The 57,671-nt window shown below is 38.8% G+C and carries 58 protein-coding genes and 1 riboswitch (2 of these 59 cut by a window edge); of the genes, 21 read left to right on the top strand and 37 right to left on the bottom strand.

Annotated elements, in window-relative coordinates; translation table 11 throughout:
• Window positions 1-244, top strand: the 3' portion of a protein-coding gene (locus tag H0184_RS17135) for a hypothetical protein (protein ID WP_221827249.1). It extends 614 nt beyond the left edge of the window; the window shows 244 of its 858 coding nt (coding positions 615-858); its start codon lies beyond the left edge, outside the window; its stop codon occupies window positions 242-244.
• A gap of 124 nt (window positions 245-368) precedes the next feature.
• Here H0184_RS17135 and H0184_RS17140 read toward each other — a convergent pair whose 3' ends face one another.
• The 6 genes from H0184_RS17140 to H0184_RS17165 all read right to left on the bottom strand — a co-directional run bounded on the left by H0184_RS17140 (window position 369) and on the right by H0184_RS17165 (window position 4,830).
• Complete coding sequence (locus H0184_RS17140) at window positions 369-782, bottom strand: DUF1761 domain-containing protein (RefSeq protein ID WP_221827250.1); 414 nt, start codon at window positions 780-782, stop codon at window positions 369-371.
• 89 nt (window positions 783-871) lie between these two features.
• Window positions 872-2,272 carry a sensor histidine kinase gene (locus H0184_RS17145; protein ID WP_260631642.1) on the bottom strand — a complete coding sequence of 467 codons (1,401 nt, stop codon included), beginning with the start codon at window positions 2,270-2,272 and terminating at the stop codon, window positions 872-874.
• Window positions 2,262-2,933, bottom strand: coding sequence for a response regulator transcription factor (locus H0184_RS17150; RefSeq protein WP_221827251.1), 672 nt, complete (start codon window positions 2,931-2,933; stop codon window positions 2,262-2,264). Before H0184_RS17150 ends, H0184_RS17145 begins: the two co-directional genes overlap by 11 nt.
• A gap of 19 nt (window positions 2,934-2,952) precedes the next feature.
• Window positions 2,953-3,669: a M50 family metallopeptidase gene (locus H0184_RS17155; protein WP_221827252.1), complete on the bottom strand. Its 717-nt coding sequence runs from the start codon at window positions 3,667-3,669 to the stop codon at window positions 2,953-2,955.
• A gap of 79 nt (window positions 3,670-3,748) precedes the next feature.
• Complete coding sequence (locus tag H0184_RS17160) at window positions 3,749-4,417, bottom strand: PspA/IM30 family protein (RefSeq protein WP_221827253.1); 669 nt, start codon at window positions 4,415-4,417, stop codon at window positions 3,749-3,751.
• Between the two features lie 5 nt (window positions 4,418-4,422).
• On the bottom strand, window positions 4,423-4,830 hold the full coding sequence (locus tag H0184_RS17165; RefSeq protein ID WP_221827254.1) for a hypothetical protein: 408 nt from the start codon (window positions 4,828-4,830) through the stop codon (window positions 4,423-4,425).
• Window positions 4,831-5,034: 204 nt separating this feature from the next.
• On the opposite strand from H0184_RS17165, the gene H0184_RS17170 reads away from it, so the two are divergent.
• Window positions 5,035-6,231 carry an MFS transporter gene (locus H0184_RS17170; protein ID WP_221827255.1) on the top strand — a complete coding sequence of 399 codons (1,197 nt, stop codon included), beginning with the start codon at window positions 5,035-5,037 and terminating at the stop codon, window positions 6,229-6,231.
• A 36-nt stretch (window positions 6,232-6,267) separates the two neighbouring features.
• Here H0184_RS17170 and H0184_RS17175 read toward each other — a convergent pair whose 3' ends face one another.
• Window positions 6,268-7,266, bottom strand: a complete 999-nt coding sequence (locus tag H0184_RS17175; RefSeq protein ID WP_221827256.1) for an HAAS signaling domain-containing protein — start codon at window positions 7,264-7,266, stop codon at window positions 6,268-6,270.
• Window positions 7,263-7,601 (bottom strand): PadR family transcriptional regulator, encoded by a 339-nt coding sequence (locus tag H0184_RS17180; protein WP_221827257.1) that lies wholly within the window; start codon window positions 7,599-7,601, stop codon window positions 7,263-7,265. The genes H0184_RS17175 and H0184_RS17180 overlap by 4 nt, the downstream gene beginning before the upstream one ends.
• Before the next feature lie 185 nt (window positions 7,602-7,786).
• On the opposite strand from H0184_RS17180, the gene H0184_RS17185 reads away from it, so the two are divergent.
• The gene (locus tag H0184_RS17185; protein WP_221827258.1) at window positions 7,787-8,287 is read left to right on the top strand and encodes a DinB family protein; all 501 of its coding nucleotides are present in this window, start codon (window positions 7,787-7,789) and stop codon (window positions 8,285-8,287) included.
• A gap of 58 nt (window positions 8,288-8,345) precedes the next feature.
• Here H0184_RS17185 and H0184_RS17190 read toward each other — a convergent pair whose 3' ends face one another.
• The 3 genes from H0184_RS17190 to H0184_RS17200 form a co-directional block, all read right to left on the bottom strand.
• Complete coding sequence (locus tag H0184_RS17190; RefSeq protein WP_221827259.1) at window positions 8,346-9,443, bottom strand: amidohydrolase; 1,098 nt, start codon at window positions 9,441-9,443, stop codon at window positions 8,346-8,348.
• 144 nt (window positions 9,444-9,587) lie between these two features.
• Window positions 9,588-10,850 (bottom strand): hypothetical protein, encoded by a 1,263-nt coding sequence (locus H0184_RS17195; protein ID WP_221827260.1) that lies wholly within the window; start codon window positions 10,848-10,850, stop codon window positions 9,588-9,590.
• Window positions 10,851-11,025: 175 nt separating this feature from the next.
• Entirely contained in the window at window positions 11,026-12,453 is a 1,428-nt protein-coding gene (locus H0184_RS17200) for an alanine/glycine:cation symporter family protein (protein ID WP_221827261.1), read from the bottom strand.
• A gap of 404 nt (window positions 12,454-12,857) precedes the next feature.
• Between H0184_RS17200 and H0184_RS17205 the strand changes: the two genes are divergently transcribed.
• The 4 genes from H0184_RS17205 (at window position 12,858) to H0184_RS17220 (ending at window position 16,635) form a co-directional block, all read left to right on the top strand.
• Window positions 12,858-13,394 (top strand): ribonuclease H-like YkuK family protein, encoded by a 537-nt coding sequence (locus H0184_RS17205; RefSeq protein ID WP_221827262.1) that lies wholly within the window; start codon window positions 12,858-12,860, stop codon window positions 13,392-13,394.
• A 188-nt stretch (window positions 13,395-13,582) separates the two neighbouring features.
• Window positions 13,583-14,911, top strand: a complete 1,329-nt coding sequence (locus H0184_RS17210; protein ID WP_221827263.1) for a UDP-glucose dehydrogenase family protein — start codon at window positions 13,583-13,585, stop codon at window positions 14,909-14,911.
• Between the two features lie 18 nt (window positions 14,912-14,929).
• A complete protein-coding gene (locus tag H0184_RS17215; RefSeq protein ID WP_221827264.1) occupies window positions 14,930-15,457 on the top strand; it encodes a phosphatase PAP2 family protein in 528 nt (175 codons plus the stop codon).
• A gap of 35 nt (window positions 15,458-15,492) precedes the next feature.
• Window positions 15,493-16,635 (top strand): glycosyltransferase family 4 protein, encoded by a 1,143-nt coding sequence (locus tag H0184_RS17220; protein WP_221827265.1) that lies wholly within the window; start codon window positions 15,493-15,495, stop codon window positions 16,633-16,635.
• 209 nt (window positions 16,636-16,844) lie between these two features.
• On the opposite strand, the gene H0184_RS17225 is transcribed toward H0184_RS17220, so the two are convergent.
• Entirely contained in the window at window positions 16,845-18,179 is a 1,335-nt protein-coding gene (locus H0184_RS17225; protein WP_221827266.1) for an alkaline phosphatase, read from the bottom strand.
• 259 nt (window positions 18,180-18,438) lie between these two features.
• On the opposite strand from H0184_RS17225, the gene H0184_RS17230 reads away from it, so the two are divergent.
• The 3 genes from H0184_RS17230 (at window position 18,439) to H0184_RS17240 (ending at window position 21,074) form a co-directional block, all read left to right on the top strand.
• The gene (locus H0184_RS17230; RefSeq protein ID WP_221827267.1) at window positions 18,439-19,944 is read left to right on the top strand and encodes a sodium-dependent transporter; all 1,506 of its coding nucleotides are present in this window, start codon (window positions 18,439-18,441) and stop codon (window positions 19,942-19,944) included.
• Between the two features lies 1 nt (window position 19,945).
• Window positions 19,946-20,065: a methionine/alanine import family NSS transporter small subunit gene (locus tag H0184_RS17235; RefSeq protein ID WP_221827268.1), complete on the top strand. Its 120-nt coding sequence runs from the start codon at window positions 19,946-19,948 to the stop codon at window positions 20,063-20,065.
• A 232-nt stretch (window positions 20,066-20,297) separates the two neighbouring features.
• Window positions 20,298-21,074, top strand: coding sequence for a GNAT family N-acetyltransferase (locus H0184_RS17240; protein ID WP_221827269.1), 777 nt, complete (start codon window positions 20,298-20,300; stop codon window positions 21,072-21,074).
• A 28-nt stretch (window positions 21,075-21,102) separates the two neighbouring features.
• On the opposite strand, the gene H0184_RS17245 is transcribed toward H0184_RS17240, so the two are convergent.
• The 5 genes from H0184_RS17245 to H0184_RS17265 all read right to left on the bottom strand — a co-directional run bounded on the left by H0184_RS17245 (window position 21,103) and on the right by H0184_RS17265 (window position 27,707).
• Window positions 21,103-21,513, bottom strand: a complete 411-nt coding sequence (locus H0184_RS17245) for an acyl-CoA thioesterase (protein WP_221827270.1) — start codon at window positions 21,511-21,513, stop codon at window positions 21,103-21,105.
• 159 nt (window positions 21,514-21,672) lie between these two features.
• Window positions 21,673-24,051, bottom strand: a complete 2,379-nt coding sequence (locus tag H0184_RS17250) for a M14 family zinc carboxypeptidase (RefSeq protein WP_221827271.1) — start codon at window positions 24,049-24,051, stop codon at window positions 21,673-21,675.
• A 217-nt stretch (window positions 24,052-24,268) separates the two neighbouring features.
• The gene (locus H0184_RS17255; RefSeq protein ID WP_221827272.1) at window positions 24,269-24,859 is read right to left on the bottom strand and encodes a hypothetical protein; all 591 of its coding nucleotides are present in this window, start codon (window positions 24,857-24,859) and stop codon (window positions 24,269-24,271) included.
• 129 nt (window positions 24,860-24,988) lie between these two features.
• Window positions 24,989-25,648 (bottom strand): response regulator transcription factor, encoded by a 660-nt coding sequence (locus H0184_RS17260; protein ID WP_260631643.1) that lies wholly within the window; start codon window positions 25,646-25,648, stop codon window positions 24,989-24,991.
• A 4-nt stretch (window positions 25,649-25,652) separates the two neighbouring features.
• Complete coding sequence (locus H0184_RS17265; RefSeq protein ID WP_221827273.1) at window positions 25,653-27,707, bottom strand: sensor histidine kinase; 2,055 nt, start codon at window positions 27,705-27,707, stop codon at window positions 25,653-25,655.
• A gap of 794 nt (window positions 27,708-28,501) precedes the next feature.
• Between H0184_RS17265 and H0184_RS17270 the strand changes: the two genes are divergently transcribed.
• Window positions 28,502-28,987 (top strand): hypothetical protein, encoded by a 486-nt coding sequence (locus H0184_RS17270; RefSeq protein ID WP_221827274.1) that lies wholly within the window; start codon window positions 28,502-28,504, stop codon window positions 28,985-28,987.
• Window positions 28,988-29,066: 79 nt separating this feature from the next.
• Here H0184_RS17270 and H0184_RS17275 read toward each other — a convergent pair whose 3' ends face one another.
• From H0184_RS17275 to H0184_RS17295, 5 genes are read right to left on the bottom strand one after another with little or no spacing between them, the layout of a single operon-like run.
• Complete coding sequence (locus H0184_RS17275) at window positions 29,067-29,372, bottom strand: antibiotic biosynthesis monooxygenase family protein (RefSeq protein ID WP_221827275.1); 306 nt, start codon at window positions 29,370-29,372, stop codon at window positions 29,067-29,069.
• Window positions 29,373-29,423: 51 nt separating this feature from the next.
• Window positions 29,424-30,371 (bottom strand): siderophore ABC transporter substrate-binding protein, encoded by a 948-nt coding sequence (locus H0184_RS17280; protein WP_221827276.1) that lies wholly within the window; start codon window positions 30,369-30,371, stop codon window positions 29,424-29,426.
• A gap of 19 nt (window positions 30,372-30,390) precedes the next feature.
• Window positions 30,391-31,152, bottom strand: a complete 762-nt coding sequence (locus H0184_RS17285; RefSeq protein ID WP_221827277.1) for an iron ABC transporter ATP-binding protein — start codon at window positions 31,150-31,152, stop codon at window positions 30,391-30,393.
• Window positions 31,149-32,099: an iron chelate uptake ABC transporter family permease subunit gene (locus H0184_RS17290; RefSeq protein ID WP_221827278.1), complete on the bottom strand. Its 951-nt coding sequence runs from the start codon at window positions 32,097-32,099 to the stop codon at window positions 31,149-31,151. Before H0184_RS17290 ends, H0184_RS17285 begins: the two co-directional genes overlap by 4 nt.
• Window positions 32,092-33,042, bottom strand: a complete 951-nt coding sequence (locus H0184_RS17295; protein ID WP_221827393.1) for an ABC transporter permease — start codon at window positions 33,040-33,042, stop codon at window positions 32,092-32,094. Before H0184_RS17295 ends, H0184_RS17290 begins: the two co-directional genes overlap by 8 nt.
• 413 nt (window positions 33,043-33,455) lie before the next feature.
• Here H0184_RS17295 and H0184_RS17305 point away from each other — a divergent pair, with 413 nt between their 5' ends.
• A complete protein-coding gene (locus H0184_RS17305) occupies window positions 33,456-33,929 on the top strand; it encodes a redoxin domain-containing protein (RefSeq protein WP_260631644.1) in 474 nt (157 codons plus the stop codon).
• A gap of 42 nt (window positions 33,930-33,971) precedes the next feature.
• On the opposite strand, the gene H0184_RS17310 is transcribed toward H0184_RS17305, so the two are convergent.
• The 3 genes from H0184_RS17310 to H0184_RS17320 all read right to left on the bottom strand — a co-directional run bounded on the left by H0184_RS17310 (window position 33,972) and on the right by H0184_RS17320 (window position 36,070).
• Entirely contained in the window at window positions 33,972-35,249 is a 1,278-nt protein-coding gene (locus H0184_RS17310) for a polysaccharide deacetylase family protein (protein WP_221827280.1), read from the bottom strand.
• A 144-nt stretch (window positions 35,250-35,393) separates the two neighbouring features.
• On the bottom strand, window positions 35,394-35,708 hold the full coding sequence (locus H0184_RS17315) for a DMT family transporter (RefSeq protein ID WP_221827281.1): 315 nt from the start codon (window positions 35,706-35,708) through the stop codon (window positions 35,394-35,396).
• Entirely contained in the window at window positions 35,708-36,070 is a 363-nt protein-coding gene (locus tag H0184_RS17320; protein WP_221827282.1) for a DMT family transporter, read from the bottom strand. Before H0184_RS17320 ends, H0184_RS17315 begins: the two co-directional genes overlap by 1 nt.
• Window positions 36,071-36,198: 128 nt before the next feature.
• Between H0184_RS17320 and H0184_RS17325 the strand changes: the two genes are divergently transcribed.
• Window positions 36,199-37,980: an ABC transporter ATP-binding protein gene (locus H0184_RS17325; protein WP_221827283.1), complete on the top strand. Its 1,782-nt coding sequence runs from the start codon at window positions 36,199-36,201 to the stop codon at window positions 37,978-37,980.
• Between the two features lie 18 nt (window positions 37,981-37,998).
• On the opposite strand, the gene H0184_RS17330 is transcribed toward H0184_RS17325, so the two are convergent.
• Window positions 37,999-39,282: an MFS transporter gene (locus tag H0184_RS17330; protein ID WP_221827284.1), complete on the bottom strand. Its 1,284-nt coding sequence runs from the start codon at window positions 39,280-39,282 to the stop codon at window positions 37,999-38,001.
• Between the two features lie 192 nt (window positions 39,283-39,474).
• Between H0184_RS17330 and H0184_RS17335 the strand changes: the two genes are divergently transcribed.
• Entirely contained in the window at window positions 39,475-41,310 is a 1,836-nt protein-coding gene (locus tag H0184_RS17335) for an LTA synthase family protein (RefSeq protein ID WP_221827285.1), read from the top strand.
• A 40-nt stretch (window positions 41,311-41,350) separates the two neighbouring features.
• Here the strand turns inward: H0184_RS17335 and H0184_RS17340 are convergent, their stop codons facing one another.
• From H0184_RS17340 to H0184_RS17355, 4 genes are all read right to left on the bottom strand, one after another.
• A complete protein-coding gene (locus H0184_RS17340) occupies window positions 41,351-42,376 on the bottom strand; it encodes a DUF418 domain-containing protein (protein ID WP_221827286.1) in 1,026 nt (341 codons plus the stop codon).
• A 15-nt stretch (window positions 42,377-42,391) separates the two neighbouring features.
• The gene (locus H0184_RS17345) at window positions 42,392-42,892 is read right to left on the bottom strand and encodes a hypothetical protein (RefSeq protein ID WP_221827287.1); all 501 of its coding nucleotides are present in this window, start codon (window positions 42,890-42,892) and stop codon (window positions 42,392-42,394) included.
• 200 nt (window positions 42,893-43,092) lie between these two features.
• A complete protein-coding gene (gene aroD, locus H0184_RS17350; protein ID WP_221827288.1) occupies window positions 43,093-43,857 on the bottom strand; it encodes a type I 3-dehydroquinate dehydratase in 765 nt (254 codons plus the stop codon).
• A gap of 23 nt (window positions 43,858-43,880) precedes the next feature.
• The gene (locus H0184_RS17355; protein WP_396953600.1) at window positions 43,881-44,432 is read right to left on the bottom strand and encodes a shikimate kinase; all 552 of its coding nucleotides are present in this window, start codon (window positions 44,430-44,432) and stop codon (window positions 43,881-43,883) included.
• 139 nt (window positions 44,433-44,571) lie between these two features.
• Between H0184_RS17355 and H0184_RS17360 the strand changes: the two genes are divergently transcribed.
• Window positions 44,572-45,627, top strand: coding sequence for a potassium channel family protein (locus H0184_RS17360; protein WP_221827289.1), 1,056 nt, complete (start codon window positions 44,572-44,574; stop codon window positions 45,625-45,627).
• A 56-nt stretch (window positions 45,628-45,683) separates the two neighbouring features.
• On the opposite strand, the gene H0184_RS17365 is transcribed toward H0184_RS17360, so the two are convergent.
• On the bottom strand, window positions 45,684-45,908 hold the full coding sequence (locus H0184_RS17365; RefSeq protein WP_221827290.1) for a hypothetical protein: 225 nt from the start codon (window positions 45,906-45,908) through the stop codon (window positions 45,684-45,686).
• 121 nt (window positions 45,909-46,029) lie between these two features.
• Complete coding sequence (locus H0184_RS17370) at window positions 46,030-46,362, bottom strand: nitrous oxide-stimulated promoter family protein (protein WP_221827291.1); 333 nt, start codon at window positions 46,360-46,362, stop codon at window positions 46,030-46,032.
• Window positions 46,363-46,606: 244 nt separating this feature from the next.
• Between H0184_RS17370 and H0184_RS17375 the strand changes: the two genes are divergently transcribed.
• Entirely contained in the window at window positions 46,607-47,797 is a 1,191-nt protein-coding gene (locus H0184_RS17375) for an MFS transporter (RefSeq protein ID WP_221827292.1), read from the top strand.
• A 226-nt stretch (window positions 47,798-48,023) separates the two neighbouring features.
• Here H0184_RS17375 and H0184_RS17380 read toward each other — a convergent pair whose 3' ends face one another.
• Window positions 48,024-48,452, bottom strand: a complete 429-nt coding sequence (locus H0184_RS17380; RefSeq protein WP_260631645.1) for a DUF4395 domain-containing protein — start codon at window positions 48,450-48,452, stop codon at window positions 48,024-48,026.
• A gap of 154 nt (window positions 48,453-48,606) precedes the next feature.
• Between H0184_RS17380 and H0184_RS17385 the strand changes: the two genes are divergently transcribed.
• Window positions 48,607-49,425, top strand: a complete 819-nt coding sequence (locus tag H0184_RS17385) for a PRD domain-containing protein (protein ID WP_221827294.1) — start codon at window positions 48,607-48,609, stop codon at window positions 49,423-49,425.
• A 68-nt stretch (window positions 49,426-49,493) separates the two neighbouring features.
• Here H0184_RS17385 and nagE read toward each other — a convergent pair whose 3' ends face one another.
• Complete coding sequence (nagE, locus tag H0184_RS17390) at window positions 49,494-50,939, bottom strand: N-acetylglucosamine-specific PTS transporter subunit IIBC (protein WP_221827295.1); 1,446 nt, start codon at window positions 50,937-50,939, stop codon at window positions 49,494-49,496.
• Window positions 50,940-51,194: 255 nt separating this feature from the next.
• Entirely contained in the window at window positions 51,195-51,677 is a 483-nt protein-coding gene (locus tag H0184_RS17395; protein WP_221827296.1) for a PTS sugar transporter subunit IIA, read from the bottom strand.
• A gap of 395 nt (window positions 51,678-52,072) precedes the next feature.
• On the opposite strand from H0184_RS17395, the gene H0184_RS17400 reads away from it, so the two are divergent.
• The 3 genes from H0184_RS17400 (at window position 52,073) to H0184_RS17410 (ending at window position 54,636) form a co-directional block, all read left to right on the top strand.
• Window positions 52,073-53,563, top strand: a complete 1,491-nt coding sequence (locus H0184_RS17400; RefSeq protein ID WP_221827297.1) for a peptide MFS transporter — start codon at window positions 52,073-52,075, stop codon at window positions 53,561-53,563.
• Window positions 53,564-53,702: 139 nt separating this feature from the next.
• On the top strand, window positions 53,703-54,182 hold the full coding sequence (locus H0184_RS17405; protein WP_221827298.1) for a glutathione peroxidase: 480 nt from the start codon (window positions 53,703-53,705) through the stop codon (window positions 54,180-54,182).
• 13 nt (window positions 54,183-54,195) lie between these two features.
• Window positions 54,196-54,636 carry a MarR family winged helix-turn-helix transcriptional regulator gene (locus H0184_RS17410; protein WP_221827299.1) on the top strand — a complete coding sequence of 147 codons (441 nt, stop codon included), beginning with the start codon at window positions 54,196-54,198 and terminating at the stop codon, window positions 54,634-54,636.
• Between the two features lie 323 nt (window positions 54,637-54,959).
• Here the strand turns inward: H0184_RS17410 and H0184_RS17415 are convergent, their stop codons facing one another.
• The gene (locus H0184_RS17415) at window positions 54,960-56,525 is read right to left on the bottom strand and encodes a Na+/H+ antiporter NhaC family protein (RefSeq protein ID WP_221827300.1); all 1,566 of its coding nucleotides are present in this window, start codon (window positions 56,523-56,525) and stop codon (window positions 54,960-54,962) included.
• A 126-nt stretch (window positions 56,526-56,651) separates the two neighbouring features.
• Window positions 56,652-56,836, bottom strand: a riboswitch (Lysine riboswitch).
• Window positions 56,837-57,010: 174 nt separating this feature from the next.
• On the opposite strand from H0184_RS17415, the gene H0184_RS17420 reads away from it, so the two are divergent.
• A complete protein-coding gene (locus H0184_RS17420; RefSeq protein ID WP_260631646.1) occupies window positions 57,011-57,310 on the top strand; it encodes a hypothetical protein in 300 nt (99 codons plus the stop codon).
• 51 nt (window positions 57,311-57,361) lie between these two features.
• Here H0184_RS17420 and H0184_RS17425 read toward each other — a convergent pair whose 3' ends face one another.
• Window positions 57,362-57,671, bottom strand: partial view of a DUF2294 domain-containing protein gene (locus H0184_RS17425; RefSeq protein ID WP_260631647.1) — the 3' end only. The gene runs 371 nt beyond the window's last position; 310 of the gene's 681 nt are visible here — the last part of the coding sequence; its start codon lies beyond the right edge, outside the window — the gene reads right to left on this strand; it ends in the stop codon at window positions 57,362-57,364.

Consider the following 57,671-nt stretch of genomic DNA (forward strand, 5'->3'; position numbering starts at 1 on the left):
TTATTTAGGTGCCTGTCTTTTTTACGTATGGATAGTAAAACGTCAATGGGAGAACAAATGGTTGAAATATATATTAACGCCCCTTTTGATGTACGCTGTGAATGAAATTCTGAAAAGAGGAGGAATCCTCCACAGCCTCGTCTGGTGGGATTTATGGTATTATCCAATCATATCTGTTATCTTATTGAAAATTACCGTCTCTATTAGCAAACACCTTTCAAATGGTCCACCCAAAAATGCCTGACCCGTTTATTTAGGGTCAGGCATTTTTCGGTGTTACTGTCCGCCTCAGGTGGACAGTGTACACGAGCGGTAAACACCTTTTAGGTGTCACCTTGGTGACAGGCACCAAATTTTCGAACCAAATTTTATTTCCACATACCCAGGATTAACCCCATGATAGTGAAGGTTACTACGTGATAACCGGCGTTGATAAGGTATAGTTTTAGTGATTTTCTTTCGAATAGGTAGGTGATTCCCATTGCGGTTGCTACCCAGAAAAGTCCTGCCATTAGTCCTGCTGTTGCACCAAAAATGGCGTCTCTTTCTGGACCTAGGAACATGACGAGTACAAAGGATATGATGAGAGATAGTATAAATGCTCCTCCAAATATCATTGCCATGTTACTATTCTTCAATTTTTCTTCTGTATAGCCGTTTTCTTCCATCCAAGGCTTTTCAAATAATAAGGAATACCAAAGTCCTCCAATGACAAAAGCCGATAATGCTGCTACTAATACTGCCCAATAATTAATTGAATCTATTGCTTGTTGAAAATCCACTCGTTTTCCCCCAACCCGATTATAGATATGTCTTTTACACACAATTATAGGCAGGAATTTCCTATCTATTCAAGGTATATAAGTAATCTCTATTGATTTAGTGGGATTCGAATAGTAAAAACTGTTCCTTTTCCAACTTCACTAGCAATGTAAATTGTTCCATTATGGGTTTCCACAATCCATTTTGCAATGGAAAGTCCTAACCCATGTCCTCCCATTTGTCGTGAACGGGATTTGTCTACACGGTAGAAACGCTCAAAAATGTGAATCTGATCCTCTTTTTTAATCCCTATCCCTGTATCTCTGACCATTATACAAAGCTCATTATCTTCCCTTAATAGTAAGAGCCATACTTCTCCATCATTGGGTGTGTATTTAATCGCGTTGTCTAATAGTATATATAGCAGCTGCGATAATCTCTGCGAATCTCCTATCACTATCAGTGAATCAAGAGCCTCTAAATGAAGCCTAATCTGCTTTGAGTCTGCCATTGGACGGACAGATTCAATCGCTTTCTCAGCATGAGGACGAAAGTCAAACGTCTCTGTTCTCCGTTCGATGATATTTGAATCTGAACGTGCCAGCGTTAACAAGTCACCTACCAAGCCTGTCATTCGTTTCACTTCCTGCCTCATATTGAATAGCAGCTTTCCGGCAAATTCCTCTTTCTTGGTATCAAGCGTCATTTCAATGGCGTCGAGAGACGATAACAATACGCTTAAGGGCGTTCGCAGCTCGTGCGAGGCATCTGCGACAAACTCCCGCTGTCTTGTAAAAGCTCTGCTAATGGGAATCATTGCTTTTTTCGACATGGCTGTACTAATCAATAGCGCCACGCCTACAAACACAATTCCAATTACCAAAAGGATGATCAATAACCAGTGGAAAAGCTGATAGGCAAAGGTAATATCCTTACCGATAAACAATTTTCCAACATAACGGCCGTGATCATATATTGACTGACTGGCGATGATAAGCCGGATTTCTCTCTCGGGCTCTCTCTGAAAAAACTCGCCAGGTTTTCCTTTGCCTCTCTCGCTTCCCTCTAAATGAAGTGTTTCCTTAAGAATCTCTCCATCATTCAGGTGTCTTCGACTCAAAATTTCTAACACTGCAGACCGCATTCGCTGATCTGCTTCGTTTCCCATAATCAATTCTCCATTTGAATTCACAACATAATAAAAAAGCTGGTTTACTCCGGCAAACACTACCTCTTGATTTTGAATCCCGCGAAAATCATTTTTTTCATCTGTTGATAAATACTCCTCTAAAAAACCTGCTTCCTGACTCACCAATGCTTCAAGTTCTGTCTCCTGATTCCTTAAAATACTAAAATAGAGGACGGTGTAAACAATCATAATAAAAAGGATAAGAAATAATATCTGCAAACCGCTATAAATACGGGTAAGCCTGCCCTGGGTACTTTTAAAGACATCCTTCTCACCAAAGTTTGTGAGGGAGCGGAAGAATGGAAGCAAATTAGTTTTCAAGCTTATAACCTACCCCTCTTACACTTTGTATCAGCTCTTGTTTTCCTGCTTTATCTAACTTTTTTCGAATAAGTTTTACGGTTGCATCGATGGTCTTAAGCGCAACGTCAGCATCCAGCCCCCAAATACGCTCAAGAATCACTTCTCGCGGAATAACTTGTCCTTTGTTCTGGATCAATAAATCTAATAATTGAAACTCCCGCGGACTTAATTGGATTTCCTCATTTCCGCAGCGGACAAAATGACCATTTCGATTCAGCACTAAATCCTGTACCTTAATCTCCTCTTCTACTAAAGGTGCATAATTTCGGCGTGAAAGTGCCCGCAGTCTTGCCAGCAGTTCACCAATTTCAAACGGCTTCACGAGGTAATCGTCAGCTCCTGAATCCAATCCCTTAATTCGGTCTTCCACTGTATCCTTTGCAGTCAGCATCAGGATGGCGCCTGGATATCCTTGTTTTCGTAATCGGCGGCAGACCTCTACTCCATCGCCGTTCGGCATCATCCAATCTAGGACTAAGACATCATAGTGTGTATTGGAAGCGTAGTAATACGCATCTTCCCCTTCCATCACCCACTCTACTTTGTATCCGGTTTTCGTTAGCATATATACAATTAATTCACCTAGCTGCGAATCATCTTCTGCTAATAAGATTTTCATGCTTTAGAACTCCTTTTTATCAGGTGATGAACTTCTCCATTATCTGGATGACCTCTAACAACTCAAATCTTATCATAGCTGCCTTTATATTTAGAAATTCATAGAAAATAAAATAGACTGCATAAAGCGACTGGCCAAGTAAGGCGATTCCACAAAAAACAACTGGTATCCTTGCTATTTTTGCTATAGCGCCCGGTTTACCTCCATTCTTAAAACTGTTTCCTATTACTTGGAAGGCATTTATGATAGCTTGAATAAGAATTAGTGAGGATAAAAAGATACTTACATGCATAATCGCTAAGTCATTTCTGAAATACAGTGGTAAAGCTAATAGTAAGATAAATGATAGTGCCCACAAAACCCCAAAAAGGTTTCGAACCCAGAGTAAGATAGAGACCACCATTAGACCGATAAAGAAATATATAACGAAATGAAACTGATTAAAGGATAGTAAAAAAAATAACCCCATTGCTAGTAACAATGTACCCGTATAGCCAATATAAACAATCATTACCCTTTTAACTTTAGAATTGACAATGTTTGTTGTCTCTCCAGAACCGTTTTTGTACAATTTTATTTTATTTGCTTTTCCTTCTCTCGTAACCACAACTGCTAAAACATGAATGACCTTTTCAATCAGTATATTACATAGGGAGAAATATACTCTAAACACAGGAAGCCTGCTAACAGCAAGCGCCGCTGCCAAATAAATCAGAATGAGGCTGGTAGTACTCACATTGAAATCTCCTTTCTATTTGTATAAGAAAAGGAAGCACCATTTCTGCAAAAGAAGTGCTTCCTTTCTTTCGTTATCCTTACAATGTCACTTTTTCACGCTTTAGTTTCTCAAGTTCCTTTTCGAGTTCTTCTTCTCTTACATAGTTTTGAAACACTGCGTCATGCTGTGCTAAAGGACTGGAAAATTGGCTCCCCGCTTGCACCTGAGCTTCCATTAACATAATACGCTCCTCTGCACGTGCCACTCCTCTTGCAATATTATCTGTTTGAAAGGAAACCGTCGCTTTTTGAATTTGTTTAATAGACTGAGCCACATTTGCCCGTGAAGCTAATAAAATTTTCTTATGCTGCAATTCATTATAGGTTTCCTTCAACTGATTCAATTTTTCTATTAAAATTTGGGTCTGCTCTTTTATCGCATTAAATTGCTGCTGATAGAGGTCAAACTGTTTTTCATGAAGCAGTTTTTCCTGAACCGCTAATTTCGCGATTGTATCCTCTTCTTGTTCAATGGCTAACTTTGCCTGACGCGTTCTTTTTGCAATCAATTCTTCTGTTTCTAGCAGCAGGGCTGCTTGTTTTTTCTCAACAAGGTATTGCTGTGATAGTGCTTTTTGACCCTTTAGAATTTCCTGTTCCAATTCTCTTGAATATTCATTCAACATCGCAATTGGATCTTCCATCCCATCTAACAATCCATTGATTTCAGCCTTCGTAATTGTCTTTACTCTTTTAAAAATACCCATTTTCGTTATTCTCCTTTTTTGGTTATATTTTTTTCCCATTGGTCTAACATGCTTGCATTTTGATTGATGACCGGAATATGTGAACCTGTTACAGGTGTATCAATGAACTGCTGCATTGCAGAATTTTTTGTTTTCCTTCTAACCCATTTCACAATTAGAACTAAAAGTGTTAGTCCAATAATCAGAAATAATAAAAGTCCAAACCAAGAAAATTCTCCTCCGTGATGAGGACCATTCATAAATTGGTGAGGGCCCCTTCCGCCATGGTGCCCCCGCCCTTCAGGCCGCAGCCCATTTCGGAACACCTCATTGGTTTGATGTCCTCCTAAGAGATGCAGGAAGAAATTAATTACAACCAGTGCAGAAGTAATTATCACACCCCAGATAACGGCTAGTTTAACTCTAGTATTCATTGCTATCATTCCTCCTTTCGTTCTTGATAGTTTGAAGTTTATCGTACAATGGTGAAAACTTGGTGAAAGGTGGACAGGTACGAAATTATTTTTAAAAAATACTGGTTTTTCTTACTATGTAAAAGTGGTTATTCTAATCTATTAACAATTAGATTATGATAGTGTTTGGATGAAAATTAATTTAAGTGATTGAGAGGCCGGCTTATGTGGAAAAACAGAAATGTATGGATTATTTTAACAGGTGAATTTATCGCTGGTCTTGGCTTATGGCTTGGAATTATTGGCAATTTAGAGTTTATGCAGGAAAAGATACCTTCTGATTTCTTAAAATCACTTCTTATGGCTGCCGGCCTTGTTGCGGGGATTGCCGTAGGACCGTATGCTGGCAGAATTACGGATCAGGCGAGCAAGAAAACAGTCATGCTATGGTCGGGTTTGCTGCGGACAATCAGTGTCATTTTTATGTTGATTGCAATCGCAACTGGTTCAGTTTGGTGGATGCTTGTCTTTTTTGTTTCGATCCAGATTTCGGCTGCCTTCTATTTTCCAGCACTGCAGGCGACGATTCCGCTTATTGTGAAAGATAGGGATTTGCTTCAAATGAATGGAGTGCATATGAATGTATCCACCCTTTCTCGAATCATCGGTACAGCCCTTGGGGGAATTCTTTTGGTACTTCTTCCCTTATCGATTCTCTATATAGGTTCACTAGCTGCCTACCTAGGATTACTCATCCTGACATGGTTTCTAAACTTTGAGGAAAATAACAGTGATGCTTCTGTTGCGAAGGTTACCAAAGAAAAGACTAGTTTTAAAGATGTTTTACCTGTAATTAAGGGTCTGCCGATAGTCTTCATGACCCTATTGATGACGCTGGTTCCACTTTTGTTTTTAGGCGGATTTAATCTTTTGGTGATTAACATTAGTGAGCTCCAGGATAGTTCTGCCATCAAAGGCTGGATTTATGCAGCCGAAGGAGTTTCCTTTATGGCCGGTGCTCTCTTCATTAAAAGGATAAGTAACAAACTAACTTCATACACCATTTTATTTAGCAGCTCGATTCTGGTCGGTTTGTCCCAGCTTCTGCTTTTCTTTGCAGACGTTACAGTTATAACCATTGCTGCATTCCTGGTCTTTGGTTTTTCCGTTGGCTGCTTCTATCCAACAGCAGCTACCATTTTTCAAACAAAAGTACCGAAGGATTTCCATGGAAGGTTCTTCTCATTCCGTAATATGCTTGACCGGATTGGCTTCCAAATTGTGCTGCTTTTAACTGGATTCTTTCTAGATTTTATCGGTCTGCAGCTAATGTGCGTCTTATATGGCGGGCTGACCATTCTTATAACTATCTTATTCTACTTTAAAAATAAGCAGCTTCATACGGTACAACAGGAGAATTAAAAGAGAAGGCACCATCCTTTTGGATGATGCCTTTTATTATTTCTTTATATTAGCTTTCCGAAAACCTTGATAGATATCTATTACAGCAAATAAAACGAATGTAAATATTGCACCCCCGGCAAACCAGTTGCCAAAATCACCAGAAAGACTAAATAAATCCGTTATATAAGTAACAAAGGCTGGATTAAATAATTGATTGTTGCTAATGATGATGATAAATACCACTGAAGAGACAACATGCATAACCGTATTGAGCACTGCAATCTTCCTATTCCAATGACCCGTTCTCAATTTATACATGTCTAAAGCAATCTCCAGCCCAATGACAATGACCGCCAGCGGCCAATAGGAAATCAGTACCTCATGATTGAATGTTGGCGTTACGAATTCGAGGCCATTCCTTCCTTTCTCATAGACTCCTAGAAGGCTGGCTGCATTGAAATAAACACTTGCCCAAATTGCTGTCCAAAGCAAGCCGAGAAACACTTCCACCTTTGATATAGCTTTTTCCTTTGGAATGTAAGGAATATTATATAAGTCTTCTGGCGTCCACTCTTTAAAACATGCTGTTAATGGAGTCTGACTTTGCTTATGGTCTGTTCGCTCGATAATCGCAAACACCACCGTCAACCAGAAAAACACTTGAACCCCAGTGCTAAGTATCCCCCAAATACCGTGGCCTGCTAAGTCTAAAATTACGTTTAGTACTGCTTCGTCACCTGAATAAGAAAATATCGTTGTAGCTATCAAGGATATAAGGGAAAATACTGCGGCAATGGGGAGAATTATTTTTAACAGATTGATATAAACATCAAAGTAACGCGGTCCTATTAAATGCATAGGACGATCTAGGTAACCACTCGCAAGGATTGCTGGATTCCCCATTTTTTCAAGAACAGACTTAACATCTTCCTCCTTGTAATCATCTGGAAGCATATCCTCGATCGTTGAGCGAAGTTCAAGTGCAATATCCTCTCGGCTTTTTTCAGGGAGCCTGCGTGTAACCTCTTGAATATAAAGGTCGATCATTCTCATTCGTTATCCTCTCCTTTTAATAATAGGGAAAGTTCTTGTGAGGTCTTTTCCCATTCTTTTTTTAATTGTTGATAAATTTCGATTCCATATGGGGTTAACACATAATATCTGCGTGGTCTGCTTTCAGTTGTATCCCAGCTGCTTGTGACTAGCTCTTGTTTTTCCAGACGGCGAAGCAACGGATATAGTGTACTTTGTTCAATCGATATTCCACATTGTTCTAATAATTGGACAAGGGAATAGCCATATTGTGGTGTACGGAGCTGACTTAACACTGCCAATGTCAATGTACCTCTCCTTAGCTCTGTAGTTAATGAATTTAATAAGGTACTCATGTGTGCCTCCTTTGTCTTTTATGCTGTGCGTCATACACTATACTTTATACTATGCATCATACACTATTGTTGTTCACATAACAATTAAAATTCAATAATATTTTCCATTGGAGATTTGGAAGGAATAATTTTTATATTGAAGAATATAAACAATATGAATGTTCATTTGAGGAGCGTGGTTGTTTATGAGTCTGGATGTAATGGAAACCTTAACTTCAACGAGGAAAAAATTACTTAATGAAATCTCTGGTCTAAGCAATGAGGAATTGAATAAGAAACCGAGCGCTGATACGTGGAGTGTCGCACAAGTATGTCATCATTTGTACTTAGCAGAACGTGTCTTTACTCAAGCAATTATTTACGGACTAAGTAAAAGTAACGGGAGGAAAGCAGCTCCAGTACCCGTGCAGTTAACAGTAGACCGCACTCAGAAAGCAAAAGCTCCAGATATGGTCGTACCTAGTGATGACCCACTGGATCTTCAAAGTATTAGTGAGCTTTTAGGTCAATCAAGAAACCTATTTTTAGAGTTTTATAATCAACTAGACGATAAGTCAATCCTTGCAGAAAAGTCAGCCAAGCATCCCCTCTTTGGTTATATGCCGTTAGATCAATGGGTCGAACTAATTTATCTCCACGACGAACGGCATATCGAGCAGATTAAGGAAATAAAAAATTTGTTATAAAAGAAAGTGCCTGTCACCAATACATGGCAACAGGCACCTTACAATCCTTTTCCTTCTATTAAGCTCTTAGCAGCGTTTCAGCTAGTATCCGTGCCCCAAGGTCAAGGACAGCTGGCTCAAAGGTCATTTTAGGATGATGTAATCCTGGTTGAAGATTAGCACCCACGCCAATCATCGTTGCCTTCAAGTTTGGGTTTTTTATGGTGTAAAAATGGAAGTCATCACTGCCAGACGTGATGACAGGCGGCGCAAGCGCCTCACTGCCTGCAATATTCACAATCGCTTCTTTGGCAATTGCTTCTGCGTCAGTAGAAACCTCAGCACCTGGAGTAAAATCACTCCATTTCCATTCGATATCAACACCATAAAGGTCTTTTAAGCTGTTCATGCCTTGATCAATTTGGTCCTTAAGCTTTTCCAAAACTTCATTTTTTTGAGCACGTACATCAATTCCAAATTCCGCAGTACCTGGGATAATGTTTAAGCTCTCACCTCCAGCAATAACTTTCGTAAGTTTTGCAGAGTAGGCTTCAAATGGTGAAAGGTAGATAGACTTAATGAATTGGTGCATTCCAACAATCACATCTAGTGCATTATTGCCTTGATGCGGCCGTGCACCATGTGCATCTGCACCAATGATTTTTCCTTCTAAAAAAATGGCTGAACCATGATGGATAGAAGGAGAAACTTTTCCTAATGGAAGCTCTTCTAACGGACGAAGATGTATTCCAAATAAGTGGCTGACAAGTTCAATTGCCCCTTTTTCTATCATCGCAAGTGATCCATTACCTTTTTCCTCAGCTGGCTGAAAAATAAAACGCAGCTTTTTAGTGAGTTGTTTATCTTTAACATAAAGAAGCGCACCTAAGACCATTGAAATGATAGCGTCATGACCACAGGAGTGGTTCCCCTGCCAAATTCCGTCTACCTCTTGCCATAAAGCGTCCATTTCCGCTCGGACTGCTATCACTTCATCGCCTTCCCCAATCTCAGCAATAAGTCCCGTGACATCAGTGAAAATACGATATGCAACACCCAAATCTTCTAAAATATCAGCAATGGTTTGAGTTGTCCGAACCTCCTTCCAGCTTACCTCCGGATTTGCGTGAAAATCCTCAAACCACGCTAAAATCTGTTTTTCATAATCTGCAGCCAACAAAAAGCACCCCTATTCCAAAAAACTAATATACAAATAGTACACCAACCAACCTTGTCCCCACAATAAATTTAGCAGATAATTGAAATCAAAATAATAGAGTGAACCCCCATTTTGGTTCACTCCATTTATTCTAGCAATAAGTTATGTATTAGATATTGACCGCTTGGGCATTACCACGAAACCCATTGCCCCCCGTGATTTAAGAACTTTAATCAGCTGGTCTATAAGAGAGGTATTACATGTTACCTCTATAATAACCTCACTTTTGCGGCTTGCTAACATTTTCACTTTCTTTTTACTGATCGCTAATTCGATGATCAATCCCAAGAAGAAACCGCCTACTAGACCTAGCAGTCCCCAAATTATTGGTCCCCAGTGCAATCTAAAACCATAAATAGAGCCCAGGACCGCAAAGATTGTTCCACCCATCATAGCCCCATCCAAAACACTTCTCCCATCTACCCGCTGAATAGTGTCGATGACGTGTATTTGTGAATCAAGGTTTTCTAGAGGTAATGCTACGATATTCTGCGAGGGCACTCCCAGTTTCTCAATATCATGGATCAGCATTTCTACAAAAGGCGAATGGTCCATTGAAACGATTATTTTTGTTGAGTTGTCATCCATTGTGATTGGTTGTGTCAAGTTTGCATCCCTCAGTCTGAGAAATCGTATTTGTTCAATATCGTATAATGTATTGTTTTCAGTTACCGATACATACGCCTGATAGATAGCAAAGGCATACATAGAAGGCAAGAATAAATACCACTGCCAATCCACAGAAGCAGCTGCTTTATCAAAGTCTCCTAGGAATGAATGGAGAAAGGTGCGAACAGCCGCAGCCTTATAGCAAACATATATCCACCAAGCCAGAATAAATGTGCCAACAACCGTACTGCCGCCATATAATTGCCCCAGCCCTGGTGTAAAAATGGACCAGAGCGAACCTATCAAGGGGCTCTTTTTGTCAAGAATTACAACATCAAAAAAGGTAACATCTGAAGGTGTGACAGGTGCATCCTCAATTTCGGCCAGAATGTGGCTTTTTTTGATTTCAACCGCACAGCGGTAACTGTCCCAGATAGAATATATATACACTGCCACATAAAGCAGAGCCCAGTCTTGATTTAATATCTCCTTTGCCTCATCAAACCTTCCAAGAAAGGAGAAGGCAATCGACATGTTTAGATGGGACAGATTGTTTACCACAAGCTCCCAGATGATTAAAATTAAGCCATGTAGATATTTACCTATAAACATGTGCCCAAAGCCAGGAAAAGCAGCAGACCACCAAGCTGCAATCCAAGGCGTGCGGGGATATACTGAATTGGTTCCAAATACTGATATTTCCCCTTTAGAATAGCGCGGCTTTATGCTGGCTGACTGAAACTTCTGATGTGGCATAGAAATGATTCTCCTTCGGCTCCTGTCTATTAATAACCTTACCAACAATTACCTTTATTATTCGATTTCTACCTGCATCTCACCCTAATGGAATTTCTTTGTGTATATTGGCGGGAGCCGTGATAGCCATAACTAAAAAAAGTGACAGGCACCCAGGTACCTGTCACTCAACATTTTAAACTATTTTTCTCTTAGACTTAGATCCTTCTGGAGCATCTTCCCATGCCTCAAGGTTCGTTAACCCTTCGATATTGGATGAATAGAAAACTGGGTTCTTTCCTTTAGCCTTTTGTTTCTTATAATCTGCAAGTGCTGCATAGGCGAACTTCCCTAATAGCGCGATGGCAATTAGGTTAATAACCGCCATTAATGCCATAAACAAGTCTGCAAGATTCCAGACAAAGCTCAATTCTGCTATTGCCCCAAAAGCTACCATTCCGACTACTAACACTCGGAAGAGGTTTAAGAACACTTTATTTTTCTTAATAAATTCAATATTAGATTCTGCATAATAGTAATTACCTACAATTGAACTGAAGGCAAATAAGAAAACGATGAATGCAAGGAATGTCCCTGCCCATGACCCTAATGAACCTTCAAGTGCATTTTGTGTTAAGACAATTCCGTTTGCTTCCTCAGAAGTATACATCCCTGACAAAAGAATGATAAATGCTGTTGAACTACAAATCACAAGCGTGTCCACAAATACACTAAGCGATTGAACAAGCCCCTGTTTAACTGGATGGCTGACGTCAGCAGCTGCGGCTGCGTTCGGTGCACTACCCATTCCAGCTTCGTTTGAGAACAATCCGCGTTTAATCCCATTCATCATCGCAGCTCCAAGAGCCCCGCCTGCTACTTCATTAAAACCAAATGCACTTTTAAAAATCAATGATATAACACCAGGGATTTCAGTGAAATTAGTTACCATAATATAGAGAGCAATTAATACATAAGCTCCTGCCATAATCGGAACCATCCACTCAGCAACTTTGGCAACTCTTTTAATACCGCCAAAAATAATGACAGCCGTGATTACTGCAAGAATAACAGCAATAACGGTTTTATCAATACCAAAGGAATTGTTCAAAGAGCTGGTAATCGTGTTTGCCTGAACAGAGTTGAAAGCCAGTCCGAAAGTGATGGAGATTAACACAGCGAATGTAACGCCCATCCAACGAGCTTTTAACGCTTTTTCCATATAGTAAGCTGGCCCGCCTCGGAAAGTGTCCCCTTCTTTTACCTTGAAAATCTGTGCAAGGGTACTTTCCACAAACGCAGATGCTGATCCGATAAGAGCTATAAGCCACATCCAAAATACAGCACCTGGACCACCTGTTGTAATCGCTATCGCGACACCCGCAAGGTTCCCTGTACCTACTCTAGAAGCAGTACTGATACAGAATGCCTGGAAAGAAGAAACTCCCTTTTTGCCAGAAGTTGCACCTTCACCCATTAACCGAAACATTTCCCCAATCATTCGAAATTGTACGAAATTAGTTCGGAAAGTAAAATACAGACCTAAACCAACTAACATAATAATTAAAACATATGACCAAAGCAGCGTATTTGCACTATTCATAAAATTCTCAATCATCTTCATATAAAAAACCCTCCCCTAACAAAAATTATCTCCACACCCAAGACACTAATTTAGCAAAAACACACAAAATTGACAATGGTATTATCCTTCCAGTCTGATAGCGGTGACACATTAGTGGTGACAGGCACCACAGAAAGACACTGTCCACCCCAGGCGGACAATTTGTCTCAATGTTTAATAGTTCTAAGAATACTTTTAATGCTGTTTTACTTATTTACGAAAATTTAACGTTGCCATGAGCTGGTTCTGCTAACTTGTTTGAGTTTAAGGATTTTCGTATTTGGACAACTTTGTTTGCAACCTGTCCTATTACTGGTGCACAAGAATAATTTTTATTCCATAAAATAATATTAAGAAATGTAAGAGGAATTAATAAATACGAAAGGAAAGATGTGGTGTATTGAATGAAAAATTATCAAGTTTTTGATTATTCGTTTCAGAATCTTCGTGAGAAAAGCATGTCGTTTGAACAAGTCTTTGAACACATTGTAAAATTCATGAATTTAGCACCCAGCGGGAATTATCGGTTAATGGTTGGAACAGATTCACAGGTTCATAAGCGGCATACGATATTTATTACGGGAATCGTCATTCAAAATCAAGGTAAAGGAGCCTGGGCCTGTATTAGAAAGATTATCATCCCTAGAAAGATGACGCAGCTGCATGAAAGAATTTCCTTTGAACTCTCTTTAACAGAGGACATTGTTGCCCTATTTAACGAGGAAAGAAAAAATCGATTAATCAATATCGTCCTTCCCTTTGTTTATCAGGGAGCAACCTTCACCATGGAAGGGCATATCGACATTGGAGCCGGAAAACGCAATAAAACGAGAGAATTTGTGAAAGAAATGGTCTCACGGATGGAATCCATGGGGGTTGAACCAAAGATTAAACCAAATGCCTTCGTAGCTTCAAGTTACGCCAATCGGTATACAAAATAGGGACCTGAGCCATGCTGCGTTCACTAACAAACGCACCAGGGCTCAGGTCTCTACTTTTTTCCAGTAAAAGAAAGCAATAATCCCCATTAAAACTATACAAAGTCTTTACACTCTTTTAACACTAGGTTAAGAAAGAATTCAAACTTTTCAGATAAAGTGGAGATAACACTATTATTTGGAGGGATACGATGAAGATTACAGTTGCCGGGGCAGGAAATGTTGGTTTGGTTACAGCAGTTTGTTTCGCAGAAGCAGGTCATCAAGTAACCTGTATAGACACACAAAGAGAGAAAATAGAAATGCTCGAAAATGGACACTCCCCCTTCTTTGAACCTGGACTGGAACCTTTATTAGAGAAGAATCTCTCCAAAGGACAACTCTGCTTTACTACGGATCAGAATCACGCCTATTCTGAGGCTGAAGTCATTTTTCTTGCAGTCGGAACGCCTGAAAAAAGAGATGGTTCTGTTGACTTATCTTACATTTATGCGGCAACTTATACTATTGCTCACACAATAAAAAATAACGTCATTGTCTGTACAAAAAGCACCGTCCCTGTTGGAACAAATGATATGATTAAGCAAATTTTCCAACAGCGCAAGCCTCGTCACCTCAGGGTTGATGTGGTATCCAATCCAGAATTTCTTCGCGAAGGATCAGCGGTAATGGATTTCTTTTTAGGAGATCGAATCGTAATTGGCGTTGATAATCCTGAAGCAGCCTCGATCATGGAACAGCTTTACCTTCCATTAAAGATTCCGTTAATCCAAACCGATATTCGGAGTGCAGAGATGATAAAATATGCCTCCAATGCCTTCCTTGCAACGAAGATAAGCTTTATTAATGAAATTGCCAATCTTTGCGAAAAAGTTGAGGCGAATATTGAAGAAGTTGCTTATGGGATGGGAATGGATAAACGAATTGGGACTTCGTACCTTCAAGCAGGAATTGGATATGGGGGTTCATGCTTTCCAAAGGACACAAAAGCACTCATTCAACTGGCAGGCAATGTCCGTCACCCCTTCGAATTGCTTGAGTCCGTCATTAAAGTCAACCAGCAGCAGCACTCCCTTTTAGTAAAGAAAGCAATGGAATTACTAGGACCCTTAAAGGGAAAAAAAGCAGCCTTGCTTGGGCTTGCTTTTAAGCCGGAAACTGATGATATCCGTGACGCTGTTTCCTTAACCATTATTAAAGAATTACTTGAAGAAGGATCCATTGTGACTGCTTATGACCCAATTGCAATAACAAATGCACATAATCTGATAGGGAATTCAATTGAGTACACAACAAACATTCGTCAAGCGCTTAAAGGTGCCGACTTTGCAATCATTGCAACCGAGTGGGACCAAATAAAGCACCTGCCATTGTTTACGTACCCTGATTATATGAAAGAACCAATTGTTTTAGATGGACGAAATTGCTATTCCCTTAAAGATATTGAACAATATCCGATTACCTACGTATCTATTGGCAGACCAACAATTACTAATGTAAAGCCTGCGGAGCAACATTAAATAAAGGGAGACACAGTCATGATGAGAAAAATCCAGTCCTTATATCAATTCGAATGCAGAGTCTTTCAAGAGATTAATAGCCATTTTGATAAAAGGATTTTGAATCTCTTTTTCCGTACAATCACTCAAATTGGCGGTGCTCTCTTTATAAGTGCCACTACCCTATTACTCATCATCTTAACATCGAATCAAACTCGACTTACAGCGATTTCAAGCGCTTTTGCCCTTGCTTTGAGTCATATACCTGTTCAACTGGTTAAAAAGCTTTTCCCGCGAAAAAGGCCCTATTTACAAATTGAAACAACAAAAATTCTGCCTAATCCTTTAAAAGATCATTCTTTTCCATCTGGTCATACAACAGCTGTTTTCTCAGTTATTGTTCCATTTTTAATTCAAATTCCTCCTTTAGCTGCTATTCTCCTTCCTATAGGGCTTAGTGTAGCTATATCGAGAATCTATCTAGGGCTTCATTATCCTTCAGACGTTATTGCAGGAGGGATTCTTGGAGCATGCTTCGGAAGTCTTTGTTTTTATTTGTTGTCCTAGGATTGGATTCGGAACTTTTCCAAAAGGGGGCTAATATGAAAATTGCTATTTTCACGGATACCTTTTATCCAGAAGTAAATGGGGTTGCAAATACGCTAAAAAATTTTACTCATTATCTTGAGAGCCAACAGATTTCCTATAAAGTTTTTGCACCTCTTGCACTTTCAAATGAATATGTTTCAGATCATATACACCGATTTAAAAGTCTATCCTTTTTCCTCTATCCTGAATGCAGATTGGCCATACCTAATATATTGCAGCTAAAAACTGAAATAGAGCAATTCTCTCCAGATTTGATTCATGTCGCAACTCCGTTCACGGTAGGTCTTTCTGGAGTCTATTTTGCAAAAAAGTTTAATATCCCCCTAGTCGGCTCCTATCACACCGATTTCAACGACTATTTACAATTTTATGACCTTCAATTTCTTGCTAAACCACTATGGAAATATATGAAATGGTTTCATCGTTCATTTGAAAAACTTTTTGTACCTTCAATTGACACGCTAGAAAAACTAAATAGCCGTGGCTTCAGCAACCTGGAAATCTGGCCAAGAGGTGTTGATTGCCAAGCCTACCATCCCTATTACGAGAAAGAAATGATTCGTAATCGATATAGCATTTCTGAAAAATTCATTCTTACTTATGTTGGCAGATTAGCGCCAGAAAAGGATTTAAAAACGCTCATGAAAGTCGCTGCGTCATTACCTCCTGAAATAAATGAACAAGTACACTGGCTCATTGCAGGCGATGGTCCGCTGCTTGAAGAACTCAAAATGACTGCACTACCAAATATGACTTTTACTGGCTATATGAAAGGCGTTGAATTGGCTGAAATCTATTCAACTTCAGACCTATTTGTCTTTCCATCTCCCACTGAAACCTTCGGAAATGTTGTTCTCGAGGCACTTGCAAGCGGAACCCCTGTGATAGGGGCGAATGCCGGCGGTGTAAAAAATATAATTTCAACCGGAACTATAGGATATTTGTGTGAGCCAGGGAATGCAGCGGATTTTACCAAAAGTATTCATCACTTGTTAGACAATGAACCTTTACGACTTCAAATGGCTGGAAATGCAAGGAAGTATGCTCTTACACAAAAATGGGATCAAATATTTGAAGAAGTAATCCACCAATATTCTAGTGTTATTAATAAACCTGCAAAAAAAATATATGCTTGAAGCATTGAAGAATTGGACCTCAATAAAATAAAAATCCTGAGCCCTTTTTATTAGGCTCAGGTTTTACTTGTGTCATGGAAGTTCAGGCTTCGTAAAAATCGGCGGCTCTCCGCCTGAGGTGGAAAGTGTCCACAAGCGGTGAACACCCTTTAGGTGTCACCTTGGTGCCTGTCACCACCCTCTAGGTGGTGACAGGCACCAAAAAGATGTTATTTAAGGATGTCAAAGATGATTTTTGCGTGGTCGGTGTTGTCGATTTGTCCTCTGAACCGCTCGCTTCCTGGTCCGTAGGCATATACGTTTACGTCTTCGCCTGTGTGTCCCTTTGTTGTCCAGCCTGTGAAGGAACGAGTATTGATGATTTCTTCTATAGCATTGTCGATGTTTCTTGCTTTGTGGGTCCTTGCTGCACGCTGAACGGAATTAATTTCATTTCTTGTTAAAGGAAATTCGATATATTTTGTTAAGGCTTCCTTGACATCGGCACCATTAACGATTTTAGCCGCTATATAATCTGGTGTGCGCTTCACTGCTTTAATCACAGAACTAAACCAATTATATTGCCCCTGTGCACCAATCGTGTACCCACCCGTGGAATGATCAGCTGTTGCAATCACTAATGTATGTCCGTCCTTTTTTGCAAAATCAATAGCAGCTTTAAAGGCTTCCTCGAAGTCCTCCATTTCACTCATGACCCCAACGATATCATTGTCATGGCCTGCCCAGTCAATTTGACTTCCTTCTATCATTAGAAAAAATCCATTATCATTTTTACTAAGTCTTTCAATAGCTGAACCTGCCATTTCCGCCAAAGAAGGAACGCCCTTTGGCCGATCAATCATTTTCGGGAGACCCCTCCTTGCAAATAGTCCCAACACCTGGGGACTATGATCGTTTTGAAGCTCTTCCAGGTTTCTTACATAGCTGTAGCCGTCTTTTACAAAATCCTCTACTAAATTCCTATCACTACGGATAAACCATTCTGATCCACCGCCCAATAGGACATCTATCTTATGGTGGCCGTTTACTAAATCCTGATAATAATCATCCGCTATAGCACTCATACTTTTTCTCTGGACAACATGAGCACCAAATGCTGCAGGAGTACCATGGGTAATTTGTGCAGTCGCAACAAGTCCTGCAGCTTTCCCTTTTTCCTTAGCGGCTTCAAGGACTGATTTCAATTTGGAGTGATCATTCCCAATCCCAATCGCTCCGTTATAGGTTTTTACACCCGTTGCCATTGCTGTTGCCGAGGCTGCAGAGTCTGTTACATTATAATTTGGATCATTCGGAAAGGTTGTCTGCTGACCAACTAGGTATGGCCCAAACTCCGTTGATTCTAATTCTAAAGTGTCTGGATTGTCTTTAAAGTAACGGTAACCCGATGTGAAGGAAACCCCCATACCATCACCAATTAAAAAAATAATATTTCTTATTTCCCCCTTTTGCTCCATACCATTCGCATTACAAGTCTCTTGATAGCCCAATAATAGTAAGGCGCTAAATGTGATTAGGGCCATCCTTTTTCTCAAAAACCTCATAAATCATTCCCCCTTATAAAGCATCATTTAAATGTAGTTATTATTGTTTGACAGAGAAAATATTATCCATTTTTTACAAATCCCTCACCTCAAAACATCTTATCTTCTCCTCCATTTTGCATACGAGAAGAAAAATGCCTTATTTCGACAAATAATTGTTTGACATTTCAAAAAGTAGCAGGTATATTAATATAACAAAATAGTTATCTGAATTTTTACAAAAAATAGAAAAGATAGAATTACACAGGGGGTTTATACCATGGAAAATCGTCAACAATGGGGCTCAAGATATGGCTTTATTATGGCTGCAGTTGGATCTGCAGTTGGATTAGGAAATATCTGGAGGTTTCCAGCAGTAGCATATGAAAATGGAGGGGGAGCATTTTTCTTACCTTACTTATTCGCTATTTTAACAGCAGGAATTCCAATTTTAATTCTAGAATTCACTCTAGGGCAGAAATACAGAGGTTCAGCACCGCTCTCACTATTCCGTTTAAATAAAAAAGCTGAATGGCTTGGGTGGTGGCAGCTATTAATCTCTTTTGTAATCTGTACGTATTATGCTGTCATTGTTGCTTGGGCAGTAAAATACGCTATATACTCTTTTGGTACTCAATGGGGGTCAGATCCTAGCAGTTTCTTATTTGGAGATGTTTTAAAGCTAGCTGAAAAACCAGGCCAAATCGGCGGATTAGTGCCAGGAGTTGTAGTTCCATTACTATTCATATGGGCAGTGACTATTTTCGTCCTATATCGTGGTGTTTCAAAAGGAATTGAAAAGCTAAATAAGATTTTCCTTCCTACATTAGTCGTTATGTTTTTAATTATCGTTATTCGTGCCGTTACATTAGAAGGTGCCGTTCAAGGTTTGGATGCCTTTTTTAAACCTAACTGGGATATGATTTTCAATGGCAAGGTATGGATTGCCGCTTATGGACAAATTTTCTTCTCCTTATCTATTGGATTTGCCATAATGATTACGTACTCTAGTTATCTGCCAAAAAAATCAGATATTAATAATAATGCATTCATAACTGCCTTTGCTAACTCTGGATTTGAATTACTTGCAGGTATTGGAGTTTTTGCTGCTCTTGGCTTTATGGCAAACCAGCAGGGTGTAGCAGTTAACGAAGTAGTAAGCAGCGGAATTGGACTAGCGTTTGTTGTCTTCCCTAGTATTATTAACGAATTCCCAGGAATGAATGGATTCTTTGGTGCATTGTTCTTCTTATCACTTGTTTTTGCTGGTATGACATCATTGATTTCAATTGTTGAAACGTTTGTAGCTGGTATTCAAGAGAAATTTAATGTAACGCGTACAAAAGCGGTATTAACAAGTGGTTTAGCCGCTACTGTTATCTCCTTGCTATTTGCAACAAATGGAGGATTATACTTCCTAGATGTTGTGGATTATTTCATCAATAATTTCGGTGTAGTAACAGCCGGTTTAGTAGAAGTAGTATTAATTGCATGGTTCTTTAAAGGACTTGGCGGCATACAGTCACATACAAATGCCATCTCAGACCTGCGAGTTGGGGCTTGGTGGAAGATTTGCTTAAGCATTGTAACACCAATTGTTTTAGGTTATATGATGTTTGACAACATCCGGCAAAATCTAAAAGAAAACTATGAAGGCTATCCTACAGACCTAATCCTATACGCAGGTATACTAGTAGTTGTGGTAAGTATTGTTGGAGGAATCCTCCTATCACTAAAAAAATGGAAAGCCAACGTAAATACAGATCCGAATAAGGAGGTTGCTTAACATGTCGGCAAGTGCACTTACAATGATGATTGTCGGAATGGTCATACTCTGGGGAGGTTTAGCAGCCAGCATCTTCAACGTAGTAAGAGTTTCAAAAAAATCGTCAAAAAAACCACTATAAATCAAAAAGGATTGGGACCAAATCTGGTACCCAATCCTTTTTTTGATTGTAGTGTCCGCCCCAGGTGGACACTGTCCACGAGCGGTGCCTGTCACCGTAGTTTTCCCCACACATTGTATTTTTTTGGATATAATCCTGTACTATCATTTCTAAATATTTTAAAAAGTCAAAATAAAACTGCTACTAACTAGGAAAAAATTATTATATGATTAATCTTTAAAGGAGGATTTTTATGGACAGAGACAAGATTTTAAATCTCTATAATCAACACATACGGATTGAAATGACTGAGCCAGATGCGCTTATGGAAGTGACCGATTCTATTGTTAGGAAGGTTTCGTTAACAACTGAACACGGATTTATCTCTTATTCGAAAATGGATGAAAGTAATGCTGACCATATCATAGAGCAGCAAATTGCTTATTATAAAAACGTAAAGCAACAATTCGAGTGGAAGGTTTTTGATTATGACCAACCTGTAGATTTAAAGGAGAAATTACGAAAAAAAGGATTTACACTAGAAGAATCCGAGGCACTCATGATTTCTGATTTAACAGAAGCAAATCAGCTCCTTCACACTCGGGTTCTTCCAGAAGTAAGAAAAATTAAGACGGAACAAGAAATCTGGGAGATTATTAAACTAGAGGATGGGGTTTGGAACGAAAATCATCAGGATTTAGGCGATCGTCTTATTCGTGATTTTAATGACAATTCCGCTAACCTCTCCCTCTATGGTGCCTTCGTTGATGGAAAAATAGTTAGTGCAGCTTGGATGTACCTTCATGAAGGCACACCATTTTCTAGTCTTTGGGGAGGTTCAACCCTAGCTGATTACCGTAAGAAAGGCTTTTATAGTTCTCTCCTAGCAGTCCGTGCACGTGAGGCGGTTGAGTATGGTTATCCTTTACTGACGGTCGATGCCAGTCCTATGAGTAAGCCCATTCTTGAAAAACACGGGTTCCGCTGTTATGGTTATTCCACACCATGCATGTCACCAAAATTTGAATAAGTATTCAAAAATCCCTAGGAATGTGTTCCTAAGGATTTTTTATGGTGTTTACTAGATTAAAATTTATCACGGAAGGTTCATCCATAAGTTCGCGAATTTCATGCGGCACGGCAACTTTCGTTCTTTTTTCCCTGTCTATTGTCGCTAGAACAACCTTAGCAGAAACTACTTGTTCATCACGCTGATTCATCACTGTCTGCTTAAGTGTGTAGCTAGTATTTCCTATCACTTTGAGTGCTGTTCGAATCCGAAGCTGGTCCTGATGGAAGATTTCTTTTTTAAAATCGGCACTGATATGTACTAAAACAGATTCTACACCTAGTGAAACACTATATTTATACCACTCTAAGCGGGCGTCATCTAAATATTCATATAGCTTTACATTATTAACATGATAATAATTCGATTGAGCTGTAATTTCTATTTCAGTAAAGGCCATTCATCTATCTCCTCACAACTTGATATTGTAATATGTAATTTCTCCTCGTATTGTTGAAATACCTGCATAAAAAATAAAACCTGATTCAATGCTGCATCAAGATACAAAAAACGCTTGGATCCATCCATTCCAAGCGTCTTTGTGTCTTAAACCATTCTATTATTTTTCAAATATGGCATTGGATAGGAGTCTAAACAAATAGTCGGTGTGGTCTCGGAATCCTGCCTCTAAACCTATTAGGGTTACGTCTTTATTGTCCTCTTTTACGATAACAGGTTGACCCTTGGCTTGAGGTTTACCGTTTCTCCAATGGCCAGCTACAAAGAAGTCATCTGAGTTTGCTAAAGTAGCAGCCACTTCATCATTTCCAGTAACCGTATACCAAGCTGGGCGGTAAACAAATCCAATGTCATCCTGATCATAACCTGCAGTTAATCCTGTTCCATCATAATTTACCTTCACAATACCATTACTGTTTGATCCAGCACTATTCGTCTTGTTATCAGTCAAACCCAGAGTTTCTGCTGCTCGGGATGCGCCAGCACCTATGGCAATGTATTTACCTCCATTGTCGACAAAGCTTGTTACATTGCTTTTAAAAGTTGAAAATTGGTCAGCATTTTGGAAACCAAATTCTTTGTTTGCAGCAGATAGGTTAGTAGAAATAAGACTTTCTGTCCCACTATACACAAATACATCGAAGCCTTGTAAACCATTTTCAGCAACTTCCACAGGCGTTACTTCTGTAACCTCAAAACCTAGTCTCTTCAAGGCAAGTTTTGTCCCGCTGTGAGACTGGACTTTCCCCATACCGCCATCCTTCAGAATTGCTACCTGCAGGCTTGATAATTCACTTACATCCTCTGGCACTGCTGCAGCTGATCCAATCTGTAAACCAGACTCTTTCACAGCAGTTGCTATTTTATTCGCAGCAGCGCTTGTATAAAAGTTACCCTCTCCATCGCGCGAAATAGCTACTCCTTGGTTGAGTAAGGTATTAACTAATTCAACTGCCTTTACAGAACTGTTTGGAATCACATATGGTCCTTTACCTGTAACAGCACCTTGAACGGTCACTTGATTTACCTGTTTGGCAGTAACGTTTACAGGACTGTGCGCCTCTACGGCTTCAAAGCCCCATAGCTTAGGCAGACTCCATGCGGAAATATCATACATAGCTGTTGTATCGTTAGAGATGTCTTCACCATCCCATAGCATGGTGTTTGCTAAACCAGCCTTGGCTTGGTCCATCTGAACAAGATACGTTCCCTTCGGATAAGTCTTACCATCAAAAGTAAATGCCTTTGTTGCTTCTTTCACCTCAATATCATTCTTTAGTAAATGATTAACAGCTTTGTTTGTTACCGTAGGGTCCTTTTCATCCACTGGCAAAATATAAGCATTCGGGAAGAATCCTTCCTTGTGGGTAGGATGATCAAAGTTAATACCGCGTTTAAACATCTCGATTTGGTCTTTAATCATTTCTTGTTTATTTTCAGTGGCAAAATTCAATGCTCCCATGATTGCATTATACATCCAGCGTACCCCGTCCAAGTCATTGGTTGGAGCCTCTAACGTGTGGCCGTAAGCTCCATGGTACATTGCATACATTGGAGTAAAAATTGGCGGATAATCATCCCATCCAGCAGCATCATCACGCTGTGGCACGTATACTCCCTCCATACTTTTATACAAATTGCCTGAAAAGCTTTCCTTGTCACCCATAATCTCCGCTTCCATGGCTTTTGCCTGATCTACTGCCCACTTATTATAGAGATCATATTCATAGTTAGGATTATGCGGCGGCGTACATGGTTCAATTAATCCCTGCAGATTAGGCCCATAATTCTTTACATAGCCATGGGTATCAAGGAATACCATTGGATTCCACTCTTTAATTAATTCAACCGTTTCTTGAGTTTCAGGCTGGGATTGAGTGATAAAATCTCGATTTATATCAACGCCTTCTCCATTAAAACGAGTAGCATCCACACGGCCATCAGGGTTTTGCACGACATTAAATATAAGAATATTATTTTCTAAAATGTTTTTGGTTTCTGTGTCATTCTGAGTTGCAAAGCGTTCGATAAGCTGTATTACAGCGTCACTGCCTACAAACTCAGTTCCATGGATTGAGCCATTAATCATAATCGGGACTTTAAAGTCTGGATTTGCTGCAATCCACTCTTGTGCCTTTCCAGGATTCTTAAACATTTGTTTTCTAAGAGACTGGAATTTTCCAAACTTCCCTTGTGTTGTTGGATCTGCAATGGTTACTACATAAAGAGGATACCCATCAGCAGATGTCCCACGGACTTCCACTTTTACTCGATTGGATTGTTTTTCAATAGCTGTTAATTTCGAACCTATTTGAGAGAATTTCATAAAGTCATAGTTTTCGCTATTGAACTTGCTGCCATCCTGCTCCTCGACCACATTAACATTCGTCCACTTTGGGCCTTCAGCAAATCCTGTTGAAAACGGGACCGCGGTAAGTAAACTCACCGCTAAAAGACCGGCAATCTTTTTCTTCTTCATAAAGAACCTCCACACTAATATGTATTTTTATAAAACTATATGTATTTTTATAATGTAGAATTATTTTAATATTATATATATTAAAATACCATCCAACCTTTTTCCTAAAAAAAACAAAATAAACACAGGAAGAAAGTTACAAATCTATTCCTCTCACTAATCTCAACTAGGAAAAACCTCCAATAAAAAGAGCATCCTACTTTGAGGATGCCTAACATTATAGAACCGTTTTTTCGACTGTTATATTTTCAACTAGCGCATTTTCCCGTGATTTCTTTAATACTTCCACCCCAAACCACATGAAGGGAATACCCCAGGCAAGTACTGAGAAACCGCCAACCACTGGAATAAAGTTCAGAATCGGCGCAATTATAATCAAAATAGCAGGCACTTTAGAAAATACTTTCGTCCTTAACACAGCAATTCCTAGCAGGATCATAGATAACATAACTGACAGCATCATCAACGGACTTGCAATTAGAATTGGTAATGGCGGCATATCCATTTGTAATACTTTAGGGTCATAGACCGCAAACACTAAGGTGGCAAACACCATTCCCATTAGAATAAAGCTTCCAAAGGCATATAGGATAAACGCGGTGAATCCTAATTTTCCAAACTCTTTTTGAGCTGAGAAATACAATCCGAAAATACCTAATCCCATAAATAACGTTCCAAGAACTCCTGCTGTTAATTCTTGCGGGCTATTCATCCCCCATACTAATGCCAGCGGGCACATAAGAGCGCGAAAAAATCCCCCAATGATACTAAAATTAGCTAACAGACGAATCACCTTGTTTAAATCCATAATGATCAACATCCTTTCGATTTATTAACCTAACTGTATCAATCCCGGCGTCCCGGGGTCATGTGACCACTGTCCCGCCAAGGCCGGGAAGTTTCTTCATAAAAAAAGAACCCTTAAAAAAGGGCTCCTTTAGGATTTATCGTTATCTTTATCTTTACCTAATCCAGCTTCTCTCGCCATGATAATCGCTTGGGCACGGTCGCTGGCATGTAATTTACTTAAGATGTTGGAAACATGGTTTCGAACCGTTTTTTGGTTTAATCCTAATCCACTGGCTATATCTGCATTATTTTCTCCTCGGGCAATGTGGTCTAACACTTCTCGCTCTCTTTCTGTTAATTGCGGGAAAACATCCACCTGTGCTTGCTTTGACCTTGCTTCAAAATAGTACATCATTCTTCTTGCAATCGATGGACTGAAGATAGCTTCCCCATCCCCTACAGCCTGGATAGCTCGAATGATTTCATTTCGATTGGCCTCTTTTAAAAGGTATCCCCTTGCTCCTGCCCTCATCGCTGCAAACACAGAACTGTCATCGTCGTACATGGTTAATATCAAAATGCCAATATTGGGCTGTTTTTGGATAATCCGTTTGGCGGCCTCGATACCACTCATTTTTGGCAAGCTAAGGTCCATGAGAACAATGGTGGGTTTCAGCTGTTCCGCCAATTGAACTGCTTCTTCACCTGTTCCCGCTTCCGCCACTATCTCAACATCCTCCACACTTTCCAGCATTCTAGCTAATCCATCTCGAAACAACGGATGATCTTCTACTAGTAAAACTCGCATTCATTTAATCTCCTTCCATCCACAAGGGCAAACGCACTTCTACCGCCAAACCTTTTTCATGATCATTTTTGATTAAAAATTGGCCATCCACTTCCAATGCACGTTCTCTCATTGAATGGAGACCTATTCCATTTTCCCGATTGTCTGGAAGACCCACGCCATTATCTATTATTCTGATCAGTAAGTATGAATCCTCTAACCTAAGAGACACTTTACACGTAGATCCCTTTGAGTGCTTACCAGCATTCGTGACTGCTTCCTGAACAATCCGATAGGCAGCCACTTCAATCGCAGCATGAAGAGGAAAGTCAATTTCCGATGCTTCCAACGTTACTTTTATAGAACTGCCATCATATTGCCGGCAAAGTTCATCTAATGCAAAAATCAACCCTAATTCGTCTAACGCAGGCGGACGTAAATTGTAGACCAACTGCCGAATCCCAGTGATTGCAGAGCGAATATCCTCCTGTAACTCAATTAATTTATTCTTTACCACTTGGTCTGCACCATTTTTATATACTAGAGTATCCATCCTTAATGAAATACTAGCGAGGCTAGCGCCTAACCCATCATGTAAATCACGACGAAGCCTTCTTCTTTCTTCCTCTCTAAAACTAACAAGTTTAATTCTTGAGCGTTTCAGCTCGCTTGAAATTCTTACTGTTTGTACGGCCATGGTTACCTGCCTAAGCAGGTCATTTAATAAATAGACTTTGTCATGCGGCAGTGTCTCCTGTAAGGAACGCGCACCTACCGTAAGGATACCAATTCGTTCTCCTTTTAGTGTTAATGGGATTTCTGACTTAACCTGCACCTCTTCACCGAACGTAGCAAATCGTTCCAATACTCCTTCAATTTCGATATCAATTGCAGCAAATGCCAGCTTTAATGCTTTCGCAACCTCTTCAACTACTGTATGAAGAACTAAGGAATTGGTCATCGTTAACTCTAGCCGTTGTGTAAGTGAGGATAATACTTTATAAGGATCCTCACGATCTCCGTAAACTAAGGTGTTAACAGAATGCTGTATTTTGGTACGTAAGGGTTGAAAAAAGGCAGCCACAATCCCAGTAGCCAGTAACGATACAAATATATTATTCTGGTCATTTAGCAAGAACCCGAGGGAGCCGACAATGAGTACATATACACCCATGACCGTTAGTGTTACAAATGAATATACGATTGTTCTGTTAAACACCACAGATAAATGTTTTTGACGTTGTTCTAATATAGCAATCCCGATGGAAAATGGCATAAATAAAAGCGCAAGATAATAAAAAAACCACATAAACAACTTCAAAAGACCATTATCTTTAAAGAATGACAAAAGTAACAGGGATAACACGGAAAGTATAAAACCACTTAAACTAACTGCGAACCAGCGTATCTGTCTTTTCAACTGCTTTGTTTGAGCACGGCGATAGCGGTAGATTTGTGAATAAATGGCCAGAGCATGCAGTGATACCCATATTCCCGACCGAATTGGCAGCGGCCATGTTGTAGGATCGATAACTGAACCTGGGAAAAAGTATATGCCTATATTCCCGGCCAACCCAATAATTGCTGGGAGCAACAGCCACTTCGGGCGAAATCGTCCATCCGGAAACAAAAAGAAGAAGAATAAATATAAATCACCTGCAAAGCTTTCTACATGAAAAATACTCTCTAAATGCGGAGCTTGTGAGATGATGGGCGTACTTATGCTCATAACCGTCCCTGTAGCAATGATCAGCATTGAGGTATACAAACAAATCCTGTCCCACATTCCATAAATATAAAGAAGACAGCCCACAGAAAAGAAGGATAAAAACTGAATGAGCAAAAGGACAACGAGAATCCCACTATAAAAAGACAAGGACATCCCATAGGATAGCAGCGTTTCTGCTTCCTGAGCACTTAAAAGAAATAGATCCTGACACTCATCACCGCTGCAAACACTTAGGAGATAGTCATAAACCTTAGTCTCCGAATAAATAAACAGTGCCGCTGATATTACCGTTATATACCACCAAGCTCCATGTGAGAACCAATAAAACAATCCATATAGACTCTTCTTCATATCCCATCCTCATTCTTATTAAATTGTCAATCATACGCCAGCCAATCTATATTATTTAGACAAATCCCATTAAATACCTTTTTACATAATAAAAAATGATCCCTGTTAAATCTGAATGTTGATTTCACTGTGTTTGGAAAATAAGCGGAGGTTTTCCGCTTATTGTATCTATATCCTTGGAATTGGTCTTATTTAAAGCAATTAAGCGGAATATCTCCGCTTAAATCTGCTTCTTAAGGTTCCTCTATAAACAATAGCCGGAAATTCTCCGCCTATGAATTCTCAACCCTACACGAAAATCAACAATGAATAAAAACAGAGCCTAAAAAAAGATCCTAAGGATACTTCCCTAGGAACCTTTGACTCTAGTTATTTTATGCGGCAGTTTTTGCATACCTTGATGGTTTGATTTGTTTCTGTTTTATGTGAATACAACAGCTTTATTCTTGTCCTCCCACACAAAGGACAAGTCCCGCGTCCTCTTGATGGCAGATAATTTATTGTTTTACCTCTGTTCCTCTTTGCCATTTCATCCATCCTACTCCATAAATATTCTTGTTACCTTATCTAATGACGGACTGGCATAAAGATTGTTAGGCATACATTTGTTTTTTATAAATTAGACAGCATTTGGTGACAGGCACCAAGGTGACACCTAAAAGGAGTTCACCACCCGTGGACACTGTCCATCTCAGGTGGATACCCATCATCTAGTTGATTGAAATTTTTGGAATTTTGTTCATACATAGTGGACTTCCAATGGTTCATATAATGGTCGATGGAGGTGGAGATTGATGGTTAAGCGATTGCTGGCTGTAGTTGTTTTTGGTTGTTTTCTTGTCCTTGCTGGATGTGGAGGGCCGGTTCAGGATGACATTTTGAATTATGTAAATAAGGAATTGAAGACTGCACAAGAACTGGAGGATAAGGCTGTTTCCGCTTATGAAGGAGTAGCAGGAGTTAATTATACAGATGATCCAACCATGCATGATGCTTTGGTTAATGAGGTGATACCAACTTATACTGACTTAATCGATGAGTTAGAGAGCGTAAATATTGAAAGTGATGAACTTAAGGAAATCCATGAGATATACCTCTCGGGGGCAAATCTTCAGCTAAGTGCCTTTGAAAAAATTAAGGAAGCGATCGAAAAACAAAGTTCAAGTATGATCGATGAGGCTAACCAATTATTAGAAGAAGGCCGTTTGAAAATTGAAGACTATAATAAAAAATTAGATGAATTAGCAAAAGAAAATAACGTAGAAATCGAAAAAAGATAAACAAAAGAGGCTGGCATGCAATGATCACAGTACAGCATGTGACCATTCATGTCAGCCTCTTTCATTTTCACTCAAGAATTTATCCTTTTACATAGTAAAGATCATGACTGGATTCAACAATATAATCAGGCTTTTCTGCCTTTGGCTTCGCTTTATGTCCGGCAATATGCTCTGGACTCTTCTCCCAATTTTTCCAATCCTCTTCAGATTCCCATTGAACCATAACCATAACTTCCTCTTCGCCGCGGCGGACCTTTTTCACTAGAATCTGTCTGCCAATGTATCCAGGCCGAGTTGCCAATAAACCACCGCGTTTTGAAAAGTTCTCGACTACCTGCTCACTAAAACCTTCTTTTACAACAATTCTTCTAACCTGATAAAACATTTCAAATTCCTCCCTAATAGGAAAGCCAGGCTGGAAACCTGGCTCGTAATTTTATAATGACGCTTCGATTTCTTCAGCCATAATTTTTACGGATTTCAATCCACCGCCGCTTAGGTACCAGGTGTCTGGATTTAAGTAAATGATTTTATTTTCTTTAAAGGCTGTTGTCTTTTTAACCAGCTCATTCTCAATTACTTTTTCTGCGCCAGCTTCGCCGCCTACTGCTGTGTTACGGTCAATCACAAACAATACGTCTGGATTTGTCTCCATTACATATTCCATGGTAATGCTTTGACCATGCGTTGATACTTCAATTTTCTCATCTGCTGCTCCAAAACCAAACACATCATGTATCACGCCAAAACGCGAGCTTGGACCATAGGCACTCACTTTTCCCTCATTAGCCAAAACAATTAACCCTTTTTTATCAAGTCCAGAAGCTTTTTTATTTACCTCTTCTACGGTTGCTTTAATCTCTTCTACGCTACTTGCTACTTCATCTTTCTTGTCAAAAATTTCACCAACAATATTCATATTTTTCTCAAATGATTCCATGTATTTTGTATAATCTAACTCCACATATACAGTTGGGGCGATTTCTGCGAACTGTTCGTATAGTTCCGCTTGGCGGGTACTAATGAAAATAACATCTGGCTGCATAGCATGAATCGCTTCAAAGTCAGGCTCTTTTAAGCTGCCAACATTTGTATAGCCTTCACCAGCATATTTTTCTAAATATGAAGGGACAGCTGTTTGTGGAACTCCCGTTACTTCTACATCTAATTCATCTAATGTGTCTAAAATTCCAAAGTCAAAAACAACAACTTTCTCTGGATTCTTCTCAATAACAGCTTCACCATACTTATGTTCAATCGTCAACTTCTCTGCCGCTGCCGTTTTAGTATCACTTGATTCTGTATTGGCCTCTTCCTTAGAACCGCATGCTGCTAATAATAAAAGCATTGAAACCATTAAAACTAAAAAGCTCCACTTTTTCATTCCTATATCTCTCCTTTAATTATGAGCTGAAATATACACAAATTCTGCAGCCATCCATCTTCTGAATGGGAATATCCATATCGTAAATCTCTTTTAATGCAGATGATTCAATAATTTCTTCTGTAGGTCCATCTTTCACGACCTTACCATCCTTCATCGCTACAATGCGATCGGAATAAACAGACGCGAAGTTAATATCATGAAGGACAATGACAACGGTTTTTCCCAGCTCATCCACAAGCCGGCGTAAGATTTTCATGATCTGAACAGAATGCTTCATATCTAAGTTGTTCAAAGGTTCATCAAGCAAGATATACTCTGTATCCTGTGCAATAACCATTGCAATAAAGGCCCGCTGTCTTTGTCCGCCAGATAATTCATCTAGAAAGCTGTTCTGCATTTCGGTTAGGTGCATGTATTCAAGCGATTGATCAACAATCCGTTCATCTTCCTCCGTTAATCTGCCCTTCGAATAGGGAAAACGTCCGAAGGATACAAGTTCACGAATTGTCAGGCGGACATTCATGTAATTAGACTGCTTTAATATTGACACCTTCTTGGCAAACTCATTTGACTTCATTTTTTTTACATCAGATTTATCAATCAGTACTTCACCTGTATCTGAATCAAGAAGACGGCTTACCATTGATAGTAAAGTTGATTTACCTGCGCCATTCGGACCGATAAAGCTTGTGATTTTTCGCGGCTGAATATCGACGGTTACATCCTCAACAACTGACTTTTTACCATATAACTTTGACAAAGCTCGGACTTGTATCATGCGGCTTTCCTCTCCTTTAGCAGTAAATAGATGAAGTACACTCCACCAATGAAGTTTATAATGACACTTAACGTTGTTGAAAAAGTAAAGACTCTTTCAACCACCCATTGCCCGCCAACAAGAGCGATAACACTCATAAGGATTGCGCCTGTTATTAGGGTAGTATGTTTGTAGGTTTTGAAAAATTGATAAGACAGATTGGCAACAATTAACCCGAAAAAGGTAATCGGTCCTACTAGGCCCGTTGAGATTGATATGAAGATTGCCACAATCACAAGCATTTTTTTGACAATTGAGTCATATGGAACCCCTAAATTAATCGCTGTATCACGACCTAAGGATAATACATCTAAATACTTTAAAAACCGCCAAGCATATATCATCACAAGGGAGACAAGCGCAATGGCCAGCCAAACTAAGTCAGAATTGATATTATTAAAACTAGCAAACATTTTGTCTTGAACAATCTGAAATTCATTCGGATCAATCAAAACTTGGAAAAATGTAGAGATACTAGAGAAAAACGTCCCTACAATGATTCCAACAAGTAATAAAAAGTAGATTGGCTGACTTCCCTTTTTAAATAGAAACTTATACAAAAGGAGAGCAAAGACAATCATTACGACGACTGAGAGTAAAAAATTCACCTGCTTATTGACGATAATCATATGACCTGAGCCTAGAAAGAAAATAATTAACGTTTGTAACAGCATGTATAGTGAATCTAACCCCATAATACTAGGTGTTAAAATTTTATTATGAGTAATGGTCTGGAACACAACCGTTGCATAAGCAATTGTGACTCCCGTTAACACCATCCCCAGCACTTTTATTGTTCGTTTTGGCAGTGCATACCCATAGCTCCCGTTTAAATCATGAAATAAATAGATGGCACAAGCTCCCGCAGCGATCAATGCGAGTATAGTCAATTTTACTGAGTTACGCATATGCCTTCCTCCGGAACAGTAAGTATAAGAAAATTCCGCTTCCGATTACGCCAACCATGAGACTGATCGAAATCTCATATGGATAAATGAGCACCCTGCCCAAAATATCGCAAATCAGAAGGAAGACGGCACCAAGAATGGCCGTATGCGGCAATGTTTTTTGTAAATGATCACCTTTAAAAATCGATATGATATTTGGAATAATTAAGCCTAAAAACGGGATGATTCCTACTGTTAGTACAACCGTGGCCGTTACAAGTGCAACTAGGACAAGTCCGATATTGACAACACGGCGATAGGCCAGCCCGAGATTTTTTGAAAAATCCTCACCCATTCCAGCTACTGTAAAACGGTTAGCGTAGAAATAAGCAATGATTAAAATTGGAAGACTTATGTAAAGCAATTCATATCTGCCTTTCATAATCATTGAAAAATCTCCCTGCAGCCAAGCAGACATATTTTGAATAACGTCAGCACGATACGCGAAAAAAGTTGTCACAGAGGACAGAATATTTCCGAACATCAAGCCTACAAGTGGTATGAAAATGGCATCCTTAAATTTAATTCGATCTAGAATTTGCATGAAAACGAACGTACCTGCAAGCGCAAACGCAAAGGCAACTGCCATTTTCTCAAGCATGCTTGCATTTGCAAACAGCAGCATCGAAACAAGGATCCCAAGACGGGTTGCGTCGAGCGTCCCTGCAGTCGTTGGTGAAACAAATTTGTTCCTGCTGAGCTGCTGCATAATTAAGCCGGCAATACTCATCCCCGCACCTGCTAGTAAGATTGCAACTAACCTTGGCAGTCTGCTGATAAGGAAAATTTGCGTTTCCTCCGACTGGACGTCTAACAAGTCCAATGGTGAAATACTGCTAACACCAACAAACAGCGAAGCTGCAGATAAGACTATTAATGCAAGTAGTAAATATCTTTTCTTCATCATGGCTGTCCCTACATTTCTACATTCTACTTTTCTATCAATCTCAATCTAAATGAGAATCTTTATCACTTAAAAACAAAAAATAATGACATTGAAAATCATTATCAACGTCCTATACATTGATTATAAACAGTGAAAATTTTCAAGTCAACAGGTAATTGAGAACTATTGTCACTAATTTCTGAATAATTTGTGACATAAAGATAGTGTTTACTTCTTAAACCTCCTTAAAAGATGTAATAAATTTCTTTAATGTATTACTATACTGAAGCGAACTGAGCCCAATTTTGGACCAGGCCATTTCATACCGAAGGAAAGATGGTGCCTGACACCATCTTTTTTTTCGTCTATTTTTTCTTGTTATTGGAAACCCTAGCAAAGGATATAGTTTTTTAGGAAAGGAGTGATTTTTAATGGAAGCCCCCTTAAAGGTTGGAGACATAGCACCTGATTTTTCATTACCAGCAACAACAAAGGATCCATTAACACTTTCAGATTATAAAGGCAAAAAAAATATTGTTGTTGCCTTCTATGGAATGGATTTTACTCCCGGCTGAATTAAAGAAATCGCCTCTTGGAAAGAGGACTACAAACGGTTTGAACAGGCAGACGCTGAAGTTCTGGGAATCAGTGCAGATCATATTCATTCGCACAGAGTATTTGCCGCGAGCATGGGGACATTACCATATCCCCTAGTATCTGATTGGCGCAGACAGACGATTAAGGACTACAAGGTGTTTAACGAAAAAGGCGAAGTTGCCATCCGCTCTGTCTTTGTCGTCAATAAAGAGGGAATCATCACCTACATCAACACCTCCTTTAAAGCTGATCAAAAAGAGGATTATGAGGCTGTTTTCTCGGAGCTTGAAAAGTTAACTAAACAATAAATCGAAAAACATCTCCCGAACCCCTCGAGAGATGTTTTTCTTCTATTGATAAGCCTCCATATTTAGCAATGTGTCTAATCCTACTATATCAAAATTTCTTTTTTGCAATTCTTCAATAATCATTGGCAGTGCTTTTTGTGTTTCGCTTGTTTCAGGAGTCGTATGCATTAGAATAATATCGCCATTTCTGACATGTTCGATTACATTTTTAAAAATATTGCCCGCTTCCTTTTGTGACCAATCCAGTGTATCAATGGACCACAGTACAACACTATATCCTCTCTCTTTGGCAATTCCAGCTACTTGATCGTCCGTCTCTCCATAAGGCGGTCTAATCATAGCAGGTCTTTTTCCAATTATCTCTTCAATAGAGGATTCTGTTTTCTCTATTTCTGACCGGAGTTCTTCTTCCCCTATTTGGGCCAAATCAATATGATTATAACTATGACTCAATACTAAATGCCCTTTTTCAAATGCCTGTTTAACAACCTCTGGATATTTCGTCACATTTTTGCCTACGAAAAAGAAATTTCCGGTAACGTCATATTCATCTAATATATCGATAACCTTAGTCGTTACTGCTGAATCTGGACCATCATCAAAGGTGAGTGCAATCATTTTCTTATTTGGACCGTTTACAAAGACATGATCATATCCCTTTGAAAAATCAACAATTTGCTCACGCCACTCCAGCATCCTCCCCCAAGCTGTCGGGGATAGTTGATTTGATTTCCCTTTAATTTCTAAATAATAACTCTCTTTTTCTATTTTCGTTTTCTTCTGATTATAAACAGATATATGATCTACTGCCTTGGTCTGTTTTGAAATGATAAATTTTAACTGGATGTCATCATTTACTTGGTAAGTATAAATATTTTCACCTTCAAGCTCTGTTTTTTTAACGGGATCCCCAAATGACTTTTCAATCCAATCAAAGGTTATCTTCTGCAAGTACGGCGAATAAGAGCGAACGTCAAATATCTGTCCATTTTCATTATAACCAAAGGTAATATCTCTATTTTCATAAACGGCGTAATAACCAGAGCCTGCACGATCGACCTTGTCTGGTTCACCCCATTGCGATTTTACTTGATCCATTGTACTATCTAGTGCACTAAACTCACACTTTTCCACTAAACCCAATTTTGCCTTTTCGTTTATTTTATTGAGCAGATAAGTGACAGAATCCGTTTCTTTTTCAGTTACTTCTGTCTGTTTTTCTGGCATATCATTTATCGGCGTAATATTTTTGTTGCCCGATTCGCATGCAGCTAGGAAAAATAGCAAAAAAACCAAAATGAGAGTCATTCTTAGAATCATGGTTTTCTCCCTCCTCCTTTTGCTATAATAGACTGCTCTACTATCATATATGTTACACAAATTACAATTTAAAAACCCCCTGTAAGACACAGAGGGTTACTTGCAGTGGTCATACTTTACAAAACGGATGTGTGTCCAGTGTTATTAATGAACAAGTTTTAATCCGACAACGGAAAAAATAATACCTAGAATACATGCAACACGAAGCCAGCTTTTCGATTCCTTAAAGAAAACCATTCCAACAATTGCTGCTCCTACTGTACCAATCCCTGTCCATACTGCGTAGGCAGTTGATAACGGAATCGTCTCCATCGCATGAACGAGCAGCTGGAAACTCATAATAAAACCACCAATTAGAATGAGATAATTAACAAAATTACCTTTATCAGCCGTTCTTTTTAACCCAATTACCCCAACAACCTCAAAACATCCTCCAAAAATAAGCATCAGCCAATCCATTAAACCTCACCGTCCTTATTTGTTAATTTCAAGCCAATGATACAAACCAATAATAAAAAAATAAGGGCAATTCTAAATGGACTAACAGAGCCATTCTCAAAAATAACCTCCACAATCACGGTCCCAATCGTGCCAATTCCCGCAAATACGGCGTAAACCGTGCCTACAGGTATCACTTTTGTGGCCCGAATAATTAAATCAAAACTTAATAAAATCGCGATAAGAACAACAAGGGAAGGGACTTCCTCGTATTTAAATCCGCTGGCCCACACTATTTCAAGAAATCCGGCGAGGACTACAAACAACCATCCTTTAGATTCACTCGCATCATTTGCTTTCGATATCGTTTTTGATTCATTCATCGTATATATAATTCCTCTCTCTCTTTTCCTTGCTCCATCTTATCAAAATATCATTTGCATATCACTTCATATGAAAGTATTATGCTTAATGAAAACATTCTTTTATGATGGATGGGGAGTCGTACATAATGAACCATAACCAAAATGGCTTAAAACCATTTGTTTCTCTTATTTTATCAACTAAAATTCCAAAACTTGCCTTGGGCATTGGATTAGCAGCAAGTCTTATTACAACACTTGCAGGACTTTTAGTTCCTGTACTAACAAAAAACCTAGTTGATGGGTTCTCCGTTTCCTCCTTAAGTGTTCCTCTTATGATTGGTATTGGGGCTGCTTTTATTTTTCAAGCGATTATCAGCGGGGTATCGATTTACCTGCTAAGCTTCGTTGGTCAAAAGATTGTTGCTCGGCTGCGTGAACGAATGTGGGTAAAATTGATCCGTTTGCCCGTCAGTTATTTCGATAAACAATCCAGTGGGGAAACCGTCAGCCGTGTCATCAACGATACGAGTATTGTTCGTGATTTAATTTCAAATCACTTTCCGCAATTCATTACAGGGATTATTTCCATCATCGGCGCCATTGTTATTCTTCTGATTATGGATTGGAAAATGACATTATTAATGTTAATATCTGTTCCTTTGACATTTATTATTATGATGCCCCTTGGCAGGAGAATGGCGAAGATTTCTCGCGGTTTACAGGATGAAACTGCATTATTTACAGGACATATTCAACAGACTCTAAGTGAAATTAGATTAATGAAGGCGTCCACGGCTGAAAAATTTGAAGAATCAAAGGGATTATCCGGCATCGAAAGGTTACTTGGCTTTGGGTTAAAGGAAGCACACATCACTGCCCTAATCGCTCCCATTATGTACCTGGTTGTCATGATCGTAATCGTGATGATTATTGGCTATGGCGGAATGCGGGTCGCAAATGGCACGATGTCCACCGGTTCCCTTGTTGCCTTCTTACTCTACCTATTTCAAATTATTTTTCCGATCACCAGTTTTGCGATGTTTTTCACCCAGCTTCAAAAAGCAAAAGGTGCTACAGAGCGAATTATTGATATCCTAGATCTGCCTTTAGAAGAAGGACAGGATGGTATTGAAATTGATATTTCCAATAAACCGATTCAGGTACAAAATGTTTCCTTTGCTTATAGTGGAGATGAGCCTGTGCTTGAAAATGTTTCATTTGAGGCACAGCCTGGGGAAATGATCGCATTTGCCGGTCCAAGCGGCGGCGGAAAAACTACCATGTTCGGCTTACTTGAACGCTTTTACGAGCCGACCTCAGGAAGAATTATGGTTGGTGATACCCCCATCACTGATTTATCGGTTGCAACATGGCGCAGCCAAATTGGGTATGTTTCACAGGAAAGTGCGATGATGGCAGGAACGATACGCGAAAATTTATGTTATGGACTGCCAGATAGAGAAAGTATACCAGATGACACTCTTTGGAAAGTGGCAGAGATGGCATTTGCAGCTGAATTTATCAGATCGTTTTCAGATGGATTGGACACAGATGTTGGTGAACGCGGGGTAAAACTTTCTGGGGGGCAAAGACAGCGGATTGCCATCGCTCGTGCCTTTTTACGAGACCCGAAAATCTTGATGATGGATGAAGCAACGGCAAGCTTAGACAGCCAATCAGAGGGTATCGTCCAACAAGCGTTATCCCGGCTAATGGAAGGACGCACGACCTTTGTGATTGCTCATCGTTTATCAACGATTGTCGATGCGGATAAAATCATTTTCATCGAAAAGGGTCAGGTAACCGGAATCGGTACCCATCAAGAATTAACACAAACACATGATTTATACCGCGAATTCGCTGAACAGCAGTTAACAAGCGGCGAACATGATAGTACTATCGGTGATAAAAAAGGTGCATTAAGCTGAGCTTAATGCACCTTTTTACTAAACCAACGGCGGCTTCTCTGACATTGAAAGAGCAGGACCTTCCTCTTTAACTTTAAAAAGAGGCACAACTAGAAAAGCACCGATCAAAAATAATACCCCTGAAAGGGAATATACTCCAGATAAAGTAAGTGGCACCTTTACCAATCCTGAAACCGACATTCCAATAACCATCGTTCCCATAAATAACGGATTAAGGACGCCATTAACTCGCCCGATAAATGCTTCATCTGTATATTTAAGAATAATCGTGTTTATTCCAATATGAATACATGGGAAGAACATTCCGTTCAGGACTTGTAATACAATGGTTAATACAACACTTGTAGACCACCCTACACCAATTGTAAATAGCATACTTGCAAATATTCCAAGCGCAAGCAGCTTTTGCGGAGAGATTTTTTTAGAAAAAGCCATAACGATTCCGCCCCCAAGAAGCATGCCGGCACCATTTGCCATTAATAACCACTGAAGAAATTCTTTTGGCATTTCAAGCTTCTCCATGGTTACAAAAATGGCCAGCGGTGAAATTAACCCCACAGCTAAACCACAAAACGCAAAAACACTGCCCATTGATTTCAGAACTTTTTTAGACATAACATAGCGAAAACCATCTGCTAGTTCTTTTTTAAAGTTATTCTCAACCTCTGATTCTTCCTTCTCTACGTCACGAGGAAGAAACATTAATACCAGTCCGGATAACAAAAACATCGCACCCATGACACCGATTGATACGTAAATTCCGTACTTTTGATAAACAAGTGTGCCGATAACAGGGCCAATTACCATGAAGATGGCCATCAACGATTGAAACATCGCCATGACAGATTGTAATTGCTCACCAGGTACATGCTGCTTTAATAGTTTCATGGCAGAAGGCATGGAAAACTGTGATAGAATCGCTGAAACAAGTGTTGCTAAGAAGATTGCCTGCCACGAACCAAAAACAAGCGCCAATAACACTAAACCAATTGATACAGCTGATAGCATGTCACACCAAACCATTGTTAGTTTTGGCTTCCACCGGTCTGCAAAGGTTCCCCCAATAAAGGAAAAGATAAATATCGGTGCAAACTCAACAACTGAAATTAACGAAACGTAGACAGGATTGTTATTCGTAATATCCGTAACATATAATAAAATAGCAAAGTTCCGGATCCAAATTCCTAACTGAAGTAATAAGTTTGAAGACATAATTGCCAATACGATTCGGTTTGAAAAAATACTTCCTGAGGGCTGACCTGTTGGTATTGATGCCGCCCCTTCCTTATGGTAACCTTCCATTCTATTTCCCCTTTCGAATGTTATAAAGTTATTTTTGCCAAAATTCTGCATAATCATATCATATTGAAAAAATAAATACAGTGTAAATCAAGGTTTCAGAAAATTAATATATATTTCCTCTTTATTAGTTGATAGAATTGTAGATGTTTTGATAAGTTTAAGAGAGAAGAGTATCCATTAGAGGTGTTTTTTATGAAAAGGATTTCACTTACAGGTTTGCTTCATCCAATTATATTACTATTCGTTGTAATGTTTATAAAAATTTATGCACTTCAGGTTGTAGTTTTTGAGAACACATCGTTTTTACATGTCTTATTGGTTGAATTTCCGATGTGGGCTCTTGGCTTATCAGGTCTCATGATGTTCTTTAAAAAGCGCACCTGGACAGCTATTTGGCTCTATAACTTTTTCCTTTCGATATTATTTATTGTCGTTGTTTATTATACCCGGTATTTTTCAACCGTACCATCCTATTATGATGTAAAACAAATTTATCAATCAAATTCTGTTGGCGGGACAGTTGCTCTGCTTGGAAGTCCATACGATTTTTTATTTTTCATAGATGTTGTCTTAATCCTTCCACTTATTTGGTTTTTCAAGAAAAACACTGCATCATTTGCTTCAGCCAATAAGTTTGCTATTGGGTTTGGCTGTATTGGGTTAATCATGACGATTATCGCTTTTCGCTATCCATTAATTGATGTATCCTACTTTGCCAAAAAGCATGGATATATTCAGTCACAATTCGTGCAGGCATATGAAAACAGTCTCGGAACAGCCTTCGCCAGTCAAGAGCATCTTTCTGAAAAAGAGCTTGAAAAGCTAAAAGGCAATACCTTTGTTCCTGCAGTACAACACGACACCTTTGGGCTTGCAAGAAATCGCCATGTTTTTATCATCCAAGTCGAGTCCTTACAGGAATTCACGATTAATCAACGTATTCATGGTCAAGAAATCACACCAAATTTAAATGCTCTATTAAAAGAAAGTGCTTATTTTGATCATGTCTACCAGCAAATTGGAGCTGGCAATACATCAGATTCCGAATGGCTTATTCACACCTCACTGTATCCGGAAGGCATGGACCCAACCGTTAATACCATTGACGGGACAGAGATTCCATCACTTGCTTGGACGTTAAAAAAGAATGGCTACGGTGCGGCAACCTACCATGCTGACGATATTACCTATTGGAGCCGTGATAAATTATATCCTGCTTTGGGATTTGATTATATCTTCACTAGTAACGAAATTCCTAACGAAAAGGAAATTGGCTTTGGTCCTGCAGATGAAGTTTTGTTTAACTTTGTAGAAGATGAGCTGGTTAAGCAATTGAAAACACACGACAGAATGTATTCCAATATTATTACACTCACAAGTCATACTCCTTTTGAAATGCCTGAGGAATATGAGTTTCTAGACTTGCCTGAAAACTACAAAGATACCTACGTCGGCAACTACTTCCAATCTGTCCGCTATACGGATGAACAAATCGGGTTATTCATTAAAAAGTTGAAGAAGCTGGGAATCTACGATGAATCCATTATTCTGATTTACGGAGATCATTCTGGTCTGCACGGTGCACCTGTTACCGATAAAGATAAAATTCTATTAAAAGAAGTACTAGGACACGAATACACTATGCAGGATCGCTTTGTTGTACCCGTTTTATTTACGGCGCCTGGGCTGTTTACAGGTGAAACTTACTCCCACCTTGGGGGTCAAATTGATTTGATGCCTACTCTATTAAACTTGCTGGGCATTGAGCATGACACTCAAATGATCGGACACAACCTTTTTCACTATAAAAAGAATTTGTTAGGCATGCGGTATTACCTGCCAGGCGGCTCGTTTATTAGTGATAAAACCTTTTACACGGCACCAAGTGCGAAGCTTCCCGCTTCGATATATAACCGAAAAACAATGAAGAAAACAAAAAACACGAATGGCCTGCAAAAAAGTATTGATAATACCTTATCCATCATGCAGTACTCAGATTATATCCGTAAAGAACAAACAGAAGAATAAATAAGGGACCTGCATACATTCATGCAGGTCCTTCCTATTTTTACTGAATCTCTCTAACTGCTTTCCTCAGCGGCGGGACCTCTAAATACGTGACAACACGCCAAATCCACTCCAATGGACCGTACTGGAAGTTACGAAGCCAAATAACACTAAAGAGCAGCTGAATGGCATAAATAATTAAGCAAACGACAAGTGATTGAAGATACGAAATATTGTTAAACAAGTTGAAAACATAACCGGCTAGATAAATAAAGATGGTTTGAAAAATATAGTTTGTCAGCGCCATCCGCCCATAGCTTTTCAAAGGAGACAACAGCCTTTGAATAAGCGGCAATTGCAACAGCAAAACCAGCACCCCAACATATAATGCTGAGATTGCCGGCCCAATCATGATTCCAATACTTAAAAACCTGTAAGTAGCTTCATCTACACCGGCAATTAGATCGAATGGGATGGATGGGGCATGTTGATATTGATTAACTAGTGCCGCTATACTCATAACTAGCAGTATTGCAGTTACGAATGGTACCTTTTTAATCTTCTCCGCTAACCCTTCAAATAATTGGTACTGTCCTGCTGCAATCCCAAGGAGCATTAACGGTACTATCATAAACAGTTTAAATGCCATTAAACTCAGGGCAATCAGAAGTATTAGGCCAATACAGAGGTTAAATTCTTTCTTCACTTTGTAAAAAGGTAATAAAAGAAGTCCGGTAACCGCATAGACAGTTAGTGCCTCACCAGGATGAAATTTCACGTGAAACCAGCCTAAGATAAATAATGCAGCCACTCTTCTTAAAAATAAAATATAACCATTCTTCCCTTTTGCGTTTGCTCTAGAGATAAAGAGATAAAAGCCAACTCCGAACAAAAAAGAAAAAAGAGTGTAAAACCTGCCTTCCACAAATAAAAATAGAAATCGTTGATAGGCAGCATCCATAGAGCCAGGTTCGGGGGCCTTTACAGCCAGCAGCGGCAGAACATTTACAAGGATGATACCCAGCAATGCAAAGCCCCGCAAATAATCGAGTATATCTATTCGTTTATTGCCTTCCGTTGGCCTCATCCATATCACCTCAAGTTAGATTGGTATAAACATATGTATAAAGAAAACTAGAAAAAAGGCCATGGCTGTTATCAAGTGGAACTTACGCCGAAACCCAGATGACTTTTTATGGCGCAGATAACCTGCAGCTAATGTAAGAGAAAGTACTGCCATTGCTAGGTAGCCGCTGACTAGTTTCAAGTTGCTATATCCGATAACTGGCGCAATTTCATATAAATTAATAGCAGCATGACCGGCAATAATCGTTGTAGCTGTTATCGCAATTGGAATATGCCATTTCATCATGACTCTTGAAAATTTTGCCAGACGAATCTTAACCTGCCTTACGGATGATTTACGTATGACTAAGAAGACAAAATACATATTAATATTAACTAAAAACAGAATCATTGCCATTTGGGACAAAAATTGAGCAGTAATAACCAAACTACTGTCATGAGGACGAAAAAACCAGATATAAATCACTGAAAGTACAATTAAGATACTATTTAAAGCAATCCATAATCTATGGGGCAAGCATTTCCCTCCTTTTTTGATGAGACTATTGGTTCTAATAATGATATATCAGCGTTAATTCGAATATATCCGCGTTAAATGGAATATATCCGCGTTAGATCAAATATATCCGCGATGCGTAAAATTCCAGTTTAATATCCTGAGACCTCTTTTAATTCTACTATACATAAAAAAGAAAAGTACCCATAACAGGTACTTCCTTATAAACTAGAATTTATCAATGATAAGATACTCCTCAATTCGGTAACAGGCACTTGTCCCGGTGCTGAAGCTTTCTTAGCAGCACCAAATGTTAAGGCAGATCCAAATATTTCACCTGCTAAACGGCTGATCACTCCCTTACCTGCCATGGACATCGTAATAATCGGTCTATCAGCGTATTGCTCATTCATGGTATTGGTCGCATCCAATAAGGTCAAAACGTCTGCAGCGTTCCTCGGCATAACAGCAATCTTCGGTAAATCTCCGCCTAACTCCTGAGCCCTGCGTAAACGGGAGACAATCTCATCCTTTGCTGGAGTCTTGTCAAAGTCATGATTCGAGATGATGACATACACATTGTGGCTGTGTGCAGCAGAAATGAGTGATTTTATCTTTTCTTCATCATTAAATAGCTCAACATCAACGATATCTATCTGACCACTTTCCGCCATTACCTTATTTAATTCGAAGTAGTATGCAGTGCTTACTTCCTTCTCTCCACCTTCCTTTGCACTCCGGAAGGTAAAAATAAGCGGTTTATCATGCAGAATTGATCGAATTGCATTCAATGCCTCTCTTACTTTCTCCAAATCCTCCACGTGCTCAAAAAAATCAACACGCCATTCCACTACATCTAGGTCAACTGTATTAAGGGACCTTGCTTCCTCTGATAATTCTGATAACGTTTTACCTACTATAGGAACGCAAATTTTCGGAACTCCCTCTCCTATCGTTATCCCCTTAACGGTAATACTTCTTTTCATCTTCTCCACTCCACTCGAACCTTTTACTTAGTTTCGTGCAACTCCCAAGATAATTTCAGGGTTTTCACTATGCTATCGGCTAATTCATCCATGCTTTGATTGCTTATTTCAATCATTGAGTGATAGTTATTTTTATAGATTTCTTTCCTTTTATAAAATAGCTCTTCAATTTCATCCATTGTCTTACCTTGCAGAACTGGGCGGCTGTCAATAATTGAACCTAACCGATTTTTCCAAGCATCCCAGGTAATATCTAAATAAAATACAATACTAGAATTGAGGCATACCTTTCGAATTTCTTCCTGCAGGAACGCCCCTCCTCCGACAGAGATAATCTTTAGTTTATAGTGACATAGATTCTGAATTAATTCTTTTTCCTTTTCTCTAAAAGCCTTCTCACCAATTTCAGCAAATATTTTTGGAATTGGCATGTTATACTCTTTTTCAATTTCTTCATCAATATCAATAAAATCCCGATAAAGCTTTTTAGCTACTAATTTCCCAATGGTTGTTTTCCCTGCACCCATAAAACCGATAAATACAATATTTTTTTCTCTCAATGAATGGTTCGGCAACAGCTATCATCTCCCACGCACAAATAATATTAATACTATTATAAGCTTTCTAATTCCTAAAACCAATCATGGTTATTTTCTATCGCTTTTTGGGAATATAAGTATATTCATGAATGGGAAGCTAGGAGATACTATGGGAATGCCCTTTAAAAAATTGCTATACTACCTGACAAAGCTGAGAAACAGAATCTTTTTTCCACTGTTCACTTTATACGTTTTGTTTGCGGCCTACATTGCCTTGTATATAGAGCCGGAGACCTTTGGTACCTATCTGACCGCTATTTATTGGGTGCTGACTACTCTTGCTACGGTTGGATTTGGTGACTTTGCTCCAGTCACACAACTGGGTCAGGCATTTACAATTGTTCTATATATTACAGGAATCGGATTAGTCAGTGTGTTTATAGGGAAAATGTTAAAAGTAGTCTATCTGTTCGATAAACTTAAAGTTGGTGGAAAGATGAAATATACGGGTAAGAATCATATCATCCTGATTGGCTGGAGCGATAAATCCCAGCTAGCCATTAAAGAAATCCTTAAGTCAGATAAATCCATCGATATTGTCATTATTGACGAACTTGAAAATGCACCCATGGTGGAGAAACAATTGTATTATGTCCGCGGCGATGCAACAGATGAGGAAACTCTTTACCAAGCTAACCTGCCCGAAGCTAAAGGCGTTATCATCTTTGCTGATCAAATCACACAAGACAACTTTGCCACTAAAGATCCGTTACTCGTGGATGGAAAAACATTACTAATTGCAACAGCTATTACTTCGATTGAAGAAAAACTAAACAAACCCATCCATGTAACAGCAGAGGTAATTTATCAAAAACATATTCGGTTATTCCAGCGGGTAAAAGTGGATGAATTTATCCCAACACAAGAAATGATTTCACATGCAGCCGTTCGGTCACTATTTTCTCATGGAGTCACTAATATGTATTCAGAGCTAATGAGCAGTCAGTATGAAGAATCGATGTATGAAATATCGAAACAAAAAGAATGGAAAACATACCGAGATGCTTTTAAGGATTTACTTAATAAAGGAGCAACACTCGTTGCAGACCGAGGAGATCTTCATATTAATCAAAAACTCGGCGAACCCATTCCGGAGGATGCTCAGCTTTTTGTTATTTGCGATAAAGAGACACTTAACAAGATAAATTCAGAAAACACCCCCGCCAAATAAAGAATAGGTCCTATCAAGTTGATAGAACCTATTTTTATGGGGTTATTTATGACAGGTTAGCCTAATTTAATTTTATCTTGCGGCTCATCTAGCTTCATATGCTCAAGTTCGAGTCGCATTTTTTCCGTTTCAATTAAATAATTCTGATGTTTTAGTTTTTCTAATTCAAGCTCACTTTGAATCATTTTATATTTTAATTTATTCTGCTTTTGAAAATGGGTCGTCAAGATAGCAATGATTGGAATCGAAAATACCATAATAACTGCAATTGTCCCCGTCATACTACTCCCTCCTATCTATGGCATTAATAAAGCTTATCCTTACGATAAATATACCAAATTATAGAAATAGTTTGTACAGAATTATCAAAAAATAAAAGCATGGAATGCGACATTCCCTGCTTTAAGTTTTTTTCTTTGGTTTATTCAGTAAATGCTTAACGGAATAGACAGGATGGTACAACAGCATCCAAGGTCCACAATAGCGCATAACTGATTTCATTTTTATCCGATATTTTGGTTTATAACAGTGTACAGAACAATTGGAGCATGCACTTTTTTCTTCGCCAAATCTACACAAAGAAAGTCTCATAACAGCGTAGGTTTTTAAATTCTGACAATCCTTACATAGTTCCTGATCGTTATGATGTTTCTTGCGGCAGTACAATTTAATCATCTTGGTGACCATTTCTTTTTCCATTTGGATTTTTGGCCCATTGTTTAATTGCCTAATCATTGAACGTAAACCCCCTTTAACAAGACAGATCTACCACAGAACTGTATCTCTTACTTAGAACATAACACACCAAACCTGTTCTAAAATCAATAATCTTTAACAATTTACTAACAAGTCAAAATCCAGCTTTTCTAAATAAACTTTCTCTTTGACAAAAGCCTGTATACCTATATATGATAGTAAGCAGTGTAAAAAGTTAACACTATTATTAAGTGAGTAACTTTTATGAGAAAGGTGGCTTAATATGACAGGAGATCAAAGAAAAAAAATTACCATGTTGATGATCAACATGTTTATAGCAATTGGGAGTTTTGGAATCATTATTCCTATTTTACCAGCATATTTGGAGTCCATTAATCAAGGCGGAACAGCTGCAGGCCTGTTCATTGCTATCTTTGCCGGAGCTCAGTTCATCTTTTCTCCGATTGCAGGTAAATGGACAGATCAATATGGCCGAAGAAAAATGATTATATACGGACTTGCAGGTTTAACCCTGTCGATGTTTATTTTTTACGCTTCCAACTCAATCTGGGTACTTTATGCTTCTCGTGCAGTCGGCGGAATTGGCTGTGCGATGCTTGTACCAGCAATCTTTGCCTATATCGCTGACATTACAACGATGGAGCAGCGTGCGAAAGGGAACAGCTTAGTTTCCGCTGCTATGTCTCTTGGAATTGTTGTAGGTCCTGGGATTGGCGGTTTCTTAGCAGGTTTCGGCTTGAAATTTCCTATTTTAGTATCAGCACTTGTATCCTTAGTCTCTGTGTTGTTTTCCGTTCTTCTTTTAAAAGAGAGTAAAACAACTCCTATCGGAGCAACAGCAGAAATGCCGCCTGATGAGTCTATGGTACGTAAAATAGCTCGTTCTGTGAAAATGCCTTATTTCATTCCTCTAATTATTACACTTGTTATGAGCTTTGGACTAATTGCATACGAATCGGTTATAGGTTTATACCTTGATAATCAATTCCAATCGTCTGCAAAGGACATTGCGGTTATGGTTACTGCAACCGGAGTTGTCAGTGTTATTGTTCAGCTTTTTGTAGTTGATAAAATTGTAAATCGGTACGGTGAAAAATCTGTTTTGAATGTATTTATTGCCGTAGCTGCCGCTGGATTTTTATTTTCGTTATACGCTTCCAGCTACTCTTTATTCTTTATCATTTCACTTTTTATTTTCCTATCGACTTCTATTCTCCGTCCGGTGTTGAATACGTTGATTTCAAAGCTTGCAGGAAACGAACAGGGCTTTGCGATGGGGATGAATAATGCTTATATGAGTATTGGTAACGTCCTTGGTCCAACACTTGCAGGATTACTATATGACGTTAAAATTACCTATCCATTTATATTAGGATTTGTATTATTAGTTATTACACTTTTCATTACCTTTACATGGCAAAAACGATCACTAAAAGCAAAAGCGGTTATATAAGGCTGTGTTAAACTGGGCTGTTGATTTACGCTCCTGGCGCTACGCTTTCCGCGGGCTCACCCGTGAGCCTCCTCGGTCGTCCCGACCTGCGGGGTCTCACTCAGCTCGTGCATCCCGCAGGAGTCGAGCGCCTTCCGCTCCAATCAACAGGTTCTAAAATCAACAGTTTTTCACTAACACAACCTATAGTAAAAAAACTGATGCAGGATGCCTGCATCAGTTTTTTTCATGATTTAATTGTTCTTCTATATTTATACATCTTCCACTGGTAGTGAATGAAACATCCGATGCAAAATCCGAGGATAGCCACGAAAGCCGCGGTTGCAACTATAATGGCAAACACATACCCCACTGTATTCCAGCCAGCTAGAAAACTTATAAACCCAGCAGTCAGACAAATCACAGCTATTTTTTGATTAAATTGCTGCTGTTCCCAGTCCTCAGGTATATATTCTTCGGGGTGTTTCTTTAGAAAACGCTTTGCGATATTCATGACGGGATTATATTTAAAAACAATTCCTGATATTCCTGCAAGTAATGGGACTATTAAAAACAATCCTTCACCAAAAGTGAGCGTTAATAGAGCACAAATGACAATCACCCATTGGTTTGTTTTCACAAGCGGTCTTGGGATAGAACGTACTTTATCAGACAAGCAAAACCCACCTTTCATATCGGTATTATTGGTGTTTTATCTTATAGTTTACCCGTTTTATGCGGTTTTGTATAGCTTTGTTTTTTAAAAGGTAGACCCATTTTGTTTTAAATTGTAAGATGGAAGTAATAGCGTTACAAGGAGCTGTCGTTTCGTGAAAATAAAAAAAATCCTCAATAACAATGCAGTTGTAGTTATAGACCACAATGAAGAAAAGATAGCAATTGGTGCAGGTATCGCTTTTGAAAAACGGAAAAATGACATCATTAATCCAAATAAAATTGAAAAGCTATTTGTTATGAAGGAAAATGAGAAATTTCAACAGCTCTTGCAGCAAATACCTGAGCAGCATTTTTCTATATCAGAGGAGATTATTTCATATGCAGAAGACCGCCTTGGATTAAAGCTAAACGAACATATCCATATCGGCCTTACTGACCACTTGTCATTTGCCATTGAAAGAGCAACAGATGGAATTCATTTAAAAAATAAGCTTTTTCATGAAATAAAAATTCTTTACAAAAAAGAATTTGATATTGGTATGTGGGCAATCAGACATATCGAAAATAAAACACATGTAAAGATGCCGGTAGATGAAGCGGCTTATATTGCCCTCCATATTCATACATCTAAGCCCCAAAGCGGCGACATGAAACAGACATTAAGGCAGACCGCGATCATTGGTGAAATGATTCAAACTATTAAAGACTCTTTTCAACTATCTATAGAAGAAGATGACCTTTCCTATCAGCGATTAATGACTCATCTTAGGTTTGCTCTATCCAGGATCAATGATGAATCTCAACAAATAATGGATGATGAAATGCTGAACATGCTAAAGAAAAAGTTCGCACTATCCTACAATGTTTCAAAGAAAGTGGCCATGGTTCTTGCGAAAAACCATGGTATACACCTCCCTGAACAAGAATTAGGATACATTACTATTCATATTGAGAGAATTAGAAATCGTTAATTAGAATGATGACGCTAACAAAAAAACCGCTTGAACCAGAGGGTCCAAGCGGTTTTTACTTATCTTATTTATTTTTGCTTACGGATTTTCATGATTTCATCTGCTACGAACTGTACGTTTGTTCCCACAATAACTTGAATACTGTTCTTACCTACTACATTGATTCCAGGAACACCAGTAGATTTAATCTTCTTCTGATCAACAGCACCCATATCTTTAACTTCTAGACGTAATCGTGTTACACAATTATCTACAGATGTTACGTTAGCGTCTCCGCCTAAGCCTTCATAAATCTTAGCAGCCATCGCGGCAAATTTATTACCTGCTGCAACTCCTTCTTCCGTCTCTTCATCAATATCTTCTTCACGACCAGGAGTCATTAAGTTGAATTTTGTTATAATGAAGCGGAATAAGAAATAGTAAATGACTGCAAACACGAGACCTTGAAGAAGCAGCATATATGGCTGATTTGCAATTGGAATTTTTAAGCTTAACACAAAGTCAACTAAACCTGCACTAAAGCCAAATCCTGCTGTCCATTGGAACGTTGCAGCAACTGCCAATGAAATACCTGTTAATACAGCGTGTGTTACATAAAGTGCTGGCGCAACAAACATAAACGCAAATTCAAGAGGTTCTGTTACCCCAGTGAAGAAGGAAGCAACACCTGCAGCCATCATTAAAGCAGCCACTTGTTTTTTCTTAGAAGATTTAGCAGTATGGTACATGGCTAATGCAGCTGCCGGTAAACCAAACATCATAACTGGGAAGAAACCAGCCTGATATCTGCCGGTAATACCCTGCTCACCCTTACTAGCCCAGAAGTTACCAATATCATTAATTCCTGCCACATCAAACCAGAATACGGAGTTTAGGGCATGGTGTAATCCGATTGGAATCAATAGTCTGTTGAAGAAACCATATATACCTGCACCGATGGCACCTAAATCACTAATCCCTTTACCAAAAGAAACAAGTCCAGAGAAAACAACCGGCCAAACAAAGAACATCACTAATGATACTGCTAACATCGCTACAGATGTCATAATAGGGACAAGTCGTTTCCCGCTAAAGAAAGATAAGGCATCTGGTAATTTCACATGACTGAAGCGGTTATACATAATTGCAGCGATAATACCTGAAAGAATTCCCGTAAACTGGGTTCCAATTTTTCCAAAAGCAGCATTTACCTCTTCAGGCGCAACACCTTGAAGCATGGCAACTGAACCTGTTGATAATACAGTAGTAATAACCAAGTAGGCGACCAAGCCGCTTAAGGCAGCTGATCCATCTTTATCTTTGGACATACCTAATGCTACACCAACTGCAAAAAGGATAGCCATATTATCAATTATTGATCCACCTGCTTTAATTAAGAAGGCTGCTACCGGACTGTCAGCACCCCAGCCTGTAGGGTCAATCCAGTACCCTATCCCCATCAATATAGCTGCCGCAGGTAATACAGCTACTGGCAGCATCAAGGAACGACCCAGTCTTTGAAGATATTTCATCATTTTATTTTCCCCCTATCTATTTATAAAAAATAAACCAACTTTCTTGACCGTCTTTTCGTAATCGATGTCTTTTAAAGGTTTCGATCATTTCATTCCCGCCTAAAAAAGAAGCAAAACTAAAATAATAAGTGCTATGTGTAGCATAGAATTCCCAATATCGATACCTTTTAAGCAAAAAGAATACTATTTACGGCCAACATTTTTTCTTTCAACCAGTTTAAAGTCTACCACCCCCTTTAATATAGAATATTAACGTTAAGATGCTGAAATGATTATCGTTTGACCTTGAACTGCTTTTTTCTCATTTGAGAGATTATACTGTTTTGCAGTCTGCTGACTATTCGTTATTACAATTGGAGTTACTATACTTTTTGCGTGTATTTTAATATAGTCCCAATCCACCTCCATTAGAAGCTGTCCGACTGAAATCTTCTCTCCTTCCTTAACTGCTAATGAAAACCCAGTTCCATTTAACGCGACTGTTTCCAGCCCAACATGAATGAGAATTTCTGTGCCATCATCTGCACGAATCCCAACAGCATGTTTTGTGGCGGCGATGAGAATAATAGTTCCATTAACAGGTGCATAGATATTTCCTCCCTCAGGAACCATTGCTACTCCTTCCCCCATCATCTTTTGGCTGAATACAGGATCTGGGACGTCCTCTAACGGAACAATTTCCCCATTAACTGGTGCAACGATTTGTAATTTTGCTTTTTTAAAAAAACCAAATACCATTTGAATTACCCCTTTATATGAAAATAAAAAAAGGCATGGGGGTATAATAAAAGGGCAGCATGTGCCTTTCTATTTACCACCATGCCTGAAATATATCAGTAACATGTGATCGCTATTCACTATTTAATCCTAGCATACCATAAGCTGAGCAAAATACAAGAGAAAGCGTTAACATTTTTACTTATCATTCCTGGACTCTCAAAAAAACATTTTCGCAATAATTTGTTTAATCCAAAAATAGTAATTATTTTAAAAAAACTTTTAATTCATCTATTTACTGCCGTGATTCCTGATATATCAGTATTCATTACTATATAAATCTTAATTACCAAAAATAGTTTTTGACAATTGAAAACAATCGAAAGTATTATAATATAATAAAGGGAGGTAGAATTATGTCGAATTATAATAGGCAGAAAATTGTGGATAGTGTCCCTCAGAAAGGTTTCTTCGGACATCCAAAAGGTTTATTCACACTTTTCTTTACAGAATTCTGGGAGCGTTTCTCTTACTATGGAATGAGAGCTATCCTAGTCTACTATATGTACTACGAGGTCTCAAAAGGCGGTTTAGGGCTCGATGAAAACTTAGCTCTTTCCATTATGTCCATTTATGGATCACTTGTTTATATGTCCGGTATTATTGGAGGCTGGTTAGCTGACAGGATATTCGGTACATCTAAAGCAGTATTCTACGGCGGAGTGCTGATTATGCTCGGTCATATTGTCCTAGCAGTACCAGGCAGCGTAGCAATGTTCTTTGTATCTATGGTATTAATCGTTCTCGGTACAGGTATGTTAAAACCGAATGTTTCAACTGTAGTTGGTGAAATGTACAGTGAAACAGACGACCGTCGTGATGCTGGATTCACCATTTTCTATATGGGGATTAACGCCGGAGCGTTCTTAGCACCGCTAATCGTAGGAAGTGTTATGGATTATAGTTTCCACTTAGGTTTCGGTATCGCAGCTGTCGGTATGTTCCTTGGACTAGTTATGTTTGTATTGACTAAAAAGAAAAATCTTGGTCTTGCAGGTACTACAGTTCCAAACCCTCTTTCAAAAGCTGAAAAGAAAAAAACTTTTACATTCATCGGATTAGGTGTAGTCGTTCTAGCTGTACTATGTGCAATTTTAATTCCAGCAGGACTTTTAACTTTTACTAGCTTTATTAATATCGTTACATTCTTAGGTATTATCATACCAACTATCTATTTCGTTGTTATGTATCGCAGCCCTAAAACTACAACTGTGGAACGTTCACGTATTATTGCTTATATACCATTATTTATTGCAGCTGTTATGTTCTGGTCCATTCAAGAACAAGGCTCAACAATCCTTGCAAGTTATGCAGACAAACGTACTCAATTAGATTGGATGGGACTTGATATTTCTCCAGCATGGTTCCAATCTTTAAATCCTTTATTTATTATCATTTTCGCGCCAATTTTTGCTGGGTTATGGGTTAAATTAGGTAAACGTCAGCCAACAATACCTCAAAAGTTTTCTTTAGCATTATTATTTGCTGGTCTGTCATTCCTAGTTATCCTTCTGCCAGCTTACTTTGGCGGTACAGATTCATTAGTAAGCCCAATGTGGCTGGTTCTTAGTTACTTAATCGTTGTATTTGGCGAATTATGTATTTCACCTGTAGGCTTATCTGCAACAACAAAATTAGCTCCTGCTGCATTCTCAGCACAAACCATGAGTTTATGGTTCTTAGCAAGTGCAGCCGCACAAGCACTTAATGCACAAGTCGTTAAGTTTTATTCTCCTGAGAACGAAATGGCTTACTTTGGTGTTATCGGTGGAGCAGCAATCGTACTAAGCCTTATCCTTTATGTAATAGCTCCGAAAATTCAGGGCTTAATGAAAGGTATTCGATAAATTCCAAAATTAAAGCAGTATTCCATAATTCATGGGATACTGCTTTTTTATTATTACACTTGTTATTCTAAATTAAATCGTGTATGATTAGTTCGTATACGATTTAAATAAAACTTTCACCACACAGGAGGAATTCCAATTGAAAACTGTCTATGATTACAATGTGAAAATGACGAATGGTGAAGAAAAATCCCTTGAGGATTATAAAGGAAAACCTTTAATTATTGTGAATACAGCAAGCAAATGCGGTCTTACACCTCAATTTAAAGGTCTTCAGGAATTATATGAAAATTATAAGGATCAAGGATTGGAAATCTTAGGATTCCCTTGTGACCAATTTAATAACCAGGAATTTGATAATATCGATGAAACCACTCAGTTCTGCCAATTAAACTACGGAGTATCATTTCCAATGTTTTCAAAAGTAGATGTAAATGGAGAAAATGCAGATCCTTTGTTTACCTTTCTTAAGGAACAAAAAAAAGGCTTACTCTCTAAAAATATTAAATGGAATTTCACAAAATTCCTTGTAGACCAGAATGGTCAGGTTGTTGAACGTTATGCACCAACAACAGAACCTGTTAAAATAAAAAATGATTTAGAAAAGCTATTATCTTAATTAGGCGGTTAGCATGGAAGACTTTATGACATTAAAGAAGCAGCTTTGCTTTGCTGTCTATGAAACAGCAGGTGAATTTAATAAATTATACACAAGTGTCCTTCAGCCTTTTGGTTTAACCTATCCCCAATATTTAGTTCTATTAGCTTTATGGGAAAAAGATGGTGTAACATTAAAGGAATTAGGAGCAAAATTGAGTCTAGGGACTGGGACGTTAACTCCTATGATTTCTCGCATGGAAGCAAATGAATGGTTAAGAAAAGAGCGCTCAAAAGAGGACGAAAGAAAGGTTTACATCTACTTGCGGGAGAAGGCTGTCTCACAACGGCAGCCCATTACAAGCAAGGTTGCGGAGGTAATTCTATCCTGTCAGATAGAGCTTGAGGAATATGAACAGTTAATGCAGCAGTTAAGTACTCTGCAGAATAAATTAAAGAGCAACGGCCGACAGTAAGATAAGCGGATATTTTCCGGTTAAATGCTTTATGGAGCTCGTTTCGGGGCAAATAAACGGAGGTTTTCCGCTTATGTAAAGCAAAATCGCCTATTTGCAAATTTGTCGAGTAAATAGACGGAATTTCTCCGTCTATTTATGCCTTTTTTAATTATATTTATTAATTAACCGGAAATTTTCCGTCTATTTATCAGCTCGGATGCTTAACTTGGTCCCCCAACCGATTGAACCTGCAGAATAAATTAATAGAGCAAAGACCTATACAAAAAGCTGTCCAATCACCTGGACAGCTTTTACTTATTCTATATTAATTGGTTACATTCTTAGGGCAGTACCTTCACTTGACGCGGACGACTATACATAAATATAGCAATCAGTATAGCAATAACAATCACCAATGCTAGGAATGAGCTGCCAGTAATTCCAATGATAAGATAACCAATGATTGAAATTCCTGCACAGATTAAAGCATATGGCAGCTGTGTTACTACATGATCAATATGATTAGAACCTGCACCTGTAGAAGACAAAATGGTCGTATCAGAAATCGGGGAGCAATGATCTCCGAATACGGATCCTGCCAGGACAGCCGCCATTGCAGGAAGAATCATGTTTATATCCGTTGCAGCTGCAATATCACCAGCAATCGGAAGAAGAATACCGAAGGAACCCCAAGATGTTCCAGTCGAGAATGCCATAACTCCAGCAATTAGAAACAGAATAAGCGGGAGGTATGATACATTAAAGTTTGAATCTCCTACCAAACCAGCTAAGTATGTTCCTGTTCCCAGCCTGCCAATTAAATCTACGATTGCCCATGCGAAAAGTAAGATATAAATCGCTGGCATCATGGATTTTGTTCCTTCCAGTAATCCCTTACCAAATACACTTGAGCTAACTCCACGCAAAACAACTGCTTGTCGTAAAAACATGACCATTGTGACGATTAGTCCGAACAAACCGCCTAGAACTAATGATTTCGTTACATCCGTATTTTCAAGTATAGATAGTATGGTCGCATTTCCTTCCGTTGCTTGGTATCCAGTCCACACCATCGCACCAATAACACCAGCCACTAATGCAAGAATTGGCCAGATTAGATCACCAACTGACCCCTTACTGCTAGTCGGAAGGTCATCCTTTAATTCGCCAGGTACTGTTTTCATAGGATTAAAGAGAACACCTTCCTTAACAGCCCTCTCTTCATGCAATTTCATGGAACCAATATCAAAGTTTCCAATCGCCACAATAATGACCATTCCAAGCGCTGCCCAAACATAGAAATTCATTGGTACCATTTGCATAAACGCTGAAAATGCACTATATTCAGTTACACCATGTGCCGCCAAAATCGTTCCAATCAGAGCGATAATGTAGGCTCCCCAACTAGAAATCGGTGACACAACACAAACTGGGGCTGAAGTAGAGTCAATGATATAAGCCAGTTTTGCCCTAGATACTTTTTGTCTATCAGTAATTGGCCGTGTAACCTGTCCAACAGCAAGTGCATTGAAATAATCATCTATAAAAATAATAATACCTAACACCGCACCCACTAATTGCGCCCCGGCACGGGTTTTCACACGCTTCATTGCCCATTCTCCAAATGCTCTGCTTCCTCCAGAGATTGAGATGAAGGCTGTAATTACTCCGAGAATTAACAAGAATAATATAATGTATACACTAGATGTATTGAGTGCACCTTCAGAAATAAAAATCCCCTTTGCAGCATCCCAAATGATTGAGAATGTTCTGCTGAGATTGAATTCAGCTAATAAGAGTGCTGAAGCTAGGATACCTGTCGCAAGTGACAAAAGCACTCTCCTAGTTAAGACCACCATCAAAATTGCCAATATCGGCGGTATTAAAGAGTAAATTGTGTTTTCCATTCCATTGTCCTCCTCCTAATAATCGAGGGGGGAACTTGCCATGAAAGAGACTCGGGAGAAAATACAAAAAAGGGCAGCAATAGAGAATTCTATCGCTGCCCTTAATAAGCAACAAGTTTCTCCATCACGATCTGTAGCTCCTCATTATAGATATTTTTATCCATAATGACAGTGTTACTCTTATTCAGAGCAACCCCAGCAAAACAAACATAGACAGGTTTGCATTGCTTCGGCAGTCTTTCCTTTCAGCTGTAATCCTCGTTGTCATCCTCATACAGCTTACTCTTAAAGCCCGCGCCTCTACCCCACCGGAATGATAAGGTTCAATTTAATTTCTATATTACTATATCAAAAAATTATATTTAGTACAATAAGTGTTGACCGAAACCATTTATCCAAATAATTCTAAAGAGGATGACAGAAATACTCATACCCAGCCTGTCTCATGGAAATAGTAACGATATAAAGCAGAAGGAGGTTTACAGATGTTCGACCGAAATAATAATGGTAATAATATGCTGCCCTTTACAAATGTAGATAGCGAATCAACTAGCAGTGTAAAATTAGATGAGGATCAATACGAAGTTTATGTGAATGGCACCTTTATTGGGCGCAAAACACTTAAAACCCAGGGCGAAGATTTATCCGATATAGACGACTTTTTGCGAAATCAAGGATTCAGTGACTTTACAGCGTCCGTTGATGGCGACCATTATACTATTCATGCCAATCAACAAGACAATGACATTTCTAACGCTTTATCTGTTTACTTTAATAATCGGTAAAAATACCATTCTAAGTCTCGGGGAGTCCTTCTTAACGAAAGACTCCCTTACCTAGGAATTTAGAATAAAGGCCATTACCGACTTATCCAGCTTAAAATTCCAGTCTATAAAAATATCCCTTACAGATTTATGAAATATGTCTTCAAACCTGCCATATCGGTGAAAGTAACCTTTCTCCAATTGATCCTTGGTAAATTTAAGCTCGTTTTCAAATCCTTTATCAATTAATGCTTTCTCTATTTGAATAAGAATACCTTTTCTTTCAACTAGGAAAATGGTTGGGGAAATTGGGCAGGTATTGATTTTATCTGGTACTTTTTCTACCAGTAAACTAATCCTGCCCACTTCCAACTCAAATCTT

Origin of the sequence: Neobacillus niacini (assembly GCF_019749295.1) — a bacterium.
Lineage (GTDB): Bacteria > Bacillota > Bacilli > Bacillales > Cytobacillaceae > Neobacillus > Neobacillus niacini_D.

Excerpts from the sequence above, each read along its gene's own strand:
- H0184_RS17320 (WP_221827282.1), bottom strand. The coding sequence starts at position 36,070 with ATGAATGAATCAAAAACGATATCGAAAGCAAATGATGCGAGTGAATCT.
- H0184_RS17170 (WP_221827255.1), top strand. The coding sequence starts at position 5,035 with ATGTGGAAAAACAGAAATGTATGGATTATTTTAACAGGTGAATTTATC.
- H0184_RS17330 (WP_221827284.1), bottom strand. The coding sequence starts at position 39,282 with ATGGAAGGTTACCATAAGGAAGGGGCGGCATCAATACCAACAGGTCAG.
- H0184_RS17375 (WP_221827292.1), top strand. The coding sequence starts at position 46,607 with ATGACAGGAGATCAAAGAAAAAAAATTACCATGTTGATGATCAACATG.
- H0184_RS17270 (WP_221827274.1), top strand. The coding sequence starts at position 28,502 with ATGGTTAAGCGATTGCTGGCTGTAGTTGTTTTTGGTTGTTTTCTTGTC.
- H0184_RS17185 (WP_221827258.1), top strand. The coding sequence starts at position 7,787 with ATGAGTCTGGATGTAATGGAAACCTTAACTTCAACGAGGAAAAAATTA.
- H0184_RS17250 (WP_221827271.1), bottom strand. The coding sequence starts at position 24,051 with ATGAAGAAGAAAAAGATTGCCGGTCTTTTAGCGGTGAGTTTACTTACC.
- H0184_RS17210 (WP_221827263.1), top strand. The coding sequence starts at position 13,583 with ATGAAGATTACAGTTGCCGGGGCAGGAAATGTTGGTTTGGTTACAGCA.
- H0184_RS17245 (WP_221827270.1), bottom strand. The coding sequence starts at position 21,513 with ATGGCCTTTACTGAAATAGAAATTACAGCTCAATCGAATTATTATCAT.
- H0184_RS17290 (WP_221827278.1), bottom strand. The coding sequence starts at position 32,099 with ATGCGTAACTCAGTAAAATTGACTATACTCGCATTGATCGCTGCGGGA.
- H0184_RS17220 (WP_221827265.1), top strand. The coding sequence starts at position 15,493 with ATGAAAATTGCTATTTTCACGGATACCTTTTATCCAGAAGTAAATGGG.
- H0184_RS17200 (WP_221827261.1), bottom strand. The coding sequence starts at position 12,453 with ATGAAGATGATTGAGAATTTTATGAATAGTGCAAATACGCTGCTTTGG.
- H0184_RS17395 (WP_221827296.1), bottom strand. The coding sequence starts at position 51,677 with ATGGTATTTGGTTTTTTTAAAAAAGCAAAATTACAAATCGTTGCACCA.
- H0184_RS17415 (WP_221827300.1), bottom strand. The coding sequence starts at position 56,525 with ATGGAAAACACAATTTACTCTTTAATACCGCCGATATTGGCAATTTTG.
- H0184_RS17360 (WP_221827289.1), top strand. The coding sequence starts at position 44,572 with ATGCCCTTTAAAAAATTGCTATACTACCTGACAAAGCTGAGAAACAGA.
- H0184_RS17225 (WP_221827266.1), bottom strand. The coding sequence starts at position 18,179 with ATGAGGTTTTTGAGAAAAAGGATGGCCCTAATCACATTTAGCGCCTTA.
- H0184_RS17205 (WP_221827262.1), top strand. The coding sequence starts at position 12,858 with ATGAAAAATTATCAAGTTTTTGATTATTCGTTTCAGAATCTTCGTGAG.
- H0184_RS17150 (WP_221827251.1), bottom strand. The coding sequence starts at position 2,933 with ATGAAAATCTTATTAGCAGAAGATGATTCGCAGCTAGGTGAATTAATT.
- H0184_RS17240 (WP_221827269.1), top strand. The coding sequence starts at position 20,298 with ATGGACAGAGACAAGATTTTAAATCTCTATAATCAACACATACGGATT.
- H0184_RS17370 (WP_221827291.1), bottom strand. The coding sequence starts at position 46,362 with ATGATTAGGCAATTAAACAATGGGCCAAAAATCCAAATGGAAAAAGAA.
- H0184_RS17310 (WP_221827280.1), bottom strand. The coding sequence starts at position 35,249 with ATGATTCTAAGAATGACTCTCATTTTGGTTTTTTTGCTATTTTTCCTA.
- H0184_RS17255 (WP_221827272.1), bottom strand. The coding sequence starts at position 24,859 with ATGGATTTAAACAAGGTGATTCGTCTGTTAGCTAATTTTAGTATCATT.
- aroD (WP_221827288.1), bottom strand. The coding sequence starts at position 43,857 with ATGAAAAGAAGTATTACCGTTAAGGGGATAACGATAGGAGAGGGAGTT.
- H0184_RS17235 (WP_221827268.1), top strand. The coding sequence starts at position 19,946 with ATGTCGGCAAGTGCACTTACAATGATGATTGTCGGAATGGTCATACTC.
- H0184_RS17215 (WP_221827264.1), top strand. The coding sequence starts at position 14,930 with ATGATGAGAAAAATCCAGTCCTTATATCAATTCGAATGCAGAGTCTTT.
- H0184_RS17410 (WP_221827299.1), top strand. The coding sequence starts at position 54,196 with ATGGAAGACTTTATGACATTAAAGAAGCAGCTTTGCTTTGCTGTCTAT.
- H0184_RS17315 (WP_221827281.1), bottom strand. The coding sequence starts at position 35,708 with ATGGATTGGCTGATGCTTATTTTTGGAGGATGTTTTGAGGTTGTTGGG.
- H0184_RS17230 (WP_221827267.1), top strand. The coding sequence starts at position 18,439 with ATGGAAAATCGTCAACAATGGGGCTCAAGATATGGCTTTATTATGGCT.
- H0184_RS17160 (WP_221827253.1), bottom strand. The coding sequence starts at position 4,417 with ATGGGTATTTTTAAAAGAGTAAAGACAATTACGAAGGCTGAAATCAAT.
- H0184_RS17420 (WP_260631646.1), top strand. The coding sequence starts at position 57,011 with ATGTTCGACCGAAATAATAATGGTAATAATATGCTGCCCTTTACAAAT.
- H0184_RS17265 (WP_221827273.1), bottom strand. The coding sequence starts at position 27,707 with ATGAAGAAGAGTCTATATGGATTGTTTTATTGGTTCTCACATGGAGCT.
- H0184_RS17260 (WP_260631643.1), bottom strand. The coding sequence starts at position 25,648 with ATGCGAGTTTTACTAGTAGAAGATCATCCGTTGTTTCGAGATGGATTA.
- H0184_RS17335 (WP_221827285.1), top strand. The coding sequence starts at position 39,475 with ATGAAAAGGATTTCACTTACAGGTTTGCTTCATCCAATTATATTACTA.
- H0184_RS17400 (WP_221827297.1), top strand. The coding sequence starts at position 52,073 with ATGTCGAATTATAATAGGCAGAAAATTGTGGATAGTGTCCCTCAGAAA.
- H0184_RS17340 (WP_221827286.1), bottom strand. The coding sequence starts at position 42,376 with ATGAGGCCAACGGAAGGCAATAAACGAATAGATATACTCGATTATTTG.
- H0184_RS17275 (WP_221827275.1), bottom strand. The coding sequence starts at position 29,372 with ATGTTTTATCAGGTTAGAAGAATTGTTGTAAAAGAAGGTTTTAGTGAG.
- H0184_RS17295 (WP_221827393.1), bottom strand. The coding sequence starts at position 33,042 with ATGAAGAAAAGATATTTACTACTTGCATTAATAGTCTTATCTGCAGCT.
- nagE (WP_221827295.1), bottom strand. The coding sequence starts at position 50,939 with ATGATGAAATATCTTCAAAGACTGGGTCGTTCCTTGATGCTGCCAGTA.
- H0184_RS17285 (WP_221827277.1), bottom strand. The coding sequence starts at position 31,152 with ATGATACAAGTCCGAGCTTTGTCAAAGTTATATGGTAAAAAGTCAGTT.
- H0184_RS17365 (WP_221827290.1), bottom strand. The coding sequence starts at position 45,908 with ATGACGGGGACAATTGCAGTTATTATGGTATTTTCGATTCCAATCATT.
- H0184_RS17175 (WP_221827256.1), bottom strand. The coding sequence starts at position 7,266 with ATGAGAATGATCGACCTTTATATTCAAGAGGTTACACGCAGGCTCCCT.
- H0184_RS17165 (WP_221827254.1), bottom strand. The coding sequence starts at position 4,830 with ATGAATACTAGAGTTAAACTAGCCGTTATCTGGGGTGTGATAATTACT.
- H0184_RS17325 (WP_221827283.1), top strand. The coding sequence starts at position 36,199 with ATGAACCATAACCAAAATGGCTTAAAACCATTTGTTTCTCTTATTTTA.
- H0184_RS17180 (WP_221827257.1), bottom strand. The coding sequence starts at position 7,601 with ATGAGTACCTTATTAAATTCATTAACTACAGAGCTAAGGAGAGGTACA.
- H0184_RS17280 (WP_221827276.1), bottom strand. The coding sequence starts at position 30,371 with ATGAAAAAGTGGAGCTTTTTAGTTTTAATGGTTTCAATGCTTTTATTA.
- H0184_RS17195 (WP_221827260.1), bottom strand. The coding sequence starts at position 10,850 with ATGCCACATCAGAAGTTTCAGTCAGCCAGCATAAAGCCGCGCTATTCT.